Source organism: Streptomyces sp. NPDC093111 (assembly GCF_040683955.1).
In the GTDB taxonomy this organism is placed as follows: domain Bacteria; phylum Actinomycetota; class Actinomycetes; order Streptomycetales; family Streptomycetaceae; genus Streptomyces.
This window is the reverse complement of the sequence record NZ_JBFBNW010000011.1, coordinates 57,672-114,123: the sequence shown is the minus strand read 5'-3', so window position 1 is coordinate 114,123 and position 56,452 is coordinate 57,672. Positions and strand designations below refer to the sequence as shown.

The 56,452-nt window shown below is 72.6% G+C and carries 53 protein-coding genes and 1 pseudogene (2 of these 54 only partly in view); 24 read left to right on the top strand and 30 right to left on the bottom strand.

Annotated features, from left to right (window positions below; translation table 11 throughout):
- From AB0Q96_RS20605 to AB0Q96_RS20540, 14 genes are all read right to left on the bottom strand, one after another.
- Positions 1–1,066, bottom strand: partial view of an extracellular solute-binding protein gene (locus AB0Q96_RS20605; protein ID WP_365327382.1) — the 5' portion only. The gene continues 191 nt to the left of window position 1, outside the view; 1,066 of the gene's 1,257 nt are visible here — the first part of the coding sequence; the start codon lies at positions 1,064–1,066; its stop codon lies beyond the left edge, outside the window.
- Between the two features lie 198 nt (positions 1,067–1,264).
- Positions 1,265–2,635, bottom strand: coding sequence for a hypothetical protein (locus AB0Q96_RS20600; protein WP_365327380.1), 1,371 nt, complete (start codon positions 2,633–2,635; stop codon positions 1,265–1,267).
- Positions 2,636–2,742: 107 nt separating this feature from the next.
- Positions 2,743–3,327 carry an MOSC domain-containing protein gene (locus AB0Q96_RS20595; protein ID WP_365327378.1) on the bottom strand — a complete coding sequence of 195 codons (585 nt, stop codon included), beginning with the start codon at positions 3,325–3,327 and terminating at the stop codon, positions 2,743–2,745.
- An 8-nt stretch (positions 3,328–3,335) separates the two neighbouring features.
- Positions 3,336–3,569, bottom strand: coding sequence for an acyl carrier protein (locus tag AB0Q96_RS20590; RefSeq protein WP_365327376.1), 234 nt, complete (start codon positions 3,567–3,569; stop codon positions 3,336–3,338).
- Position 3,570: 1 nt separating this feature from the next.
- Complete coding sequence (locus tag AB0Q96_RS20585; protein WP_365327374.1) at positions 3,571–4,599, bottom strand: nitronate monooxygenase; 1,029 nt, start codon at positions 4,597–4,599, stop codon at positions 3,571–3,573.
- Positions 4,596–5,492 (bottom strand): hypothetical protein, encoded by an 897-nt coding sequence (locus tag AB0Q96_RS20580; RefSeq protein ID WP_365327372.1) that lies wholly within the window; start codon positions 5,490–5,492, stop codon positions 4,596–4,598. The genes AB0Q96_RS20585 and AB0Q96_RS20580 overlap by 4 nt, the downstream gene beginning before the upstream one ends.
- Positions 5,493–5,508: 16 nt before the next feature.
- Positions 5,509–6,345, bottom strand: coding sequence for a diiron oxygenase (locus AB0Q96_RS20575; RefSeq protein ID WP_365327695.1), 837 nt, complete (start codon positions 6,343–6,345; stop codon positions 5,509–5,511).
- 89 nt (positions 6,346–6,434) lie between these two features.
- Positions 6,435–7,391 (bottom strand): inositol monophosphatase family protein, encoded by a 957-nt coding sequence (locus tag AB0Q96_RS20570; RefSeq protein WP_365327370.1) that lies wholly within the window; start codon positions 7,389–7,391, stop codon positions 6,435–6,437.
- On the bottom strand, positions 7,388–8,698 hold the full coding sequence (locus AB0Q96_RS20565) for an aspartate aminotransferase family protein (protein WP_365327368.1): 1,311 nt from the start codon (positions 8,696–8,698) through the stop codon (positions 7,388–7,390). The genes AB0Q96_RS20570 and AB0Q96_RS20565 overlap by 4 nt, the downstream gene beginning before the upstream one ends.
- A 106-nt stretch (positions 8,699–8,804) precedes the next feature.
- Positions 8,805–9,332 (bottom strand): hypothetical protein, encoded by a 528-nt coding sequence (locus tag AB0Q96_RS20560; protein WP_365327366.1) that lies wholly within the window; start codon positions 9,330–9,332, stop codon positions 8,805–8,807.
- Positions 9,333–9,458: 126 nt separating this feature from the next.
- Positions 9,459–10,460, bottom strand: a complete 1,002-nt coding sequence (locus AB0Q96_RS20555; RefSeq protein WP_365327364.1) for a phosphotransferase family protein — start codon at positions 10,458–10,460, stop codon at positions 9,459–9,461.
- A 106-nt stretch (positions 10,461–10,566) separates the two neighbouring features.
- Positions 10,567–11,481: an ROK family protein gene (locus AB0Q96_RS20550; RefSeq protein ID WP_365327362.1), complete on the bottom strand. Its 915-nt coding sequence runs from the start codon at positions 11,479–11,481 to the stop codon at positions 10,567–10,569.
- A complete protein-coding gene (locus AB0Q96_RS20545; protein WP_365327360.1) occupies positions 11,478–12,659 on the bottom strand; it encodes an alcohol dehydrogenase catalytic domain-containing protein in 1,182 nt (393 codons plus the stop codon). The genes AB0Q96_RS20550 and AB0Q96_RS20545 overlap by 4 nt, the downstream gene beginning before the upstream one ends.
- A 243-nt stretch (positions 12,660–12,902) precedes the next feature.
- A complete protein-coding gene (locus AB0Q96_RS20540) occupies positions 12,903–13,481 on the bottom strand; it encodes a helix-turn-helix domain-containing protein (RefSeq protein ID WP_365327359.1) in 579 nt (192 codons plus the stop codon).
- A gap of 130 nt (positions 13,482–13,611) precedes the next feature.
- Between AB0Q96_RS20540 and AB0Q96_RS20535 the strand changes: the two genes are divergently transcribed.
- From AB0Q96_RS20535 to AB0Q96_RS20525, 3 genes are all read left to right on the top strand, one after another.
- Entirely contained in the window at positions 13,612–14,505 is an 894-nt protein-coding gene (locus tag AB0Q96_RS20535; RefSeq protein WP_365327357.1) for an SDR family NAD(P)-dependent oxidoreductase, read from the top strand.
- Between the two features lie 216 nt (positions 14,506–14,721).
- Positions 14,722–16,569, top strand: a complete 1,848-nt coding sequence (locus AB0Q96_RS20530; protein ID WP_365327355.1) for an APC family permease — start codon at positions 14,722–14,724, stop codon at positions 16,567–16,569.
- A gap of 283 nt (positions 16,570–16,852) precedes the next feature.
- On the top strand, positions 16,853–17,653 hold the full coding sequence (locus AB0Q96_RS20525) for a DUF4118 domain-containing protein (protein ID WP_365327353.1): 801 nt from the start codon (positions 16,853–16,855) through the stop codon (positions 17,651–17,653).
- Here the strand turns inward: AB0Q96_RS20525 and AB0Q96_RS20520 are convergent.
- From AB0Q96_RS20520 to kdpB, 3 genes are all read right to left on the bottom strand, one after another.
- Complete coding sequence (locus AB0Q96_RS20520) at positions 17,597–18,130, bottom strand: hypothetical protein (protein WP_365327351.1); 534 nt, start codon at positions 18,128–18,130, stop codon at positions 17,597–17,599. The two genes, AB0Q96_RS20525 and AB0Q96_RS20520, sit on opposite strands and share 57 nt — an antisense overlap.
- 53 nt (positions 18,131–18,183) lie before the next feature.
- Positions 18,184–18,969: a GNAT family N-acetyltransferase gene (locus AB0Q96_RS20515; protein WP_365327349.1), complete on the bottom strand. Its 786-nt coding sequence runs from the start codon at positions 18,967–18,969 to the stop codon at positions 18,184–18,186.
- A 124-nt stretch (positions 18,970–19,093) separates the two neighbouring features.
- Entirely contained in the window at positions 19,094–21,124 is a 2,031-nt protein-coding gene (gene kdpB, locus AB0Q96_RS20510; protein ID WP_365327347.1) for a potassium-transporting ATPase subunit KdpB, read from the bottom strand.
- A 965-nt stretch (positions 21,125–22,089) separates the two neighbouring features.
- On the opposite strand from kdpB, the gene kdpF reads away from it, so the two are divergent.
- The 4 genes from kdpF (at position 22,090) to AB0Q96_RS20490 (ending at position 28,316) form a co-directional block, all read left to right on the top strand.
- On the top strand, positions 22,090–22,179 hold the full coding sequence (gene kdpF, locus AB0Q96_RS20505) for a K(+)-transporting ATPase subunit F (RefSeq protein ID WP_365327345.1): 90 nt from the start codon (positions 22,090–22,092) through the stop codon (positions 22,177–22,179).
- 125 nt (positions 22,180–22,304) lie between these two features.
- Complete coding sequence (locus AB0Q96_RS20500) at positions 22,305–24,791, top strand: ATP-binding protein (protein ID WP_365327343.1); 2,487 nt, start codon at positions 22,305–22,307, stop codon at positions 24,789–24,791.
- Between the two features lie 172 nt (positions 24,792–24,963).
- A complete protein-coding gene (locus AB0Q96_RS20495; protein WP_365327341.1) occupies positions 24,964–25,653 on the top strand; it encodes a response regulator in 690 nt (229 codons plus the stop codon).
- 53 nt (positions 25,654–25,706) lie between these two features.
- Positions 25,707–28,316 (top strand): sensor histidine kinase KdpD, encoded by a 2,610-nt coding sequence (locus AB0Q96_RS20490; RefSeq protein ID WP_365327339.1) that lies wholly within the window; start codon positions 25,707–25,709, stop codon positions 28,314–28,316.
- Here the strand turns inward: AB0Q96_RS20490 and eno are convergent.
- Positions 28,283–29,602: a phosphopyruvate hydratase gene (gene eno, locus AB0Q96_RS20485; RefSeq protein ID WP_365327338.1), complete on the bottom strand. Its 1,320-nt coding sequence runs from the start codon at positions 29,600–29,602 to the stop codon at positions 28,283–28,285. The two genes, AB0Q96_RS20490 and eno, sit on opposite strands and share 34 nt — an antisense overlap.
- Positions 29,603–29,788: 186 nt before the next feature.
- Between eno and AB0Q96_RS20480 the strand changes: the two genes are divergently transcribed.
- The 4 genes from AB0Q96_RS20480 to AB0Q96_RS20465 all read left to right on the top strand — a co-directional run bounded on the left by AB0Q96_RS20480 (position 29,789) and on the right by AB0Q96_RS20465 (position 31,923).
- Entirely contained in the window at positions 29,789–30,211 is a 423-nt protein-coding gene (locus AB0Q96_RS20480; RefSeq protein WP_365327336.1) for a MarR family transcriptional regulator, read from the top strand.
- 214 nt (positions 30,212–30,425) lie between these two features.
- On the top strand, positions 30,426–30,770 hold the full coding sequence (locus tag AB0Q96_RS20475) for a hypothetical protein (RefSeq protein WP_365327334.1): 345 nt from the start codon (positions 30,426–30,428) through the stop codon (positions 30,768–30,770).
- A gap of 95 nt (positions 30,771–30,865) precedes the next feature.
- On the top strand, positions 30,866–31,561 hold the full coding sequence (locus AB0Q96_RS20470) for a sigma-70 family RNA polymerase sigma factor (RefSeq protein ID WP_365327332.1): 696 nt from the start codon (positions 30,866–30,868) through the stop codon (positions 31,559–31,561).
- Positions 31,558–31,923, top strand: a complete 366-nt coding sequence (locus AB0Q96_RS20465; RefSeq protein ID WP_365327330.1) for a hypothetical protein — start codon at positions 31,558–31,560, stop codon at positions 31,921–31,923. Before AB0Q96_RS20470 ends, AB0Q96_RS20465 begins: the two co-directional genes overlap by 4 nt.
- Positions 31,924–32,105: 182 nt before the next feature.
- On the opposite strand, the gene AB0Q96_RS20460 is transcribed toward AB0Q96_RS20465, so the two are convergent.
- From AB0Q96_RS20460 to AB0Q96_RS20450, 3 genes are read right to left on the bottom strand one after another with little or no spacing between them, the layout of a single operon-like run.
- Entirely contained in the window at positions 32,106–32,963 is an 858-nt protein-coding gene (locus AB0Q96_RS20460) for a glycosyltransferase (protein WP_365327328.1), read from the bottom strand.
- A 56-nt stretch (positions 32,964–33,019) separates the two neighbouring features.
- The gene (locus AB0Q96_RS20455; RefSeq protein ID WP_365327326.1) at positions 33,020–33,760 is read right to left on the bottom strand and encodes a hypothetical protein; all 741 of its coding nucleotides are present in this window, start codon (positions 33,758–33,760) and stop codon (positions 33,020–33,022) included.
- The gene (locus AB0Q96_RS20450) at positions 33,757–34,383 is read right to left on the bottom strand and encodes a 2OG-Fe(II) oxygenase (RefSeq protein WP_365327324.1); all 627 of its coding nucleotides are present in this window, start codon (positions 34,381–34,383) and stop codon (positions 33,757–33,759) included. Before AB0Q96_RS20450 ends, AB0Q96_RS20455 begins: the two co-directional genes overlap by 4 nt.
- A gap of 395 nt (positions 34,384–34,778) precedes the next feature.
- Between AB0Q96_RS20450 and AB0Q96_RS20445 the strand changes: the two genes are divergently transcribed.
- Positions 34,779–36,014, top strand: a complete 1,236-nt coding sequence (locus tag AB0Q96_RS20445) for a SpoIIE family protein phosphatase (RefSeq protein ID WP_365327322.1) — start codon at positions 34,779–34,781, stop codon at positions 36,012–36,014.
- Between the two features lie 179 nt (positions 36,015–36,193).
- On the top strand, positions 36,194–39,634 hold the full coding sequence (locus AB0Q96_RS20440) for an RICIN domain-containing protein (protein ID WP_365327320.1): 3,441 nt from the start codon (positions 36,194–36,196) through the stop codon (positions 39,632–39,634).
- 109 nt (positions 39,635–39,743) lie between these two features.
- Here the strand turns inward: AB0Q96_RS20440 and rpsN are convergent, their stop codons facing one another.
- On the bottom strand, positions 39,744–40,049 hold the full coding sequence (rpsN, locus tag AB0Q96_RS20435; RefSeq protein WP_365327318.1) for a 30S ribosomal protein S14: 306 nt from the start codon (positions 40,047–40,049) through the stop codon (positions 39,744–39,746).
- Positions 40,049–40,285, bottom strand: coding sequence for a 50S ribosomal protein L28 (rpmB, locus tag AB0Q96_RS20430; protein ID WP_365327316.1), 237 nt, complete (start codon positions 40,283–40,285; stop codon positions 40,049–40,051). Before rpmB ends, rpsN begins: the two co-directional genes overlap by 1 nt.
- A gap of 68 nt (positions 40,286–40,353) precedes the next feature.
- Here rpmB and rpmG point away from each other — a divergent pair, with 68 nt between their 5' ends.
- Genes rpmG through rpsR form a run of 4 tightly spaced genes read left to right on the top strand, consistent with a single transcriptional unit; the run spans position 40,354 to position 42,247 of the window.
- Complete coding sequence (gene rpmG, locus AB0Q96_RS20425; RefSeq protein WP_365327314.1) at positions 40,354–40,518, top strand: 50S ribosomal protein L33; 165 nt, start codon at positions 40,354–40,356, stop codon at positions 40,516–40,518.
- Between the two features lie 46 nt (positions 40,519–40,564).
- Positions 40,565–40,810 (top strand): type B 50S ribosomal protein L31, encoded by a 246-nt coding sequence (locus AB0Q96_RS20420; RefSeq protein WP_365327312.1) that lies wholly within the window; start codon positions 40,565–40,567, stop codon positions 40,808–40,810.
- Positions 40,810–41,961 (top strand): GTP-binding protein, encoded by a 1,152-nt coding sequence (locus AB0Q96_RS20415; protein WP_365327310.1) that lies wholly within the window; start codon positions 40,810–40,812, stop codon positions 41,959–41,961. Before AB0Q96_RS20420 ends, AB0Q96_RS20415 begins: the two co-directional genes overlap by 1 nt.
- A gap of 49 nt (positions 41,962–42,010) precedes the next feature.
- Positions 42,011–42,247 (top strand): 30S ribosomal protein S18, encoded by a 237-nt coding sequence (gene rpsR, locus AB0Q96_RS20410; RefSeq protein ID WP_365327308.1) that lies wholly within the window; start codon positions 42,011–42,013, stop codon positions 42,245–42,247.
- A gap of 182 nt (positions 42,248–42,429) precedes the next feature.
- Here rpsR and AB0Q96_RS20405 read toward each other — a convergent pair whose 3' ends face one another.
- Both AB0Q96_RS20405 and AB0Q96_RS20400 read right to left on the bottom strand, forming a co-directional pair.
- Positions 42,430–43,395 (bottom strand): MASE1 domain-containing protein, encoded by a 966-nt coding sequence (locus tag AB0Q96_RS20405; protein ID WP_365327306.1) that lies wholly within the window; start codon positions 43,393–43,395, stop codon positions 42,430–42,432.
- 169 nt (positions 43,396–43,564) lie between these two features.
- A complete protein-coding gene (locus AB0Q96_RS20400; protein WP_365327304.1) occupies positions 43,565–44,407 on the bottom strand; it encodes a PP2C family protein-serine/threonine phosphatase in 843 nt (280 codons plus the stop codon).
- A gap of 175 nt (positions 44,408–44,582) precedes the next feature.
- On the opposite strand from AB0Q96_RS20400, the pseudogene AB0Q96_RS20395 reads away from it, so the two are divergent.
- The 5 genes and pseudogenes from AB0Q96_RS20395 to AB0Q96_RS20375 form a co-directional block, all read left to right on the top strand.
- A pseudogene (locus AB0Q96_RS20395) lies at positions 44,583–44,785 on the top strand (IS5/IS1182 family transposase); the annotation flags it as partial.
- A 203-nt stretch (positions 44,786–44,988) separates the two neighbouring features.
- A complete protein-coding gene (locus tag AB0Q96_RS20390; RefSeq protein ID WP_365327302.1) occupies positions 44,989–45,891 on the top strand; it encodes a hypothetical protein in 903 nt (300 codons plus the stop codon).
- A 32-nt stretch (positions 45,892–45,923) separates the two neighbouring features.
- Positions 45,924–47,123, top strand: coding sequence for a hypothetical protein (locus AB0Q96_RS20385; protein WP_365327300.1), 1,200 nt, complete (start codon positions 45,924–45,926; stop codon positions 47,121–47,123).
- Positions 47,124–47,260: 137 nt separating this feature from the next.
- Complete coding sequence (locus AB0Q96_RS20380) at positions 47,261–47,818, top strand: hypothetical protein (RefSeq protein ID WP_365327298.1); 558 nt, start codon at positions 47,261–47,263, stop codon at positions 47,816–47,818.
- 20 nt (positions 47,819–47,838) lie between these two features.
- The gene (locus AB0Q96_RS20375; protein WP_365327296.1) at positions 47,839–48,387 is read left to right on the top strand and encodes an RICIN domain-containing protein; all 549 of its coding nucleotides are present in this window, start codon (positions 47,839–47,841) and stop codon (positions 48,385–48,387) included.
- 146 nt (positions 48,388–48,533) lie between these two features.
- Here AB0Q96_RS20375 and AB0Q96_RS20370 read toward each other — a convergent pair whose 3' ends face one another.
- Positions 48,534–48,926, bottom strand: coding sequence for a hypothetical protein (locus tag AB0Q96_RS20370; protein ID WP_365327294.1), 393 nt, complete (start codon positions 48,924–48,926; stop codon positions 48,534–48,536).
- 238 nt (positions 48,927–49,164) lie between these two features.
- Positions 49,165–50,391, bottom strand: coding sequence for a serine hydrolase domain-containing protein (locus tag AB0Q96_RS20365; RefSeq protein ID WP_365327292.1), 1,227 nt, complete (start codon positions 50,389–50,391; stop codon positions 49,165–49,167).
- A gap of 210 nt (positions 50,392–50,601) precedes the next feature.
- Here AB0Q96_RS20365 and AB0Q96_RS20360 point away from each other — a divergent pair, with 210 nt between their 5' ends.
- Positions 50,602–51,459, top strand: coding sequence for a MerR family transcriptional regulator (locus AB0Q96_RS20360; RefSeq protein ID WP_365327290.1), 858 nt, complete (start codon positions 50,602–50,604; stop codon positions 51,457–51,459).
- A 736-nt stretch (positions 51,460–52,195) separates the two neighbouring features.
- Complete coding sequence (locus tag AB0Q96_RS20355) at positions 52,196–52,567, top strand: RidA family protein (RefSeq protein WP_365327288.1); 372 nt, start codon at positions 52,196–52,198, stop codon at positions 52,565–52,567.
- Between the two features lie 293 nt (positions 52,568–52,860).
- Here the strand turns inward: AB0Q96_RS20355 and AB0Q96_RS20350 are convergent, their stop codons facing one another.
- The 3 genes from AB0Q96_RS20350 to AB0Q96_RS20340 form a co-directional block, all read right to left on the bottom strand.
- Positions 52,861–53,388 (bottom strand): hypothetical protein, encoded by a 528-nt coding sequence (locus AB0Q96_RS20350; RefSeq protein WP_365327286.1) that lies wholly within the window; start codon positions 53,386–53,388, stop codon positions 52,861–52,863.
- Positions 53,389–53,465: 77 nt separating this feature from the next.
- Positions 53,466–53,924, bottom strand: a complete 459-nt coding sequence (locus AB0Q96_RS20345) for a hypothetical protein (protein ID WP_365327285.1) — start codon at positions 53,922–53,924, stop codon at positions 53,466–53,468.
- Between the two features lie 197 nt (positions 53,925–54,121).
- On the bottom strand, positions 54,122–56,452 hold the 3' portion of the coding sequence (locus tag AB0Q96_RS20340; protein ID WP_365327283.1) for an FG-GAP-like repeat-containing protein. 1,788 nt of this gene lie beyond the right edge of the window; 2,331 of the gene's 4,119 nt are visible here — the last part of the coding sequence; its start codon lies off the right edge, out of view; its stop codon occupies positions 54,122–54,124.

Sequence of the window (56,452 nt, the reverse complement as noted above, 5' to 3'; positions counted from 1 at the left end):
CCGTCGCGGCGTCCCGGGACGACTGGGTCGCGGACACCGTCGAGGGCAGCAGGTGGTAGCGCCCGGCGAACTCGTTGAGGTTCTTGTCCTCGTAGACGAAGTCCAGGAAGGAGCCCACCAGTTCGCGGTTGCCGTCGTGCTTGAAGGCCATCATCCAGTCGGCGACCCCCACCGACGGCGGTGCCTCCCCGCCGCTCAGCGCGTCCGACACCGGCATGGTCAGCGTGCCGACCCGCATCCCCTTCGCCCGCGCCTCGTGCAGCAGCGACGGATAGCCGTTGACCATGCCGACGTCGCCCCGCAGGAAGGCGTCGAAGGCGTCCTGCCGGTCGAGCCGGCCGGGCGGTACCGGGCCGGTGAGCTTCGGCTCGACCAGGTTGTCCCTGATCCACCGGAACGTCTGCGTGTTCTGCGCGGACGCGATGCTGTAGCCGCCGGTGTTGTCGGTGTACCCGCCGCCGTTGCTCAGTTCCCAGATCAGGGCCTCGGCGTGCGCCTCCTCGGGACCGAGCGGCAGGGCGTACGGGAAGCGCACGCCCTCCCTCTTCAGCGCCTCGGCCGAGTTCTTCAGGTCCGACCAGGTCTTCGGCGGTTCCGCTCCCGCCTTGTCGAACAGCTCCTTGTTGTAGAAGAGCAGGCGGCTGCTGGCCACGAAGGGCAGCCCGTACAGCGTGAAGTCGACCGAGCCCGCCTCCCGCAGCGGCGGAAGGAAGTTCGCCTCCGACCTGACCGACAGCACCTCGTCGGCGGAGTACAGCCGGTCCTGCGCGGCGAAGTCGGAGTACGCGCCCATCAGCGCCACGTCCGGGGCGTCGTCCTCCTTCACCATGCGCGTGACCTCGCGGTCGATGTCGGCCCAGGGGTAGAGCGTCACCTCGACCGTCTTCCCGGGGTGGGCGGCGGTGAAGGCGGCCGTCAGCTTGTCCCAGTACGCCTTGGAACTCGTCGCCGGCCTGTCGCCGTACTCGGGGACCACCAGGCGCAGCGTCGTCCCCTCGCCGCCGGCCGAGCCGCAGGCGGTGGCGAGGGAACCGAGGAGTCCGAATGCGGCCAGGGAGGCGGTCATGCCGGAGAATCGTGGTCGCACGGATCGTTCCTTTGAATCTTTTTGGACAGTGCGTCCGGAATCCTCTCCCGGGTCAGGGGTAAATCGCGCCCCCTACCGGTGGGTTGTGGGCATAGATCCAAGCGGGCGCGTTCCGCGTCGTGTCTTCCGATGGACCGGCGCCGACGCGGACGCGCGTAGACCGGATCCCGCCCGCCCTCAGCCGGTGACCGCCTCCGGATCGTCGAGTTCGTGCAGGCCCGCCGGGTCCTCGTCGGTGAGCACCTCGCCCGTCGCGGTGACCGCACGCTGGGCGTGACCCCGGTGGACGCACAGGAGCTGGTCGCGGGTGCCGGTCCGGTCGCGGTGGACGGCGAGCGCGGGTCCGTACTTGCTGCTGTGGTCCGGCAGCTCGGCGTCCGCGCTCCACCGGGTCCCGTCGTAGGAGGACCACCGCAGCCGCTGGCGGGCGGGGTCGCGGTGCACGCAGACCAGCCGGCCGTCGAAGACCGCCAGGCCGATGTTGCTCCGGGTGCGGTGCCCCGGGATCGGCCCCTCCGAGATCCAGGCGGTGTCGCGCCGACGGCTCCAGTGGATCGCGCCGTCCTTGGGGTTGCCGTGGAGCAGGTGCAGGGCGTCGTCGTACACGACGAGCGCCGGGGACCTCGTGGTGGCGCAGCCGGGCACGGCTTCGGGGGCGGTCCAGGCGCGACCGTCCCGGCTGCTGGTGATCATGATCCGCTGGTCGGCCGCCGCGTACGCGAGGTGCAGGGCGCCCTGGAAGACGGCCAGCGCCGGGCCGTAGACGCTCTCGGCACGCGGGACGGGCAGGTCCGGGCCCCAGCTCTCGCCGTCGAACGCGGTGAGCGCCATGCCCCAGGCGCCCGAGCCGCCCCGGTGCGCGCAGTACAGCCGGTCCTCGTACACGGCCAGGGCCGGGCTGCCCAGGGTGTGGTGGGACGGGAAGGGCCGGTCGTCGGACCAGCCGCCGTCCGCGCGGTGCGCCGTCCACCACAGGTCGGGGTCGTCCCCCCGGCCCTGGTAGACGCAGTACAGGTCCTCGCGGAAGACGGCCAGGGCGGGGGTCTCGGAGGCGTACCGTGCCGAGAACGGGTGCTCGGCCCCCCAGCCCGCGCCCGGTTCGAACACGCCGAACCACAGGCCGGTCTCGCGCGGCGGCGCGTCGAGCGCCATCGGGGCGAGCAGCGTGGGCGCGGCCCACGGCGAGCGCAGCTCGCACCCGGCGCCCCGGGCGGTCGCCCCGATCCGTTCGGCGCGCCCGGCCAGTCGGGCGCCGACGGCCTCCGCGAGCCCCTCGGGCAGCACGCCGGCGAGCACGTCCCGGATCAGCCCGGGGAACCCGTCGTCGGACCCGGCGCCGCCGGAGTGCGCGAGCCGGTCGACGGCCCGCTGGTCGAGCCGGAGGGCGAAGCCCCACTCCAGCGTGCGGACGGAGACGCTCGCCCCCGCCTCGGCGAGCGCCTTGGCGGCGCGTTCCGCGCGTACCGCGGCCTCGGGCGACGGGCCCTCCCCGCCGAGGTCCGGAACCGTACCGTTCTTCCGCCCGGGGGCGGTGCCTTCGATCGCCATGCTGTCTTCCTGCCTGCAGGGCCGGGAGCCGGCCGGCCGGCCGGCCGCGCGACGCGGGGGCGGGCCGTCCGGGTCCCCGGACACGGACGTGTGCGGACCGTTCTCCGTCAGCGGGTACGGGGAGTGGGCGAGGGCGGTCGGGCCTCTCCGGCGGCCGCCGGGGTGGGCGAGGCCGGGCGCGCGTCGTGCGTCAGCGGCCGGATCCGGTCGCCCGCCCTGATCGTGCCGCCGTGGACCACCTCGGCCCGCAGCCCGCCGCGATGCAGCAGCGCGCGGATCAGGCCGGGGCGGACCAGCTGTTCCAGGCGGGCGCAGGGCTCGCTGAGCTTGAGTCCGCGCAGGACCACCGTCCCGATCCGGAACTCCCGGTCCACCAGCGGAGCGAGCCGGATGTCGCGGCAGACCAGGTTGCGGCGGCACTCGGCGGGGGTGAGCGTGATGCCGTGCTCGTGCACCAGGGCGTCGAGGACCTCGGCCTCGATGAGGGTCACGTCGCAGACGCCGGAGGCCCGCCCGGCCCCCCGACGGCGGGGGCGGGGACCCTCGCCCGCCCAGTAGTTGCGGTCCCCGACCAGGCCGCGGCCGGTCACCGCGCCGGCCCGCGCGACGGGGAAGGTCGGCTCGCCGGGGAGCGCGGCGAGGTGCAGGGAGACGACCCGGCCGGGGCCGGGCGACGGGGAGGGCTGCGCCACGGGCGGCTTCACCCCTTCAGGAAGTGGTCCGTGAGGGAACGGAGGGTACGGAACTGGTCCACGTCGATCTGCTCCAGGCTCAGCTCCCGGCCGATCAGGTCCTCCAGCAGCAGGACGAACTCCATGAAGCCGAGCGAGTCGATCAGTCTGCTCTCGATCAGGTCGAAGTCGTCCGGGATGTCCCCGACATCGGGGTTGCGCTTGCGCAGCCAGTCCACGATCGGCTGGGTGGCGTCGGCCATGTCATCTCTCCTGGGTCCGGTGCGGCGCCGGCGGCGTGCGGGGGTGCGGGCCGGTGGGGAGGGCGCGGGCGGTCTCGTACTCCCGGCGGATGCGGGCGACGGTGACGCCGGCCGGGTGCGCGGCGGTGACCCGGGCGCAGGACCGGCCGCAGTACATGGCCATCTCCTCGACGCGCCCGGTCGTGGTGGCTCCCGGGGCCGCCGCGCTGTAGCGCGGCACCGGGTACGCCCGGTCGTCCACCCGGGTGGTGGCGATGAACGCGGCCCGGCCGCGCTCCGCTCCCGTGGTCAGGGAGTTGCGCAGGACGCGGTGCGGGCGGTCGGGCCAGCCGATGTCGAAGAGGGAGGTGACGAGGGTGTCCTCGGCGACGGCCTCGACGACCCGCCGCTTGAACCTCGGGTGCGCGGTGGATTCCGCGACCGGGACGAACACGGTCCCGGCCAAGGCGCCGTCCGCGCCGCGGGCCACCGCGTCGGCGAGGTCCGCGCCGGTGGCGATCCCGCCGGCGACGGCGAGCACGGCATCCGGGTGGCGGTCCCGCACGGCGGCCAGCAGGGAGCCCACCGGCTGCCCGCCGAGCAGGTGCCCGCCAGCCTCGGTGCCCTGGAGGACCAGGACGGACACCCCCAGGGCCAGGGCGGCGTCGGCGTCGTCGGGGGTGCCGACCTGGACCACCAGGGGACGGCCGGCGGCCCGTACGGCATGGACCGCGTCGGCGGCGGGGAGCCCGAAGGAGGTGACGAAGCCGTTGCCGGGCAGGACGGGCAGGACGGCCCGGAGCTGCGCCAGGCAGCGGTCCGGCCCGCTGACCTCGGGGACGACGTTCACCCCGAACGGGCGACCACCGGCGACGGCGGCGACCTCCCGGACGAGCCGGGCGGCCCGCTCGGGAGCCTCCTTGTACAGGGCGAGGGTGCCGCCGGCCCCGGCCAGGGACACCTCGGCGCACAGGGCGGGGCCGGCGACGGCGCCCATACCGGCCTGCAGCAAGGGGAGTTCGAGGCCGAGCAGGGCGGCGAGCCGGGTCATGGGCGTGCCCCCGCCCGCCGTACCGCGCGGTGCGCGGCGGCCAGGTCGCCCTCGAACAGGTCGCCCAGGGCGTGCACCCAGCGCTCCAGGCCGAAGGCGACACAGCCGGTGTACGCCGGGCGGCCGGCGTGGTCGATGCCGCGGCGCTCGCCGAAGAAGTTGCGGTGGTTGTTGGTGGAGGCCAGGGCGGTGCCGTCGGTGTGCAGGTACTCCTCCTTGACGGGGGCGAGCAGCTGCATGACGGTCCGGGCGCCGTCCTTCTGGAAGAACGGGTCGGTGGCGGGCTGCCGGTCCAGGGAGAGGCCGAGGGAGCCTCCGAAGGCGAGGATCCGTTCCCGGTGCCGGTCGAGATGGGCCCGCACGGCTTCGGCGGAGCCGACGCACACGAGCTCCCGCATGGTGAAGCCCCAGAGCCTGCGCAGCCCGTCGTGGTGGTCCTCGTTGCGGAAGCACTGCGCGACGGTGCTGATCAGGACGGGACGGTCGCCGCTGCTGCCGGTGAGGTCGACGAAGCAGCCGTAGCAGGCCGCGGAGGGCAGCAGATGGGTGGCGTCGGCGAGGTCGGCGGCGGGCAGCGCGGTGGCGCCTGAGGTCCCTGAGGTCCCTGCGGTCCCGGCCGGGGCCTCGGCCTCGGCCGGGTGGGCGGCGTAGGCGGCCCGTCGGTCGGGGCGGATCCGGGTGACCGGGCTGCCCAGGTGCGGGAAGTTGCGAAAGTAGTCGAGCGTGCGCAGGTCGTCGGCCCGCAGCAGCGGGGGATAGCTCCGCTGCCGTGCCCCGGCCTCGGCGCCCCAGCGGGTGAACACCGCGTCCAGCGCGTTCCTCAGCACGACGGCCGGTTCGTCGAGGGTGACGAGCCCGTCCCGGACCGACCAGCCGGGCCCGGTGGACGTCACGGTCACACGGTCGGTGTCAGGCATCGAACACCCCGATCCGGCGGAGGAACCCGGTCGTCTTCTGGAGGACCCTGGCGTCGGCGGCCCGGCGCCCGGGGTGGTCGAGGAGCCGCTCGCGCAGGGCGAAGCCGCCGGGGACGCCCGCGTCGCGGTAGGCGGCCGGGTTGTAGAAGGACCCGGTACTGACGGCGAGATAGCGGGTGAGGTAGTCGCGCAGGTCCTCCCGGGCCGCCTCGTCGAGGCCGTCGCGGAGCAGGCGGTTCCACAGCAGCCGCACCAGGCGCCGGCCGAAGGCGATGTGCCGGGACTCGTCCTGGTGGTGCAGCCGGTTGATGTGCCGGATGGTCGGGTGCAGCCGGGCGTCGGCGGCGAGGTGGACGTTGTAGTGGTCGACGATCTGCTCGAAGACCAGGATGCGGGCGAAGACGAGGAAGTTCTCGACGGCCGGGTCGCGCGGGGCCTCGGGCAGCCTGACCGACTTGTCGGGGTAGATCTTGCCGGCGTACCTGAGGCAGAAGGTGGCGAAGAACCACATGTGGTCGTTCTCCTCACCGACGAAGTGGTGGAAGAACTCGGAGGGCAGCTCGAAGCCGGGCGTGTGGATGCGCCGGGTGACCTCGATCAGCAGCTCGCGGATGCCGTGCACGTTGAGGCTGTAGAAGTTGACGCTCTCCCACCTGCTGAGGTCCCTCAGCTGCGCGGGGCTCAGCTCGTCCATGAGCTCGGTGCCGTGGACGGAGAGCAGCTCGGGGGACATCCACAGCTCGTCGGCGGGGAGGGAGGACGGCCAGTCGAAGGTCGTGAACGGGTTGTAGTAGTCCGCCGTGGCCTTGTCGGAGAGCCGGTCGAGCAGCGCCCTGAACTCGGCGTCGTCGTCGAGGCCGGCGGCCTGGCCGGCGCCGGGCGCCGTACCGGACGGGGTGTGCCGGGGGACCACGCGCGTCACCCCTTCCATCGGATCGACGCCAGCAGGGCCCGGTGCAGCTCCGGGGTGGAAGCGGCCACGCAGGACCGCTGGTTGGCGACGTCCACGTCGGTCAGGACGGTGTCGCCGAGCGACTGCCCGTACCCGTCGGTGATGACCGCCCCGGCCCGCTCGGCGAGGAAGACGGCCGCCGCGATGTCGTACGGGAAGAGGTGCAGGACCCGCCCGTTGCCGACGCGCTCGAACTCGGCCAGCAGCGCCGGATCGTCGCGCAGCAGCCGGTTGCCGATGTCCACGTAGGCGTCGAGCTGCCCGGTGAGCAGCCGGGAGATCGACCAGGTGGCGCTGTTGAAGACGAAGACCCCGCCGGTGTTGGCCGAGCGGTCGACGAGGTGGCCGTACGCCTCGGTCATCAGCCGGGCCGGGTGGCCGTTGAACTCCAGGGACCAGAACATCCGCGCCGGGTCGGTGGTGCGGGTCAGCGCCGGGACGGGGTGGTCGTAGCCGTGCGCGGTGATCCCGGGCGTCGCGAGGTCCCCGTACAGGTAGGCGCCCGTGCCCAGCTCCATCAGCAGCGCGTGCTCGACGTCGGCGATGCGCGGGCGCTCCGACATCCGGGCGACGGCGACGGAGACGGTGGCCGATTCCAGGCCGGCGACGGCGGGCCGGGTGCCGTCGATCGGGTCGACGACCAGCAGGTGCGCCGGGTCCGTGCCGTGGTATCGCAGCCCGCGGTCCTCGGAGTAGACGGCGACGGGCAGATCATGGCCGGCGATGTACTTCCAGACCGCCGCCTCGGCGACCTCGTCGAGCCCGAACTGGGCGTCCCCGCCCGGCGAGAGGCCCCGCACCAGCCGGCTGCCGTCCCGGTGCTGGGCGCCGAGCACCGCCTCGCGGACCGCTCCCGCGAGACCGGTCACGTATCCGCGCAGGTCCCGGCCGCGCGGTCGCCCGTCCTGCGCGGGGGCGGTCACGCGGCGGCCTCGGCGGCGAAGAGCGCGTCGAGCCGGTCGCAGAGCAGATCGGCCTCCGCGCGCGTCAGGATCAGCGGCGGCCGGATCTTGATCACGTTGCCACGGCCGTAGCGGGAGGTGCGCAGGACCAGGCCGTGGTCCATACCGAGCCGGGCCAGGGCCTGGGCCCGTTCGCTGTGCGGGCGCCCCTCGGCGTCACCGATCTCGATCCCGATCATCAGGCCGAGACCGCGCACGTCCACGACGGCGGGGTGCCGGGCGGCCAGCGCGCGCAGCCGGTCCATGATGTGCGCCCCGACCTCCCGGACGTTCTCCAGGAACCCGGGACGCCCGATCACGTCGAGGGTGACGACCGCGGCCGCGGCGGCGAGGACGTTGCCGCCGTACGTGAACGAGTGGTGGTCGCTGCTCAGTCCGGACATCCGCTCGTCGGCGACGATGGCCGCGACCTGCGCGCCGGAGCCGCCCAGGCCCTTGGCGGTGGTCAGGATGTCGGGCCGGACCCCGTAGTGCTCGGCGGCGAACATCCGCCCGACCCGGCCGATACCGGTCTGGATCTCGTCGAAGATCAGCGCGATGCCCCGTTCGTCGCACAGGGCACGCAGGGCGGGCAGATAGCCGTCGGGGGGCACGATGTTGCCGCCGCTGCCCGAGACCGGTTCGACGACGACGCAGGCGACGCTTCCGGAACTCGCGTGATCGAGGAAGTCGTTGATGCGTTCGACGCACAGCATGCCGCAGCTGTCGGGTCCCGCCTGCCGGTAGAAGCAGCGCAGGCAGTACGGGTCGGGGACCTGGAGCACGCCCGGCATCAGGTGCGGGAAGGGCGCCTTGCGGAACGACTCGCCCGACATGGTGGTCGTCATCATGGTCTGGCCGTGATGGCTGCGGAACAGGGTGACGACGTCGCGGCGGCCGGTGGCGAGCTGCGCCATCTTGACGGCGCCCTCGTTGGCCGTGGAGCCGCCGGACACCTTGAGGTGCACCTTCGTCAGGTTCGACGGGGTGACCTCGACCAGCCGCCGGACCAGCTCGTTGACCGGGGCGGTCTGGAAGGTCGAGGTGGTGTGCACCAGCCGTTCGGCCTGGTCGCGCATGGCCTTGACCACTTCGGGATGCCCGTAGCCGAGGCTCAGGTTGAAGGTGCCGGACGCGCAGTCGAGGTACTCGTTGCCCTCGGTGTCGTACAGGTGGACGCCCTCCCCGTGCTCCATCTGGTACGCGGTGACCGGGTAGTACAGATGGTTCTGTACGTAGCTCAGGGCATCGCCGCGGACCTCGCTGCGGGCACGTATCAGGTCTGCCATGTGACTCCTGTCGACTTCCGTCCCGCGGACATGACCGGACGGCGGATGGCGGAATTGCCGGGCGGCGGAACAGTGGGCTCCCCGATTCCCTCCGGGGAGCCGGAATTCACACGTCCAGGACGAAGGTGAAAGAGGCGTCCCAGCCCTCGGGTGTCTCCCGCACATCCATGAGGCATTCCGGCCGGAAATACTTGTCGAGGTGGTTCCGGCGCTCGCCAGGGAAATACAGCATCGTCGTCAGCACGATGCCGCCGGGCGGCTGCACCTTCACGTGGACGTGCCGGGTGCGGCCCGGGTACATGGCCGGCAGGACGGTCTCCAGCCGCCACCGCCCCTCGGCGTCCGCGAACTGGTGGCCGCGCAGCCGGAAGCCCTCGTCGTCGTACACCCCCTCCGCCCCGACCTGCCAGAAGTCGAGCAGGGTCCCCCCGATCGGCTTGCCCTCGGGAGTGCGCACCGAGCCGTGCAGCACCATCGGGGCGCCCCCTTCCGCAGCGTCCCGGAAGCTGGTCCGCAGGGGGGTGTCGGGCTTGTAGTACGGCCCTTCCCGCAAGGCGGGCGTGGGCGGGGTCCCGTTGCAGCGAACCGTCGGAGTGAGCGTCCTCAGGGCGGAATCCGGGATTTCGTTCGTCACGGCGGAATTCTCCTTCGTCAAAGGATCATCTTTCGTTTCGACCAAGGAAGAGTAACCAGCTTCTCCGTCGCTGAGAAGAAGGCGTCGCGTTGCTTCCCCGCCATTTGACGGACATATTCGGCCCGTTCAGTGCCGGCCGGCGGCGGCGCGGTGCAGCACGGTGCGGGTGCGGGCGAAGTAGGCCGGGTCGGGTGGTGCGGTGAGGATGTCCGCGAGCGCGAAGAGGTCCAGCGTCCGGCTGATCCGCGGCCAGTCCCCGGGCAGCCGCCCGCTGCCGGCCCGGAAGCCGTCCACGAAACCGGGCGCGAAGGCGGGCGGGTACTCGTGGGCGAAGCGCAGCATGTTCCCCACGTCGAAGAGCGGGGAGCCGCTGAAGGCCAGCTCCCAGTCGAGCACCGCGGCCACCTCCCAGCGCCCCGCGCGCCGCTCGACCAGGAGGTTCTTCGGGTTGAAGTCGCAGTGCACCAGGCTCCGTTCGCCCGCCACGGCGGCCAGTGCCCGGGGCCCTCCACGGGCCAGGGCGCGCAGCACGGCCGCGTCCGAGCCGTTCAGCGGCCCGTCCCCGGCGGCGGTCGCCAGACAGCGGTCGACGAAACCGGGCAGGTCCCCCAGCGGAGGAGTGCCGTCCGGCGCCGGTACGAGGGAGGCGTCGTCGAAGCCTCCCGGGCGGGGCAGCCTGACCCGGCCGATCCGCGCGAGCACCGCACCCACGGCCCGCCCCAGCTCCCGGGCCCCGCCGTCGGTCAGCCCGTCCGCGAGGACCTGGCTGAGCGGGATCCCGTCCATGAACCGGTAGAGCAGGGTGGGGCGGCCGGTGACCCGGCCGTGCGGATCGGCCGCGACCACCGGGGCCACCGGGACGGTGCGGGCCGCCGCCCGGCCGAGGACGGCGACCTCCACGGCGCAGGTGTTGCGGGGGACCCGGCCGCCGTGCGGCCGGTAGCGGCGCAGCACGTAGCGCTCCGCCCCCCGCGCGCCGGCCGGCCGGGCGGTGAGCAGGGCCATGTCGTTGGTGAACCCGCCGGGCAGCGGGTCCACCCCGCACACCCGGGCCCCGGGCAGGGCGTGCCGGACCAGCCAGGCGTGCGTGGCCGGATCGAGCGGGCCCACCGGGCCGGAGTGCGTCACACCGGCCAGCCTGCCCGGCCCACGGCCCGCCCCACGCCTCCGCTCCCTCCGACGGCCCAGCATCGGGACCCGGCCGCGCCGACGGCGGCGCGTCCGCCGCGGGCGGTCATGTGCGCCGTCGCGCGGCGTCGGCCGCGTCGGCCGCCAGGACCAGTCCGCCGGCCGGCCCGGCGAGCCGGCCGAGCCGCGCCGGGACCACGAAGTCCACGGCCGCCTGCTCCGGCAGCCCGGGATATCCGGCCAGCGCCGCGGACAGCTCGGCGCGCAGCAGCGGGAACAGGCCGGGGAGCTCCGCCACGCCGCCGCCGATCACGATCCGCTGGGGCGCGGTCGTGTAGACGATGTTGCGCAGCCCCGCGGCCAGATAGCCCGCCTCCAGCCGAAGCGCCTCGCGCAGCGCGCCCCCGGTCAGCTCCTCTGCCGGGACGCCCCAGCGGGCCTCCATGGCCTCACCGCCGGCCAGCCCTTCCCAGCAGTCCCCGTGGAAGGGGCAGGAGCCGGGGAAGGTGTCGCCGGTGATCCGGGGCACGGCGAGGTGGCCCATCTCGGTGTGGACCAGGCCCCTGACCACCTTGCCGCCGATCACCGCGCCGCCGCCGATGCCGGTGCCGACGGTCAGGTAGACGTACGCGTCCAGACCGCGTGCCGCGCCCCAGCGGCCCTCGCCGAGGGCGGCGCCGTTGACGTCCGTGTCGATGCCCACCGGCACGCCGAGCGCCGCCGCGACGGGACCGGCGACGTCCACTCCGGACCAGCCGGGCTTGGGGGTGGCCGCGAGATGGCCGAACTTCGCGTGGCCAGGGCGTAGTTCGAGGGGGCCGAAGGAGGCGATCCCGACCGCTTCCAGGGGGCCGGTCGCCGCTGCCCGTTCCTCCAGGAAGGAGATGGCCCGGGCCAGGGTGGGGGCGGGCTCCCCGGTCGGGAAGCGGATCTCGGCCTCGATCCGGTCGGGTGCCGAGCCGACCAGACAGACGACCTTGGTCCCGCCGGACTCGATCGATCCGAACCGCGGCGCGCTCACGCGCCCACCGGCCAGCCGTCGGCACCCACGGGGCCGGCGTGCGAGCGGATGACCACCTTGAGCGCGCCGTACCCGGGAGGCGGTCCCGGCACACGCTCGCCACCGTCCGGGCCGGCCGCGTCGGTGCGCCCGCCCGGGTCACCGCCACCGGTGCCCGGAGCGCGCCGGACGAGCCCGCCGAGCGCGGCGAAGGCGTCCTCGTACCGTTCGAGCGGGAACTCGTGGGTCACCAGCCGTTCCAGGAACGGCACGCCGCCGTCGGCGGACCCCGGACGGCAGAGTTCGGCGGCGAGGTCGACGGCGACCGGGAAGATGTCCGCCCGGTAGTCACCGGCACCGATCAGGCTGATGCCCCGGTTGGTGAGCTTGAGCGGGTGCAGCGGCACGGCGTAGGCGTCGTCGAAGCCCATCACGACGATCCGGCCGCCGTCGTCGACCAGCCGAAGGGCCGCGTCGAGGCCGACCCCGGTGGTGTCGAAGACCAGGGAGGGCCGCTCGCCGTCCGACGCCTTCAGCACCGCCTCGGCCGCGTCCGCGCCCGCCACGTCCACCACGTGCGCGAACTGTTCCCGGGCGAGCCCCAGCCGGTAGCCGTCTTGTTCGGCGACGACGACCCGGCGCGCCTGACGGGCGGCGACCAGCGCGGTCAGCATCCCGATCGGCCCCGCGCCGAGCACCACGACGGTGTCGTCGAAGGAGACCGCCGCGGCCCCGACGTTGTTCAGGACGCAGGCGAGCGGTTCGATCAGGACCGCGGCGCGGAAGGAGAGCCCGGCGGGAACCGGCACGACGAAACGTTCCGGCAGTGTCACGCGCTCCGCGTACGTGCCGTCCCGGTCGACACCGACCTCGGTGCCGGTCTTGTGCCGGCAGAAGTTGGTCGCCCCGCGGCGGCAGGGAACGCACCAGCCGCAGTACAGCGTGGGGTTGACCACCACCCGGTCGCCGACCGCGACCGCACGCACCTGGGGCCCGGCCGCCCGCACCACACCCACCGACTCGTGCCCGAGCACCACGCCCGGCCGAGCGGGGAACCGCCCGAGCAGGATCTTGCGGTCGGTGCCGCAGACCCCCGTACCGACGACCTCGACCACGACGTCATCACCGTTCAAGAGCTGTGCGTCGGGCCGGTCCTGCAGTGCGGCGGAGCCGGGACCCAGATAGACGAGAGCGCGCACGAAACCTCCCCATCGGTGTCGGGAAGGCGAAGCTAGTCCAGTCGAACCCGCCCGGACACCACGCACTCTGAGCCACCTCGCGCCGCCGCCCGCCCGAGCCGCCGCGCGCGGCCCCCGCTCCGGCGGGAAAGCCGACTGGTCAGAGCGACGCGCACGGCGCGCCCGCTCCGGCGGTCCGCTCGCGTCCGGGCGCCACCCGCGTCCGAATCTGGAGGGTGGTGAGCGGCACGGCGACGGCGACGGTCAGCGGGGCGTCGTCCCGTAGCGAAGCCCGTCGAGCAGCAGGTCGAGGAGGCGGTCGGCCCGCTCGCGCTGGTCGGGGGCGCTGGTGATCACCGCGACGCCGGCGAGGCTGAAGCCGACGTCGAGCGGGTCGGCGTCGGAACGCAGAGACCCGGACTGGGCGCCGGCGCGCAGCAGGGAGCCGAGCGCGTCGGCCAGTTTGTCGAGCGTCTCGGCGAAGGGGTCGGCGCCGGAGGCGACCGCGGCCCGCAGGGCGTCCGCCATGCCCTGCTTGGCCGCCACGTAGTCGATGAAGCGGTCCATCCACAGGCGCAGCGCCCGGTCCGCCGGGAAGTCGGCGAGCAGCTCCCCGGCGCTCTCGCAGACGCGGGCCAGCTCGTTCCGGTAGGCGGCCTCGACCAGGGCCTCACGGGTGGGGAAGTGGCGGTAGAGCGTGGCCGAGCCGACCCCCGCGGCCTTGGCTATCGCGTCGATCGGAACGTCCGCGCCCTGCTCGGAGAAGGCGCGTACGGCCGCTTCGAGGATGCGCTCCCGGTTGCGACGGGCATCGGCGCGCAGCGGGCTCGGGTGGGAGGTCAAGGCGGTTCCCTTCGTCGGGGACCCAGTCTAACTGGACAACCGGGGAGTTCCCCGGTTAGCTTCCGGGGTAACCGGGGGATTCCCCGTTTAGTGGCGTGAGCCCCGCTCCGAGGCACGAGGAGACCCCCAGATGACCGCCGAGAAGACCCCCGACACGACCGTCAAGACGAGCGGCGAGACGACCGGCCGGAAGACGGTCCTGATCACCGGCACCTCCTCCGGGATCGGCCTGGCCGCGGCCGTCGCCGCCGCCCGGGCAGGCTGGACCACCGTCGCCACCATGCGCGACACCGGAAAGGCCGAGGCCCTGCTCAAGGCCGCCACCGAGTCCGGGGTCGCCGACCTGATCCAGGTCAAACACCTGGACGTGGTCGACCCCGAGAGCGTCACCACCTGCCTGGACGAGGTGGTCTCCGAGCACGGCCGCCTCGACGCGCTGGTCAACAACGCGGGCGCCGCCCACGTCGGCACCATCGAGGTGGGTAGCCTCGACGCGGTCCGCGCCGCCATGGAGGTCAACTTCTTCGGCGTGGTGGCCACCACCCGCGCCGCCCTGCCGCACCTGCGCGCCACCCGGGGCCGGGTCGTCACGGTCACCAGCGTCGGCGGCGTCGTCGGGCAGCCCTTCAACGAGGCGTACTGCGCGGCCAAGTTCGCCGTCGAGGGCTTCATGGAGTCCCTCGCGCCCGTCGCCGCCACCGTGGGCGTCGCCGTCACCGTCGTCGAACCGGGCGCGGTGGCCAGCGAGTTCGTCGCCAACCTGGGCCTGGACGTCCCGGCCCTGCTGGCCGGGGCCGGCCCGTACGCCCCGGCGCTCCAGGCGTACATCGCGCGCACCCAGAAGTCCTTCGGCAACGCCCAGACGCCCGCCGAGGCCGCCGCCCCGATCATCGAGGCCCTGACCGGCGACCGCCCCGCCTTCCGGATCCAGACCTCCGCGTGGGCCCGCGAGTTCGTCGGCACCAAACTGGCCGACACCGACGGCTCGGCCGTCCAGGCCATGACCGAGGGCTGGGTGCGCTGAACCACTCCGCCAGGGGGTGCGACCCGGGACGAACCACGACGGAAGGCCCCTGTCTCCCGGAGCGTTCCCCGCGGCTCCGACGCCGTACGGCGCGGTTCCGCGTCAAGAAGGCGTCAGGAGCGGGGTGCGCGGCGCAAAGAACACGCCAGGACCGGCGGACACGGGCCGGCCGGGGCGGACGCTGAGCGGAGCCCGATCCGAAGGAGTTCCCCCGGCATGACCGCACTCACCACCTCACCCGCCGAGACGGGGGCCGACCCCGAGCCCCCCGATACCGGCGCGCGGCACAAGCTGACCGCTGTCACCGGACTCGCCGCGCTCTCCCTCGACGCGATGGCATCGGTCGCGTACGGGCCCGAGGCGATCGTCCTGGTCCTGGCGGCCGCCGGCGGGTACGGGCTCGGCTTCACCCTGCCCGTGACGCTGGCCATCGCCGGACTGCTGGCCGTGCTCGTGGCCTCGTACCGGCAGGTCATCGCCGCCTTCCCGGACGGCGGCGGCTCCTACGCCGTGGCCAAGGCGCACCTGGGGCGGCGCACCAGCCTGGTCGCGGCCGGTTCGCTGGTCCTGGACTACGTCCTGAACGTGGCCGTCGCCGTGACGGCCGGGGTCGCCGCCCTGACGTCGGCCTTCCCCGGACTGTACGGCGACCGGCTCGCGATCTGCCTCGGGGTGCTCGTGCTCATCACGGCCGTGAACCTGCGGGGCATCGTCGACTCGGCCCGCGCCTTCATCGTGCCGACCGCCGTCTTCGTCGGCGCGATCCTCGTCATGGTCGTCGTCGGCCTGTTCCGCGACGCGCCCGTCTCCACCGCCGCCTCCGCGGGGCACGCGTCCGTCCTCGCGGACGACGCCACCACCGTGGGCGCCCTGCTGCTCCTCAAGGCGTTCGCCTCCGGCTGCTCGGCCCTCACCGGCGTGGAGGCGATCGCCAACGCCGTGCCGTCCTTCCGCGCCCCGGCCGCCCGGCGGGCGATGCGGGCCGAGGTGGCGCTCGGCGCGCTCCTCGGCGTGATGCTGATCGGCCTGTCGGTGCTGATCTCCCGCTTCGGCCTCCAGCCGGTGGAGGGCGTCACCGTCCTCGCCCAGCTGGCCGACGCCTCGCTCGGACACAACTGGGCCTTCTACGTGGTGCAGTTCGCGACGATGGTGCTGCTGGCGCTCTCCGCGAACACGTCCTTCGGCGGGCTTCCGGTGCTGCTGAAGCTGCTGGCCCGCGACAACTACGTTCCGCACGTGTTCGGACTCAAGGCCGACCGCCAGGTGCACCGGCACGGAGTCGTGTGGCTCGCCGTCGTGTCGGCGGCGCTGCTGGTCTTCTCCGGCGGTGACACCAACACCCTCGTGCCGCTCTTCGCGATCGGCGTCTTCGTCGGCTTCACCGTCGCCCAGACCGGCATGGTGCTGCACTGGCGCCGGGAACGCGGCGCCCGATGGGCGGCGAAAGGCGTCCTCAACGGCCTCGGCGCCGTCCTGACCGGGGTGTCGGCGGTCGTCGTCACCGCCACCAAGTTCCACGACGGGGCCTGGCTGATCGTGATCGCCCTGCCGCTGCTCGTCCTCGCCTTCGAGGCCGTCCACCGCGCGTACGGCCGGCTCGGCGAACGCCTGGGCGTCGGCCGGGTCCCCGAGGCCCCGCACCGCGAGCGCTCCCTCGTCCTCGTGCCGGTCTCCTCGCTGACCCGGCTCACCAGCGAGGCCCTCACCGCCGCCGTCTCGCTCGGCGACGAGGTCCGGGCGGTGACCGTGTGCCACCCGGACCCGGAGGACCGGGAGGCCACCGAGGCCCTGGAACGCGACTGGGCGCTGTGGAACCCGGGCGTGCCCCTCGTCCGCCTCCCGTCCGAGCGGCGCTCGCTCGGCCGGCCCATCAGCGCGTACGTCCGCGAGCTGCGCGCGGCCGAACCCGCCACCCGGGTGACCGTGCTGGTCCCCGAGGCCGAGCCGGAGCACCTCTGGCAGCGCCTGCTGCAGAACCAGCGGGGCGCGGTCGTCGCCCACGCCGTCCGCAGGGACACCGACGCCGTGATCTGCCGGCTGAGGTTCCGCCTCGGCTCTCGCTAGCCGACGCGCACGCGCGGGAGTGCCGGGCCCGACCGACCGGGCCCGGCGCTTCCGCGCGCTCTCATGCGCTCTCGTACGTGACGGGGCCGGCCGTTCTCTCCGCCGAGGCGCGGCGGAGTCAGGGAACCGTCAGGATCCGCCGGTGCGGCGGCACCCCCCGCGCGCGGGGGGCAGCCTTGAGGTACCGGGCACGTGTGCCGACGTACCGACGTCGACCGACGTATGGACCGATATCTCGACCGACGTACCGGACACGTGGGTGACGCCGCGGAGGAGGCCGACGATGCGCATGCCGTTCCGGGACGTGGCCGCCGTGATGGCCGCGCTCCTCGCACCCCTCCTGGCGGCGCTGATGCTGCTGCCCTTGCGGACGAGCGTCAGCCCCACCGACCTCGCGCTGGTCCTCGTCGTCGTGGTCGTGGCCGTCGCGGCCCTGGGGAACCGCTGGGCCGGTGCGCTGGCCGCCCTGTCGACGGCGATCTGGTTCGACTTCTTCCACACCGTGCCGTACCAGAGCTTCCACATCCACGACCGGACCGACGTCGGGACGGCCGTCCTGTTGCTCCTCGTCGGACTGGCGGTCTCCCAGATCGCCGCCCGGGCGCGGGTGATGAGCTCGGTCGCCGTCACCGACGCCGAGCGCCTGGAGTGCCTGCACCGCACGTTCCGGCTGGTGCGATCGGGCGACTGCACGCGGCCGGAGGCGATCGAGCGGGTCCGGCGGGACCTCGTGGAGGTTCTCGAACTGAGCCGCTGCCGGTTCACCACCGCCGTGCAGTCCGACGGCCCTCCGCCGCCCGGACTCCGGGCGGACGGGTCGGTACGGGTGGAGGGCTGGATCTGGGACCTGGAGCGGCAGGGCTGGCCGGACGGGGAGATCGAGCTGCCCGCGGTGGCGGACGGCACGGTCCACGGACGCTTCCTCATGACGCCCGCGCCCGGCACCGTACCGGTCTCGACGGAGGCCCGGCTCGTCGCCGTCGACCTGGCGGGGCTCGCCGCGATGGTGCTCGGCCGCCCCGAGCGGCTAGCCGAGGCCCGAGACCTTGAGGACGGACCGCGCGGTCTCGGTGTGGACGTATAGCGCGAGGCGCGCGAGGTCGGGCGTGCCGCGCTCCAGGGTGCCGCGGGCGCGGGAGGCGCGGGCGTCGTCCTCGATGCGGAGCCACAGGGAGGGGTTGGCCAGGAGGACGCGGAGGTCGACCTCGGCCCAGGACCCGTCCTCGTCCCGCAGCGCCAGACGCCGGCCGGAGTCCACGGGCCAGACGAGCACCGCGAGCCGGTCGGTACGCACCGTCCGGGTCACCCACGGACCCCGGACCGTCAGCCGGCCCGGCGCCGCGCTCACCCGTGCGGGCAGCAGGACCACCAGCAGGAGCACGGCCGGCACGATGCAGCCCAGCACCCGGTGCAGGGTCAGCCCGTGCGCGCCGGCCTGCACCGCCAGCGAGGTGCCCAGCAGGAGGCCGGCGCAGAGGACGGCGGCCCGGGCCTCGCCGGGCCATCCGGCGTCGTGCAGCACGTCGGAGGCGGGGCGGGGGGCGGGGAGCGGGGGCTGCATGGTGCCGACGTTAGGGCCGCCGACGGGCGTACGGGGCGTCGGCTACGCGCTGTTTACGCGGCGGTCCGCAGAATTGACGTGCCGCTGACGGCGGCCGGCCCGGTGGTGTGGTGCACGTACTCGCGCAGCAGCCGGAACCCGGCGGTCCACGCGAGCAGACGGCTCGCCCGGTTCTCGCGGGAGCAGCTCCAGGTGGCGGTCCGGCCCCGGGCGGCGATGTCGCCCGACAGGCCCGCGACGCAGGCGAGGGCCAGGTGCTGCCGTCGCTCACCGGGGTCGGTCGCGCAGGCCACGTCCTCGTACCGGCTGCCCGCGAACCGCGAGCAGGCCACGGCGAGGACACGGTCCTTCCGGAAGGCCGCCCAGCCGTGCCCGGAGCGGGCCAGCCCTTCGGGACCGCCCCAGCTGGCGAAGGTCCGGCCCAGGGCGAGGCCGGCGCAGGCGAGGGAGGGCCCGTCCTCGGCGCGCAGCCGTCGGACCGTCGTCCCCCGGGGGACCCGCGCCGGGGCCGCGTCCGCCCGCTGGACGTAGAGCATGCGGTCCCACGGCTGCAGGAGGTCGAAGGCGGCGGCGAGGACGGGCAGGAAGCGCGCGGACGCCTCGACGCGGTGGCCGGCCAGCGGGGCGAGGTCGGCCGGGGCGAGGGCGGTGGGGTCGCCGGCCAGGAGCGCGTGGCGCCCGCTGGTGACGGCGACGACACGGGGCCGCTCGGCACGGTCGGTCCACCAGGTGCCGTGCCCGCCGGCGAGGACGTGCTCGGCGAGCGTCGCCGTGCCGGGCGCGCCGACGGGGAAGGCCCGGGCGGAGGCGGGCGGTTGGTGGGCGGGGTGGGGGATCACGGGGACCTCCGGGAGGGGAGAGGGGAGAAGAGCTGAGCTGAGCTTGAGCGCGCTTTCTTCTTGCGGCGGGCCTTCTCTCGCGGGCGCGCTTGGACCTGTCCGGTGCCGCCGCCCTGACGACGGCTCACCCGAGGCCGGGAATGGCCGAGACGATCACGTCGACGCACTTGATGCCGACGAAGGGCAGCACCAGGCCGCCGAGTCCGTACACGAGCAGGTTGCGGCGCAGCAGCTCGTGCGCGGACGCCGGTGTGTAGCGGACGCCGCGCAGGGCGAGCGGGATGAGGGCCACGATGATCAGGGCGTTGAAGATGATGGCGGAGGTGATGGCCGAGGTGGGGCTGCTCAGCCCCATGATGTTCAGCGCTTCCAGGCCGGGGTAGGCGCCCGTGAACATCGCGGGGATGATGGCGAAGTACTTCGCCACGTCGTTCGTGATCGAGAAGGTCGTCAACGCGCCTCGGGTGATGAGGAGTTGTTTGCCGATCTCGACGATCTCGATGAGCTTGGTCGGGTTGGAGTCGAGGTCGACCATGTTGCCGGCCTCCTTCGCGGCCGACGTGCCCGTGTTCATCGCCACGCCGACGTCGGCCTGCGCGAGGGCGGGGGCGTCGTTGGTGCCGTCGCCGGTCATCGCGACCAGCTTCCCGCCGGCCTGCTCCCGCTTGATGAGGGCCATCTTGTCCTCGGGGGTGGCCTCCGCGAGGAAGTCGTCCACGCCCGCCTCGTGGGCGATCGCCCGTGCGGTGAGCGGGTTGTCCCCGGTGACCATGACGGTACGGATGCCCATGCGGCGCAGCTCCGCGAACCGCTCCCTGATGCCCTCCTTCACGACGTCCTTGAGGTGGACGATCCCCAGTACCCGGGGTCCTTCGCCGTCGTGGAGGGCCACGAGGAGGGGCGTCCCGCCGGCGTCCGCGATCGCGTCGGACCAGGTGCGGGCCTCGGGCGGCACCGTACCCCCGTACATCTCCACCCAGGCGACGACCTGGGCCGTCGCCCCCTTGCGGATGTGGCAGGCGCCGCCGTCCCAGCGCAGGTCGACGCCGCTCATCCGGGTCTGCGCGCTGAACTCCACGAACCGAGGGTCGGCCAACTCTCCCTCGGCGGGCGGCTCCAGGCCGTACTGCCGCCGGGCGAGTCCGGCGACGGACCGCCCCTCGGGGGTCTCGTCGGCGAGCGAGGACAGCTGGGCCGCGTCGGCGAGCAGCGCGGCCTCGACCCCCGGGAGCGGGATGAAGGCGGCGGCCTCGCGATGGCCGTGGGTGATGGTGCCGGTCTTGTCGAGGAGCAGGGTGTTCACGTCGCCGGCCGCCTCGACGGCCCGGCCCGACATGGCGAGCACGTTGCGCTGCACCAGCCGGTCCATGCCCGCGATGCCGATCGCCGACAGCAGCGCGCCGATCGTGGTGGGGATGAGGGTGACGAGGAGCGCGACCAGGACGGGCGTGGAGGGGGCGGCGTCCGCGTACCCCGCCATCGGCCTCAGCGCGACGACCACCAGGACGAAGACGACGGTCAGCGCGGCGAGCAGGATGTTGAGGGCGATCTCGTTCGGCGTCTTCTGGCGCTCCGCTCCCTCGATGAGGGCGATCATCCGGTCCATGAAGGAGTGGCCGGGCCGCGAGGTGACGCGCACGACGACCCGGTCCGAGAGCACGGTCGTGCCGCCGGTCACGCCCGAACGGTCGCCGCCCGCCTCGCGGATGACGGGCGCGGACTCGCCGGTGACGGCGGACTCGTCGACGGAGGCGATCCCGGCGACGACGTCGCCGTCCGCCGGGATCAGCTCGCCCGCCTCGACGAGGACGAAGTCGAACTGCTTGAGCTCGGTCGCCGCGACGGCCTCCGTCGCTGCCCGGTCGACGTCCGTCCCGTACCGCCAGTGCCGCAGGCGCAGCGCGACCGTGTCCGTACGCGCTCTGCGCAGCGATTCGGCCTGCGCGCGGCCCCGGCCCTCGGCGACGGCCTCCGCCAGGTTCGCGAAGACCACGGTCAGCCAGAGCCACACGCTGACGGTCCAGGTGAACACGGACGGGTCGAACAGCGCCGAGAGCGTGGTGAGCGCCGAACCGACGGCCACCACGAACAGCACGGGCTTCCGGACGAGCGTGCGGGGGTGCAGTTTGCGCAGCGCCTCGGGAAAGGACTTCACGAGCTGGACCGGGTCGAGGAGCCCGCCGTGCCCCGCCCGCCGCCGCTGGGGCCGAGGGCGGCGGGCGGGGTGCTGGGGCGGGGTGGGAGCGTGGCCGGGGACGGACGAGTGGCCAGGGGCGGACGGGAGGCCCGGGGTGGAGGGGGTGCCCGGGGTGGATGGGATGCCCGGGGTGGAGGAGGTGCCCGGGGTGGACGGGAGGCCGGGGGCGGACGGATCCAGGGGGGACGGCGAGGTCGTGGAGGGCGGCCCTGATCGGGGCGCGGCGGAGTGCATCGCGAGAGACCTTCTGGGAAGCCGGCCGTCCGTACGGCGGAGGCCGGAAGGGGAACGGCCGGAGGCACCTCCCAGGACGGACTCCTGGGGAGCGGGCCACCGGCCCACACGGTGCGGGGTGCCCCGCGAAGGGTGCCCCGTGCGGGCACCGGAGCCCTGTGCCCCGACTCCCGCCGCGCGGCTGCGGACGGACAGCGCGGTCGCTCGACACGGGGGGCACGGGGGCACGGGCGCCGGATGGGAGGGGCGGTCCGTGCCCCCGTGGTCCGGGACGGTCAGGCCACTGACGTCCCCGGGTCGGTGAGCGACCGAGGGTGAATCTAGACGCTCGGAGCCGCCGGACCGACGGGTCGGCGCGGGCTTTGACGAGGCCCTTACGGGGCGTTCGAGGGCTTCGTCAAAGGCCCGTCAAGGTGGGCGGTCACGGCGTCAGAGAGGCGTCAACGGGGGCCGGACGGAGCCGGGCGGCGCCACAGGATGCCGCGGGCGGGACGAGTCCGGGGGCGCGACGCGGGACGCGCCCGCTCGGGTGAACTCCCCGTACAGGAACCGTCAAGGCGGCGTCAGTGTCGGCGGGTCGGGCGACAGGACGACGTCAAGGTGGGCGAGCGGCGGCCCCCTGCCGACTTCGATGGCGGCAGGCACCCGCACCTCTCACCCGCCCGCCCTCCCACAGGAGTTGATCGTTCGTGAGCATCGAGAACGTGGTCGGACTCATCGTGGCCCTCAGCATCGTCGGCTACCTGGTGGCCGCTCTCGTCCGCCCGGAGAAGTTCTGACCGGGACCGGGCGTCCCGACACGGGCCCGCCCACCGAACGGCTGGACACGGGACCGCCGGCGGGCCGCCCCGGACGGCTCAGGGTTCTCGTCGGTGCCGCGGCCGGCGTCGGAAAGACGTACCGGATGCTCGACGAGGGCCACCGCAGGGCGGCACGGGGGACCGACGTGGTCGTCGGCGCCGCCGACTGCCGTGGACGCCCTCACACCGAGGCACTCCTCGACGGCCTCGAACGCCTGGAGTACCGGGACCGCCTGGAGCACCTGGAGCACGGGGATCGCCGGGACAGCCGGGACAGCCGGGAACACCGGGAACGCCCGGAACACCGAGACCGCCCGCAACGTCCGGACCGCCCCGCCCGCCCGGACCGCGAGCACGGCGGATTCGACCTGGACGCCGCTCTGCGCCGCCGCCCCGCACTGCTCCTGGTCGACGACCTGGCCCACACCAACCCGCCCGGGCACCGCAACGCCCGCCGCTGGCAGGACGTCGAGGAACTGCTCGCGGCCGGTATCGACGTCCTCACGACGATCAACGTCCAGCACCTCGAATCCCTCGGCGACGTCGTCGAGTCGATCACCGAGGTACCGCCCGGCGACACCGTCCCGGACGCCTTCGTCCGCCGCGCCGACCAGATCGTCCTCGTGGACGTGGACCCCGAGGAGCTGCGCCGCAGGATGGCGCACGGCAACATCCACCCCCCGGAGGTGGTGGACGCGGCCCTGGCCAGCTGGTTCCGCCCCGGCAATCTGACCGCCCTGCGTGAACTCGCCCTGCTCTGGGTCGCCGAGCAGGTCGACGACGCCTTGCGGAAGTACCGCGACGACCACGACATCGAGGGTGTCTGGGCGGCCCGGGAACGCGTGGTGGTCGGACTGACGGGCGGCCCGGAGGGGGACACCCTCATACGCCGCGCCGGCCGGATCGCCGCCAGGTCGGCCCACGGCGAGCTGTCGGCCGTGCACGTGGTGCGCGGCGACGGTCTCGCGGCCGGCGCCTCGTCGGCGGCCCTCGCCCGCCAGCGGCGCCTGGTCGAAAGCCTCGGCGGCAGCTACCACACGGTCGTCGGCGAGGACGTGCCGACCGCACTGGTGGCCTTCGCCAGGGCGGGCGACGCCACCCAGCTGCTCCTCGGGACGAGCAGACGCGGCCGGCTCGAACGCTTCCTCACCGGGCGGGGCATCGGCGAGACCGCCGTCACGCTCTCCGGCGGGATCGACGTGCACATGGTCACCCACGAGCGGGCGGGGCGAGGGCGCCCGCTGCCCTCGCGGCGGCGCACCCTCCCGCTGTCCCGGCGCGTCGCGGGCCCCGTCGCCGGAGTCGTCCTCCCACTCCTCCTCACCCTGTTGCTCGACCGGGCCAGGGGCAGCCTCAACCTGACCAGCGAGGCCCTGCTGTTCCTGGTCACCGTGGTCGGCGTGGCCTGCATCGGCGGCATCGGCTCCGCGCTCGTCGCCGCGGTGACGGCCTCCCTGCTGCTCAACTACTGGTTCATGCCGCCCATCGGGGCGTTCTCCTACGAGGACCCCGACAGCGTCCTCGCCCTCGGGGTGTTCCTCGTCGTCGCGGGCGCCGTCGCGGCCATGGTGGACCGGTCGCTGCGGTTGTCACGCCGGGCCGCGAGCGCCACCGCCGAGGCGGAGACCCTCTCGGCGCTGGCCGGCTCCGTCGTCCGGGGCGAACACACCGTCCCCGCCCTGCTCGCCCGTACCAGGGAGACCTTCGCGGCGCAGGCCGCGGAGCTGGCCGACCACCCCGTGGACGACCCCACCGCGAGCCAGGTCGCGCTCGGCGACGGGGGCTTCCTCGTGCTGCGCGGCCGGACGCTGCCGGCCGCCGAGCGCCGTGTCCTCACGGCGTTCGCCGCGCACGTCAGGGCGGCCGTCGAACGGGCCGGGCTCGCCGAGGCGGCGGCGGAGGCGGAGAGCGTGAAGGCCGCGGACCGGATGCGGACGGCGCTCCTCGCCGCCGTCAGCCATGACCTGCGGACCCCGCTGGCCGCGGGATGGGCGGCGGTGGCCTCGCTCCGCAGCCCCGACGTGGACTTCACCGCCGAGGAACGGGGCGAACTCCTGGCCACGGCGGACGAGTCCATGGCCAGGCTCAGCCGGCTCGTCGAGAACCTGCTCGACATGAGCCGCCTCCAGGCGGGGGCCCTCACCCTGGACCTGCGCCCCACGGCCTGGGAGGAGGTCGTCCCGGCGGCCCTGGACGGGCTCCCGGACGCGGGCCGCCGGGTGGCCCTCCGCGGCCTGGAGGAGGCCCCGTTGGTCCTCGCCGACCCTCCGCTCCTCGAACGGGTGGTCGCCAACCTCGTCGCCAACGCCCTCCGCCACTCGCCGCCCGGACACCCGGTCCTCCTCGGAGCCAGCACGCTCTCCGGCCGCGTCGAGCTGCGCGTCGTCGACCGGGGCCCCGGCCTTCCGGTGGCCGACCGAGAGCGCGTGTTCGAGCCCTTCCAGAGACTCGGTGACACCGACAACACCACCGGCGTCGGCCTCGGTCTGGCGCTGGCCCGCGGGCTCACCGAGGCGATGGGCGGCACGCTCACCCCGGAGGACACCCCAGGGGGCGGTCTGACCATGGTCGTCACGCTCACCCGGGCATGAGCCCCGACCGGCCGGCCCGGCGCGTGGCGGATGTGCCGACGCGTAGGGGATGCGTCAAGAGGGAGGTCAAGGGCGTTAGGGCGGCGTCAACGAGGCCGGTGGCGAGGGGAAAAGACGGTTTCCTCATCCTGCACGATACGAACGACATGGACGACAGGAAGGCAGCACGCCGATGACGCGGGTGCTGGTGGTCGAGGACGACGCACAGCTCGCACGAGCTCTGGTGATCAACCTGCAGGCCCGTCAGTACGCGGTGGAAGCCGCGCCCGACGGTGCCACCGCGCTGGCGCTCTCCGCCGCCGAGCCACCGGACGCCCTGATCGTCGATCTCGGCCTGCCCGACATGGACGGCGTCGAACTCATCAGGAACCTGCGGCGCTGGAGCCGTGCCTCCGTCCTCGTCCTCTCGGCGCGCAGCGGCTCCGAGGACAAGATCCGCGCCCTCGACGCGGGCGCGGACGACTACATGACCAAGCCGTTCAGCATGGACGAACTCCTCGCCCGCCTGCGGGCCGCGACGCGACGGGCGGCCGAGGCCCCGGTCTCCGAACCGGTCCCGGGAGGCCGGATCAGCACGGACGACTTCACCGTCGACCTGGTGGCGAAGCGGGTGCGGCGCGCGGACCGGGACGTACGGCTCACCCCGACCGAATGGCATCTGCTGGAGATCCTCATCCGCAACCCCGGGCGGCTGATCAGCCAGAGCCACCTGCTCAAGGAGGTCTGGGGCCCGAGCCACGGCACCAAGACCAACTACCTGCGGGTCTACATGGCCCAGTTGCGCCGCAAGCTGGAAGCGGACCCCGCACACCCCCGCTATCTGATCACCGAGTCCGGCATGGGCTACCGGTTCGAGCCGTAGATCCGAGCCGTAGATCCGAGCCGTGGATCCGAGCCATAGGAGAGTCGCAGAACATGAGACGCGGGAAGCTGCGCATCTACCTGGGGGCGGCGCCGGGCGTCGGCAAGACGTACTCCATGCTCTCGGAAGGGCACCGGAGGGTCGAGCGCGGCACGGACTGCGTCGTCGCGTTCGTCGAGCACCACAGCCGGCCGCGTACCGAGGTGATGCTGCACGGCCTGGAGGTGATCCCGCGCCGCAACGTCGAGTACCGCGGCACCTCCTTCACCGAGATGGACGTGGACGCCGTCCTCGCCCGGCGGCCCACCGTCGCGCTCGTCGACGAACTGCCCCACACCAACGTCCCGGGCTCGCGCAACGCCAAGCGCTGGCAGGACGTGGAGGAACTGCTCGCCGCCGGCATCGACGTCGTCTCGACGGTCAACATCCAGCACCTGGAGTCGCTCGGCGACGTCGTCGAGTCGATCACCGGCGTACGGCAGAAGGAGACGGTTCCCGACGACGTCGTGCGCCGGGCCGACCAGATCGAGCTGGTCGACATGTCGCCGCAGGCACTGCGGCGGCGGATGGCCCACGGCAACATATACAAGCCGGACAAGGTCGACGCGGCGCTCTCCAACTACTTCCGCCCCGGCAACCTCACCGCCCTGCGCGAGCTCGCCCTGCTCTGGACCGCGGACCGGGTCGACGAGTACCTCCAGGAGTACCGCACCGAGCACCGGGTCTCGAAGATCTGGGGCTCGCGCGAGCGGATCGTCGTCGGTCTCACGGGCGGCCCCGAGGGACGCACCCTGATACGGCGTGCCGCGCGGCTCGCCGAGAAGGGCGCGGGCGGCGAGGTGCTGGCCGTCTACATCTCCCGCAGCGACGGCCTCACCGCGGCCTCCCCGAAGGAACTGGCCCTTCAGCGCACCCTCGTGGAGGACCTGGGCGGCACCTTCCACCACGTCGTCGGCGACGACATACCCACGGCTCTCCTCGCCTTCGCGCGCGGGGTGAACGCCACCCAGATCGTCCTCGGCGTCAGCCGCCGCCGCTCCTGGCAGTACCTCTTCGGCCCCGGCGTCAGCGCCACCGTCGCCCGCGAGTCCGGCCCCGACCTCGACGTCCACATCGTCACCCACGACGAGGCGGGCCGGAGGGGCGGCCTGTCCGCCGCCCGCGGCGCCCGCCTCGGCCGGACCCGCACCGTCTGGGGCTGGCTCGTCGGGCTCGCCGGGCCGGCCCTGCTCACGCTGCTCCTCAGCACCGCCATGCCCGCGGTGGGACTCGCCAACGACGTCCTGCTCTACCTCACCCTCACCGTCGCGGCGGCCCTGCTCGGCGGCCTCAAGCCCGCGCTCGCCTCCGCGGCCGCCGGCTCCCTCCTCCTCAACTGGTTCTTCACCCCGCCCATCCACGAACTCACCATCGCCGACCCCCGCAACATCGTCGCCCTGGCGATCTTCGTCGGGGTGGCGATCTCCGTGGCCTCCGTCGTGGACCTCGCGGCGCGCCGCACCCATCAGGCCGCCCGGCTCCGCGCGGAGGCCGAGACCCTGTCCTTCCTCGCCGGCAGCGTGCTGCGCGGGGAGACGACGCTCGAAGCCCTCCTCGAACAGGTCCGTGAGACCTTCTCCATGGAGTCCGTCGTCCTCCTGGAGCGTCCCGACGAGACCGCGCCGTGGGCCCGCGTCGCCGCCGTCGGCCACCGTCCGTGCGAGCGCCCGGACGACGCGGACGTCGACATGCCCGTCGGCGACCACCTCGCCCTCGCCCTCACCGGCCGGGTGCTGCCCGCCGAGGACCGGCGCGTGCTCGGCGCCTTCGCCGCCCAGGCCGCCGTCGTCCTCGACCGGCAGCGGCTCGTCGGCGCGGCGGAGGAGGCCCGCAGGCTCTCCGAGGGCAACAAGATCCGTACGTCCCTGCTCGCGGCGGTCAGCCACGACCTGCGGACGCCGCTCGCCGGCATCAAGGCGTCGGTCACCTCGCTCCGTTCCGACGACGTCGAGTGGTCCGAGCGGGACCGCGCCGAACTCCTCGAAGGCATCGAGTCCGGAGCCGACCGCCTCGACCACCTCGTCGGCAACCTCCTCGACATGTCCCGGCTGGAGACCGGCACGGTCACCGCCGTCATCAGGGAGACCGACCTCGACGAGGTCGTGCCCATGGCGCTGCTCGGCGTCCCCGAGGACAGCGTCGACCTGGACATCCCCGAGACGCTCCCGATGGTCGCCGTCGACCGGGGCCTCCTGGAACGCGCCGTCGCCAACATCGTCGAGAACGCCGTCAAGTACAGCCCGCCGGGCCACGCCGTCCTCGTCGCGGCGAGCGCCCTCGCGGACCGCGTCGAACTCCGCGTCGTCGACCGCGGCCCCGGCGTCCCGGACGAGGCCAAGGACCGCATATTCGGAGCCTTCCAGCGCTACGGCGACGCCCCCCGGGGCGAGGGCGTCGGCCTCGGTCTCGCCGTGGCCCGCGGCTTCGTGGAGTCGATGGGCGGGACGGTGACGGCGGAGGACACACCCGGGGGAGGACTGACGATGACCGTCGGTCTGCGGAGGGCGGAAGGAAATCCGCCTCCGCCTGCCACGGCCACGGCCACGGCCACGGCGACGGCGGCGTCGGCTCCGGGCGGCTCCGGAGCCGTCTACGCCCGGCGGAGGGCGGAGCGGCCGGCGTAGCGGGCGGAGGCGCCCAGTTCCTCCTCGATACGGATGAGCTGGTTGTACTTCGCGGTGCGGTCGGAGCGGGAGAGCGAGCCGGTCTTGATCTGACCGCAGCCGGTCGCCACGGCCAGGTCGGCGATGGTGGTGTCCTCGGTCTCGCCCGAGCGGTGTGACATGACGGCCGTCCAGCCCGCCCGGTGGGCGGTGCCGACCGCGGCCAGTGCCTCGGTCAGGGTGCCGATCTGGTTGACCTTGATGAGGATCGAGTTGCCCACGCCGGTGCGGATGCCCTCGCGCAGCAGCGTCTCGTCGGTGCAGAAGACGTCGTCGCCGGTGAGCTGGCAGCGGTCGCCGACGCGGGCGGTGAGCTCGCGCCAGCCGTCCAGGTCGTTCTCCGCCATCGGGTCCTCGATGGAGACGATCGGATAGGCGTCGATGAGCTTGGCGAGGTAGTCGGCGTTCTCGGAAGGGGTGCGGCGCACCCCCTCGCCGACGTAGTCGTACACCCCGTCGCGGAAGAACTCCGACGAGGCCGGGTCCATGATGAGCCCGATGTCCGTGCCGGGGCGGTAGCCGGTCCGCTCGATGGCGGCGGTCACGAAGTCGAGCGCCTCCTCGGCGGTGCGCAGCGCGGGCGCGAAGCCGCCCTCGTCGCCGACGCCCGTGGAGTGCCCGGCGGCCAGCAGGTCGCGGCGCAGGGTGTGGAAGACCTCGCTGCCCATGCGGACGGCTTCGGCGAAGGTGTCCGCGCCGACCGGCGCGATCATGAACTCCTGGAAGTCCAGCGGATTGTCGGCGTGGGCACCGCCGTTGACGATGTTCATCATCGGCAGGGGCAGGAGACGGGCGTCCGCGCCGCCGAGGTAGCGGTAGAGGGGCTGACGGTGGGCGGCCGCGGCGGCCTTGGCGGTGGCGAGGGAGACGCCGAGGATCGCGTTGGCGCCGAGCCGGGACTTCGTGGCGGTGCCGTCGAGGGCGACCAGCCCCGCGTCGAGCCCGGCCTGGTCGGCGGCGTCCCGGCCGCGCACGGCCGCCGCGATCTCCCCGTTGACGTGGGCGACCGCGCGGTCCACGCCCTTGCCGTGCCAGCGCGCGGCGTCCCCGTCGCGCAGTTCCAGGGCCTCCCGGGCGCCTGTGGAGGCGCCGGAGGGGACGGCCGCGCGCCCCAGGGAGCCGTCCGTCAGGACGACGTCGACCTCGACCGTGGGGTTGCCACGGCTGTCGATGATCCGGCGCGCGGTGACGGTCTCGATGGTGGTGCCGGCGTCGGTGTCGAGGGGTGCGACTACCTGTGCGGACATGGGAGTTCCTTCCCGTTGTCAGGTGCCGGGCCCTGGCTGCGACAGCGTTGGCGCTGAGCCCGACCTTCAAAACACTACAGCAAGACTGCACACTTTAGCTGTGCAGTATTGCTGTGCAGTATGGCTGCGCACGTCGGGCGCCCGGCCGTGCCGGGGCGCGGGGCGGGGCGCGGGGTAAGGTGCTCTATGCCCTCCACGGAAGCCGCCGCCATCGCCGTCGACCTGCGCACCGCCATGGGCAAACTCACCCGGCGCGTCAAGCACGAGGACCACATCCCGCTGGGCCAGGCGGCCGTCCTCGGCTCCCTGGACCGCAACGGCGCCATGACCACCAGCGACCTCGCCGCGGATCAGCGCGTCCGCCCGCAGTCGATGGCGCGAGCGGTCGGGCTGCTCATGGAGCAGGACCTGATCGCGCGTCGGCCGCACCCCACGGACGGCCGCAAGTCGCTCGTCGAGCTGACCGACGCGGGCCGCACCGCGCTCGAAGCGGAGCGCGGCCGCAGGGCCGGCTGGCTCGCGCAGGCCATCGAGACCGAACTGACGGACGAGGAACGGACCCTGCTGGCCCACAGCACGGCCCTGCTGGAACGCCTCGCCACCCGCTGACCCGACCGCTCCCGAGAGGCGTGGGAGACACGCGTCTCCGGTCACCTCGATCCGCCCCGAAAAGATTTCCGGAACGGATCGCAACCTCCGGGGGTGACGCACGTCTGGTGGGTTGAAGGCGCCCTTCGACCGATCCACCGGATCCGGCCGGTCACCTGATCACCCGATCGGCCGGATCCACCAGACCCTGTTCGTCACCTCCTCGGGAGATCCCATGTCCGTCCACTCCAAGCGGAACCTCCGCCGCCCCCGCGTCCTGGGCGTCGCTGCCGGTGTCGCACTGCTCCTCGGCGGCGGTTTCGCCGCCCAGGCCTTCGCCGACTCCGGCGCGAAGCCCGCCCCGGCCCCGGTCCCGGCCACCGCGCCGGAGGCCGCCCCGGCCGTGTCGAAGCCCGGTACCGCCGCGCCGGCGCCGGCGCCGGCCGACGCGCCGAAGGTCGTCTCCCCGGCCAAGGGGTCCGAGATGACCGCCTCCACCGCCTCCACCCCCGCGCCGGCGGCCCCCACGGCCGAGAACGCGCCCCGGGTGATCTCGCCCGGCACCGGCGTCCGTAAGTAACACGAGCGGCCCTGCCACCGGGGTGGCGGGACAGGTCCGGTCCCGGCCCTGTCCCGCCACCCCTCCCGCCCGACGCACCGACCGAGGACACGCAGTTGTCGTACGCCATATCCAGCCCCGTCCATGGCCCCGGCCGCACCCCCGCGCCGTCGCCCTGGTGGGCACGGCTGCTCGCCCGGCTGTCGCGGACGGCCGACGGGGCACCGGTACGGGAGAGGGCCCCCGGGCGGCGTCTCCGGGCGGTCGGACCGTCCCACGAGGACGAACCCACGTACCGCCACGCGCCTCCGCACCGCTACGAACCGCCGCCCGACCTCACCGAGCTGTACCAGGCACGGCGGCTCGACATGGTGCGGCTCGCGCTGTTCCTGGTGGACGACCTGCACACCGCCGAGGACGTCGTCCAGGACGCGTTCACCGCCCTGTGCCGCACCCACGGCACCTCGCTCGACGGGCTCAAGGACCCCGGGGCGTACCTGCACACCGCCGTGGTCAACGCCGCCCGCTCCGTCCTGCGCAGGCGCCGCACCGCCCGCGCGTACACCCCGCCGCACCAGGGCCCCGGAGCGCCGGTCGACGAGGAGCTGCTGCTCGCGGAGGAGCACCGCCACGTGCTCGACGCCCTCGCGCAGCTGACCCGGCGCCAGCGTGAGGTGCTCGTCCTGCGGTACTGGTCGGAGCTGACCGAAGCACAGATCGCGCGCACGCTGGGCCTCTCGTGCGGCACGGTCAAGTCCACTGCGAGCCGGGCGCTCGACGCGCTGGAGAAGAAGCTGGAGGCGGGCCGATGAGACCGCAGACACCGCCCGCCGCGGGCCACGACTCCCCGGTCGAGGAGCGCCTGCGCGCCGCGCTGACCGCCCGCGCGGCCCTCGTCACGTACCACGAACTGCGCCGCGCCGAGCCGCCGCAAGGGCGCGCCACGGGAACCCGCCGGGTGCGGGCGCTCGCCTTCGCGGGCCTCGGAGCGGCGGCTGCGGTGGCGGCCGCGTACCTGCTGGGGGCCTTCCCCGGCGGCCTCCTGGACCCCGCCCCGGCACCCCCCGCCCGCCCACCGGGCATCGTCGAACGCCCCACGATCACGCCGACCCCGGCGACGACCCCGGGCCCGGCCGCCCCGTCCGTGACGGAGGGCGGCGACCGGACCCACTAGACCGCTTCCCGAGGCCACGCCGAGCACCAGGCCGACGAACGGGCCCTCGGCGGGGGCTCCGCCCGGACGGCGGCCCGGGAGAACACCGGCTCAGGGCGCGCCCTCACCGACGTCCCGCGGGAACCGGGCGAACTCCTCGACGTGTCTCTGCGCGCGTAGGGGGCCGCACGCCGGGGCGGGGCTCACCTCCAGTCGCCGAAGGTCGCGAAGAACGCCTCGGCGGAGCGCACGCTCGCTGCCGCGACGGCGCCGCGTTGCGCCTCCCAGTCGCCGGTGAACGCCTCGACCAGCACCTCGGCGGCCCTGGGCGTACCGATCACCTTGCGCAGGCACTCCTCGCGGCGTGCGCCGTCGAAATGGACGAGGGCCACCCGTGCCACGTTGTACGCGCGGCTCGCGGAGCTCAGACGGTAGGGCGGGTACGGGCGGAATCGGTGCTCCAGTCGTGCCGACGGGACGGCCAGCACATCGATCCCGGCACGCCATGCCCGCAGGCTGAAGTCGACGTCCTCAAGCCCGAGTTCGCGGAAGGCCCCGAATCCGCCCAGCCGCTCGAACACCGCCCGCCGCACCGCCAGGCAGCCGCCCGGCGCGATGGGCACCGGGTACGGGGCGCCGTCCGGCCCGGGCGGCAGCCAACGTACCCGCAGGCCGGCGTCGATCAGGCGGGCGCCGCAGCCCAGCGCCGTACCGCCGACGTCGCGCAGGGCGGGGGCGAGGACGGCATCGGGCCCGGCGGCCAGCGCGGCCCGCAGCCGGCCGAGGCAGTCCCGGTCCAGCCGGCAGTGCGCGTCGAGGAACAGCAGGTGGGTGCCCTGGGCGAGCCGGGCGCCCGCGTTGCGGGCCGCCGCCACGCCGCTGCGCGGGATGCGGTGGACGACGACCCCTCGCGCCCGCCACCGCGCCTGCTCCAAGGCGGCGCAGCTGCCGTCGGTGCCGCCGTCGTCGACGACGATGGTCTCGTCGGCGACGTCCGACCCGGCGAACACGGACCTCAGGGTCTCGTGCAGCTCCGCGCCCTCGTCCAGACTCGCGATCACCAGCGAGACGGTCACCGGCCGCCCCGGAGGCCCCGGCGCCCCGGACGCCGTACGGGTCATTCCACCGGAGGGCCGGGCGTGCCGGGCGGAACTCCCCCGGGAGGGGACGTGGCGATCAGGTCGATCAGCCCCGGCAGTATCGCCGCGTACCGGATCGAGTCCTGCAGATAGGCCGAGAGCCCGGCGCTCAGCGCGAAGTGGTAGGAGCTCAGCCGGTCGAGCTCGCCGCCGTCCAGGGCGAGTGCCAGGAGGTCGCCGAGCCGCAGCCGGCTCAGGCCGAGCGTGTCGAGCACCTCCTGCGGCGCCGCGGAGAACTCCAGGTAGTCGGCGAAATCGGTGGACGACTGGAAATCGGCCTCGGTGAAACCGGCCTGTTCGAGGACACGCTCGAGGGCCCGGTCGCCCTGGCGGACCAGATATCCGGCCGACGGCACGTTCCGCTCGCGCAGGTGCTCCAGCAGCTGCTTCGTCACGGCAGCGACGAGGCCGACGTTGGTGACGTTGCGCCGGTCCGTCAGGACGGGGGTGAGATGGGCCCGGTCCTCGCTGCCGATCATCGCGATGCCCACGGCCTCGACCGTCTGCGAACCGATCCCTTTCGGCGGCCACGGCCGCTCCGTCGTGGCCAGCGCCAGCACCAGGCCGCCCCGGGACAACAGCGGGTCGAGGACCTCGGAATAGAGGTACGGATACCGGTTGCGACGGCAGAACGCGGCGAGCGCGGTCCGCGTCTCGACGTCGGGGTCCGCCGTCACCGTCAGTCGGACCGACTCGTTCGCGGGGGAGTGGTGGGTCATCGCGGGCCTCCGAGGGCGGGGGAGTCTGCACGGGACATCCACCCCGCGACCGCGTACCGCGTGCCGTCGCGTACGTGCGCCACCTCGTGCATGAGGGAGGAGCGGAACAGCAGCAGCATGCCGGGCTCGGGCACCACGACCACCCGGCGGTCGCGCAGGTCCGGGTCGGTCTCGTAGACGGTGAGCGCGCCGCCGTCGAACGCCGGCAGGGCCTCGCCGCCGTCGCGCCCGTTGAGGTAGAGCAGCAGCGACCACCGGTGGGCGGCCAGCCGGGGCGGATCGTCCTTGTGGTTGGCGACGTCCCGGTGCGCGCGGAAGTAGCTGCCCTTCTCGTACGACATGAAGTACGGGCCGTACAGGTAGTCCGCGTCCGAGTCGAACTCCGCGCGGTGTTCGGCGAAGTAGGACGCCATGCGCTCGCCGATGCGGCGCTTGAAGTCCTCCGGGAAGTGGTGGTCGAAGCAGAGGCGCAGCGACTCGTCCAGGATCGATTCGCCCGCGCGCACGACCTGGGCCGGCTCCTTCGGCGCCCGCGCCATCGCGTGGATGACGTCGGCGCATTCGGCGACGGAGAGGAATCCGCCGGCCGACGCGATGTTCCGCGTCCTGAACTGGGGCTGCATGTCCTGGCGCCTCCCGGTCGCGTGCGTCTCGTGGGGTGGCACGAGACTCCTCCAGACAAGCGCCGCCCACCGCGACCCGCACGCGGGACTAGCCCGACTGACGGGTACGCCGGACGACGTATACGCCGACCGACGGGTATGCCGGCCGATGGGTACGCCGGCCGACGGGCGAGCGGGGACGCCCCCCGCCTGCCGCACATGCGCGTGTAGCCCGCTGGAGGTGGGCCCAGGGCCGTCCCCACCGTCGCGCCGCCGCGACGCCGCCCGTCTCGTCGAGTGCCGGCGGGTCCGGCCTGGGACAATGGAGCCGGTGAGGCGGCGGCAGGGCCGCGGACTCGGGCGTCCCCGTCGCATCGGCACCGATCCCGGAGCGCGGAAGGACGGACGCGAAGCCCGTGGAACCGAGCATTGACTACAAGGCGTTGTTCATGGCCACGCCCAGTCCGTATCTGGTGCTGGATCCCGGCCTGGTGATCGTCGATGTCAACGAGGCGTACCTGCAGGCCACCGGCCGGAGCCGACCGGACCTGATCGGCCGGTACGTGTTCGACGCGTTCCCGGACAATCCGGCGGACGCGCACGCGGACGGGGTGCGGAACCTGCACGACTCGCTCCGACGTGCCCTGCGTTCGGGGCGGCCGGACACGATGGCGGTGCAGAAGTACGACATCCCCGTCCCGGCCCGGGAGGGGATGTTCGAGGAGCGCTGGTGGTCGCCGATCAACACCCCCGTCCTCGGGCCTGACGGGCAGGTGGCGTGGATCATCCACCGGGTGGAGGACGTGACCGAGTTCGTCCGCTCGCGCCCCTCCGGCCCTGCAGGAGGGCCTCGGGGGCGGCGGGACGTGATGGAGGCCGAGCTCTACGCGCGGGCGCGGGAGCTGCAGCGGCTGAACGAGGAGCTGCGGCAGGCGCACGCCCGGGAACGCCGGGTCGCCGTCACCCTCCAGGAAGCCATGCTGCACTCGCCCGACCTGGACCGGCACGGGAACATCGCGGTGCGCTACGTGCCGGCCGTCGGGTCGCTGAACGTGTGCGGTGACTGGTACGACGTCGTCGACCTGCCCGACGGTTCCTTCGCCGTCGCCGTCGGGGACGTCGTGGGCCACGGGCTCGAAGCCGCCGCCGTCATGGGCATGCTCCGCAGCGCGCTGAGCGCCGCCGTCAGGGCCCTGCACGAACCGGCCAGGTCGCTGGAGCTGCTCGGCCTGTACTCCAGGGCCGTCGAAGGCGCGCTGGCCACCACCGCCGTCCAGGCCGTCGTCGACGCCCGCCACGAGCGGATCACCTACAGCAGCGCCGGGCACCCGCCACCCGTCCTGCTGCACCCCGACGGCAGCCACGAGTTGCTGGACCGGGCCACCGACCCTCCCCTCGGGGCGCGCCCCGACCATGTCCCGCGCCCGCAGGCCAGCGTGCCCTGTGCCCCGGGTGACTGCCTGGTGCTGTATTCGGACGGCCTGATCGAACGCCGCGACCAGGACATCGACGTCGGGCTGCGGCAGCTCACCGACGCCCTCTCCCGCCATGCGGGCATGAGTCCCGATCGCCTCGCGGACGCCGTCCTGGGGCGCCTCGGGGTCGCCGGCGGCGCCCGCGACGACATCGCCCTGATCGCCGTCCGCCTCTGACAGCGCGCGGCCCCGTGTGTGCCCTTTAGCGGAGTTCACCGTCCCCGCCACGCGACGGCGGACGTCGGACCGTCTTACGCGATATCGCACTTGTCCTGACCTGCGCACTCCTGGTTTCCTTCCTCCCCCTGCTGACCGCGGGGCAGGCGCAGGCGGCGCCCAGGACCGATCTCCGCGCGGTGACATGGAACGCCCAGGGCGGAAACAAGTGGGCGGACGCCAGGTCGTACTTCCTCAAGGACGCCGACATTCTGGCCCTGCAGGAAGTCAACACCCCGCCGGTGGACTTCGTCACGCATGACGAGTTGACGCGCCTGAGCAATACGGGCGACACCTCCACGACACCCAGCGGTCTCCCGAGCCTGAAGTACAGGGTCCTCACCAAGAGTTACGGTGCGGGCGACCGGAGCGGCATCGTCGGCCAGATGTTCTACGTGGACATCCTCGACAAGAACCTGTGGGGTTCCGGAGGGAGCGGGGACGACGAGGACCCGGACACCCAGAAGAACGCCCAGAAGTCCATGGCCGTGTGGGTGAACAACTCCGTCGCCGCGGACTTCGACGCCCTCCAGGACATCAAGATCGTCACCCCGCGCACGGACGACAGGAAGTGGATACGCTCCCGTCCGGCCGTCGGCGTACGCGTCAAGGGCACCTGGTACTTCAACATCCACGCGGCGTCCATCCGTACCGAGACGAAGCCCAACCCGCACGCGAAGGCACTGACGCAGGCGGTCGCCGACGCCGTGGGCGACGAACCGTGGCGGGTCCTCGGCGACTTCAACTCCGAGGCCAAGTCCTTCCGCGAGCAGATCAGGGCCACCACGTACTACGCGACCAAGAACGGGAAGCCGGACGGCGTCCCCGTGCCGACCCACCAGTCCGGGTACCCCCTCGACTTCATGACCGCCAGCGAGCCGCTGACCGACCTCGCCGTCACCATCAGCAGCCGGGGCGGCTCCGACCACCGGCCGGTGAGGTTCGCGCCCGTGGGCCTGCGCGCGTGCATGCCCGACTGGGACAGCCGGACCCTCTACAGCCCGGCCGCCCTGGCCGCCCGAGCGGCGCAGAGCGGGGACGTGTGCGTCGGCAACGACGCGGTGGTCTCCATGGGCGACAGCTACATCTCCGGTGAGGGAGGGCGCTGGCAGGGCAACGGAGCCGGCGAGCTGTCCTACCGCAGCCGCCAGGGCTCCGCCTTCGGCACCGACCGGGCGGCGTTCGACTGCACCGGCACCGGCAAGGACGAGGTCTGCGAGCACGACCCGAAGCGGGTCTACGGCGCGACCGCGTCCGGCACGGAGATGTGCCACCGCTCCGATCTGGCACCGATCAAGAGCATCGGAGACGTGCTCGGCATCCCGCCCGAGCGCCGGTTCAACATCGCCTGCTCGGGGGCGACCACGACGGACGTCACGGACAACACCTTCAAGGGCGAAGAGCCCCAGGTGAAGCAGCTCGCCAAGATCGCCGCCGAGAACAACGTGACGTACGTGGTCCTCTCGATCGGCGGCAACGACATCGGCTTCTCCGACATCGGCTTCAACTGCGTCGTGGGCTACGTCGGCAACAAGCCGTGCAGCACGAACGGCCGGTCCGACATCTACACCAAGACGAGGACCATCCAGGAGAAGGTCGCCACGACGATCGCGAAGATCAGGACCACGCTCAACGAGGCGGGCCAGGAGAACCCGAAGATCATCCTTCAGGCGTACCCGAATCCGCTGGCCTCGGTGGAGAACAACCGGTACCCGTCCAATGCACTCAGCTGGGCACGCATGATGACCGGCGGATGCGCCCTGCTGGACCCGGACGTCGACTGGATGCACTACGAGGTCGTCCCGCAGCTGAACCAGGCCCTCGCCGAAGCGGCGCACGATCAGAAGGCCATCTTCCTCAACACCCAGAACGCCTTCGCGGGCCACGAGCTGTGCGCCAAGGCGTCCTCCCAGGCATCCGAGCTCGACTCCCCGGGCAACCCGCCGCAGGCCAAGAGCTCCGAATGGGTGCGCTGGATTCCCGGCCTCGCCAACTGGCTCCCCTACACCCAGGGCGACAAGCAGGAGGCCATCCACCCCAACGCCTTCGGCCAGCAGGCACTGGGCACCTGCGTGGCGAAGACCATCACGGCCACCAGCTGGCAGTCGCAGGGCTACTTCACCTGCGCCGGATCGGCCGGCGCCACCCCCGATCAGATGGTGGTCACCGAGAAGCGGAAGGACTCCCTGTGGTCGGGCGACCCGACGGGCCCGGTGAGCGCGACCATGCAGCTGCGCAACGCGTCCACCGGCGACCTCATCGACGCCGACTGGGGCGGCGACGGAGCCTGGGGCAAGGCGGCGAGCGCGGACGGCTCCGCCCGCCAGCAGTGGCACGTGGACGACTCCAGGAAGCTGGACGGAGACCTGATCCACCCCAGCTCCTCCGTCCAGCCGGTCCGCTCGGTCGCCACGATCAAATACGGTGACAACTTCCTGCACACGGACGACGGCCACGACTGGGCGAAGATCGTCGCGGGGAAGAGCGGACAGCCCGTCTCCTGGGCCGTGGGCCACACCCTGTACGACGGCTCCTCGCAGCTCTTCGCCTACGAGAGCAACGGCAGCGGCGGGTACGACATCACCGGCTGTCTGACCCAGAACCCACGCCTGATCGGCAAGGACGACCACCAGAACTGGCTGAGCATCGAGCACTGCACCTACGACATGAACCAGCAGTGGTGGTTCGAAGAGCCCGGCACCGTGGGGGCCCAGCCCCACGCGGACGGCTGGTCCGCCTCCTCGACCGGACAGCTCGTGTCGTCCGCCGCGCAGACCTGCGTCAGCGGCGGCCAGGCGGATCAGGTCCAGCTCGCGCCGTGCGGGGACGGCAAGGAACAGCAGTGGCAGGCCCGCGCTTCGGCGACCGCCCCCGCCGCCGCCCGCAGCGCCCGGGCGGGCACCGCCTCCGCCTCGGCCGCCGCCCCCGACGGAGCGATCTCTCTCGTCAACCAGAGCTCCGGGCAGTGCCTGGACTACGACCGGACGAACCTCGAAGTCCTGCAGTGGGAGTGCAACGGCGGAAACAACCAGCAGTGGTACCACTACGGTGACACCCTGCGCTCCGTCCACAACGGGCAGTGCCTGAAGCCGGGCGAGAACAACACCCTGGTCACGACCGACTGCGCCACCGCCCCCGAGGAGTGGCAGGGCGGCATCGAGCCCAAGGACAAGGACCGCGTGTCCCTCCAGTCCGCGACGGGACTGGCCATGGACCTCACCGCCGGCGACACCTCGGCGGGGACCAAGATCCTCGGCTGGACGCCCTGCCGGTGCAAGAGCAACCAGATCTGGGACCTGCACGCCGACGCCGGGAACATCTGGCGCCTGTCCCCGCTCGCACTCGACTCCCGGCACGTGTCCTACGACGCGCAGGACAAGACCGTCACCCTGATGGACGCCGTCGCCGACAACAAGGGCGAGCAGTGGCGCCTCGAACCGGTCGGAGGAGGCTGGTACCGCATCGTCAGCGCCCTGGACGGAACGAACGTGACCGCCACCGAGAACGGCGACGCCCTGTCCCTCCGGGACCCGTCGAACGACCTGGGCCAGCTCTGGAAGATCACACTGAACGAACGGTAGACACGACCCGCCCCGAGGGAGAGGCGCCTGACCGGCGGAAGGCCGGGTCAGGCGCCTCTCCTTGTGCCGTCGGCCCGACCGCGGGGCCTGTGGTCGGGCCGAGGGGGGCCTACCAGGACGACTTGGTCACTCCGGGAAGGAATCCCGCGTGGGCCTGCTGTCGTGCCCGGACCCGGGAGAGCCCGAACTTGCGGAGGAAGCCACGGGGACGGCCGTCCACGCTGTCCCGGTTGCGTACGCGGGTGGCGCTGGCGTCGCGCGGTTGCCGACGGAGCTCCTCCTGGGCGGCCGCTCGATCAGCCGGGGTGCTGGACGGGCGCCGGACGATCTCCTTGAGCTCGGCCCGGCGGGCGGCGTAGCGCCGAACGACCTCCTTGCGCTTCTCGTTCTGCGCGATCTTGCTCTTCTTCGCCATCAGACCTTCCCTCCCCGGGCACGGATCCGCGTCACCGCGGCCTCGATGCCGATCGTGTCGACGGTCTTGATGGCCTTGGCGCTCAGGGTGAGGCGGACGTGGCGTCCCTCACCGGGCAGCCAGTAGCGCTTGCGCTGGATGTTGGGGTCGAAGCGTCGTGACGTACGCCGGTGCGAGTGGGAGATGGCATGGCCGAATCCCGGCTTGGCGCCGGTCAGTTGGCAGTGGGCTGACACGGGTGGTGCCGCCTTTCTCGAGGGCCGAGCTTGTCGATAATGAAAATCGTTGCCATATAGTACCTGTCATGGCACGCAACGAGATCCGCCCGGTCGTCAAGCTCCGCTCCGCGGCGGGCACCGGGTTCACCTATGTCACCCGCAAGAACCGCCGGAACGACCCGGACCGGCTGGTGCTGCGCAAGTACGACCCCGTCGCCCGCCGCCACGTCGACTTCCGCGAAGAGCGCTGACCCCACCCGTATCCCGTCCTCGCCACACCGTCGAAAGGTTCCTGCCGTGAAGCCCGGCATCCATCCCGCCTACGGGCCCGTCGTCTTCCGTGACTCCGCCTCCGGCACCTCGTTCCTCACCCGTTCCACGATGACCAGCGACAAGACCATCGACTGGGAGGACGGCAACACCTACCCCGTCGTCGACGTGGAGATTTCCTCCGCCAGCCACCCCTACTACACGGGTACGGCCCGCGTCCTCGACACCGCCGGCCGCGTGGAGCGCTTCGAGCGCCGCTACGGAGCCCGCTGATGGCGTGCGACCGGCAGTTCCCCGTCGTGATCGTCGCCGGGCTCCACTCCGACGCCCGCAAGGAGGTCGTCGACCGTCTCCTGCGGGCCGTTCCGGGGAGCGTGGCGCTGCACCACGACCTGGCCTCGGCACCCGACGGCACCGTGCTCCGCCTCGTCCGCGACGCTTCCGGCCCCGTCTCCAGCGGCGAAACACCGTTGGTGAACGACTGCGCGTGCTGTGCGCTGCGCGAGGATCTGGTCCCCGAGCTGGAGCGCATGGCGGACGGCGGGCTGACCCGGCTGGCCGTCGTCGAACTGTGGGACTCGGTCGAACCGAAGGCCATGGCGGAGGTCATCGCCGGGCATGGCGGGGACCGCCTGGTCGTCACGAGCGTGATCACCGCCGTGGACCCCGCACTCGTCCTGCCGTATCTCGGGAACGGGGACGATCTCGCCGAGGCCGGACTGGCCGCCGCCGCCACCGACCAGCGGACCGTCGGCGACACCTGGGCCCGCCAGTTGGAGTACGCCCCCGTCCTCGCCGTGGTCGACAGCGACGAGGCGGACGAAGAGGACCACGCCCTCCTCGCCCAACTGCATCCCACCGCCCTACGCGTTCCGGCCGCCTCCGCCGAACTCGCCAGGGCCGCGCTCGCGGGCTTCGACGTCGAGGCCGCCGCGGCCGCCCAGCATCCGGCGTGCGCCTTGCTGCCCCAGGAGGCGGACCAGGCGGGAGTCGCCACGTTCGTGTGGCATCGCCGACGGCCTTTCCACCCCGAGCGCCTGTACGAGGCACTTGAGGACCTGTGCTGCGCGGCGGCCCGGAGCCGCGGCCGCTTCTGGCTCGCCGACCGCCCCGACACGCTGCTCGCCTGGGACGCGGCCGGCGGCGCGTTGTGTGTGGAGAGCGCCGGGCCCTGGCTGGCGTCGCTCCCGGACGCGGCCTGGGAGTCGGTTCCTCCCGTGCGCCGGGCGGCGGCGGCGCTCGACTGGCATCCCGAGCACGGCGACTGCTGCCAGCACCTCGTCTTCACCTCGCCCGGCCTGGACCGGGACGGGCTGGAACAGCTCCTCGACTCCTGCCTCCTCACCGACGCGGAGTACGCGTCGGGGCCCGAAGCCTGGAAACGACTGCCTGCCGCGTTCGCCTCCCTCCTCGACGCGGCCTGACCCCTCACCGTACGAATCGAACGACCTGATGACCCAAGGAGAAGCCGCCATGGCTCGACGCCCCGAGCCCCGCAAGCCCGCCAAGTCCCGCCCCAATCCGCTCGACGCGGCCGGGATCACGTACATCGACTACAAGGACACCGACCTGCTGCGCAGGTTCCTCTCCGACCGAGGCAAGATCCGCGGCAGGCGCGTCACCCGCGTGACGGCCCAGCAGCAGAGGTCCCTTGCCGCTGCCATCAAGAACGCCCGCGAGATGGCCCTCCTGCCGTACGCGAGTCGCTGACCGAATCCGAGCACGCCAGGTCGGCCGCCTTCCCCGCGGGGGCGGCCGGCACAGGCGTGAGCACGTGCCTCCCGTCACGCATGCCCGGGACCACTCTCTCCAAGGGGCACGTCGACGTCCTCGACGTCGAGTACGCAGTCGTTGTACGGCTCCTGATCCCCGCGCCGGCTCCGGCGCGGGGATCACGGATTCCGGTGCCCGCCGGGTGGGGCCGCCCGGCTCTCGGCGGCGCCGGGTGGACCCGGCGAGGGCTCGCCCGCCGCGAGGTGCTCCAGGACCTCCGCCAGTTCCTGGCAGGCGCGGCGCACCGACCGGCGGGTCGCACGCTGCTCGGTGATGACGGAGGCGAGAAGCAGGGCGGTCAGGGCGGCGGAACCGTTGAACGCCTGGAGCTTGGCCATGATCTCGACGTCCGTGAGGTGGAGGAACGCGCCCCGTCCGGAGGTCGCCTCGAAGGTGGCCAGCACGGAGGCGAAGAGCGCGCACAGCATGCCTCCGGCGAGCTGGAAGCGGAGCGCCGCCCAGATCAGCAGGGGGAAGACGAGGAAGAGCATGCTCATCGGGCTGAGTACGACCATGGGCATGAGGACCAGGGTCGTCAGCCCGAGAAAGGCCGCCTCCTTCCAGCGCCGTACCCGGAACCGCCCGGCCGGCCCCGCGAGGACGAGCACGAGCGGGGCGACGAGCAGCACCCCCATCGTGTCTCCCACCCACCAGGCCAGCCAGGCGGGCCAGAACTCGCTCGTGTCCAGGGAGCCCTTCGCCACCTGCAGTCCGACCCCCGCGGTCGCGCTGATCATCATCGCGCCGAACCCGCCGAGGAAGACCAGGGAGAGTCCGTCCCGCAGCCGTGCCATGTCGCGCCGGAAGCCGGCCCGTCTCAGCAGCAGGAAGGCGCAGAGTGGCGCGACGGTGTTGCCGACCACGGTGACCACTGTGGCGGGCCCCGGAGTGGTGAGGGAGGCGATGACGAGGAAGGAGCCGAGGGCGATCCCAGGCCAGACCCGCGCGCCGAGCAGCAGCAGGGCGGCGACGGCGACGCCCGTGGGAGGCCAGATGGGGGTGACCACCACGCCTTCGACGACGAGGCGTCCCATCAGGCCGAGTCGTCCGGCCGCGTAGTAGCAAACCGCCACGGCCAGCGACATCAGAGCCGCCTCCGTCGAGGACCGGAACTGCCGAGTATCCAACACGTCAGCCATCAGACACCGGCCGGGCCGCCACGACCGGGCAAGGCCCCTGCGTGTCGGACGCCGCCGTCCGGCACGGGCCCGGGAGGGGCCTCGGACCGACCCGGCCCGAGGCGAGCCGCTCCCCTCACTCCTCGGCCGCCGGCCGGGCCGGACCGCCGTCATGGCCGACGACCAGGACGGCCGCGTCGTCCTCGTGCCCCACCGTGGCCGCCAGCCTCATGACGGCGGTGGCGAGCGCGTCGACGTCCAGTCCGGCGACGGCGGTGATCCCGGCGAGCCTCGTCACCCGGTCCAGACCCTCGTCGAGGTGGAGCGAGGGCCCCTCCACCACCCCGTCGGTCAGGAGGACGAAGACACCGCCGGAGGTGAGCCGGCGGCGCGTGGCCGGGTAGTCGACGCCGCGCAGCACACCGAGCGGAGGCCCGCCCTCGCTGTCGTCGATACCGGAGCGGCCGTCGGTGGTGGCCCAGATGTGGGGGATGTGACCGGCCCGGGCGCACTCCAGGGTGCCGGCAGCGGGGTCGAGCCGCAGGAAGGTGCAGGTGGCGAAGAGATCGGCGCCCAGAGAGACGAGCAGGTCGTTGGTGCGACCGAGCAGCTCTCCCGGGTCTCCGGAGACGGAGGCCAGCGCGCGCAGTGCCACGCGGACCTGTCCCATGAAGGCGGCGGCCTCGATGTTGTGTCCCTGCACGTCACCGATGGACATGCCGATCCGCCCGCCTGGCAGGGAGAAAGCGTCGTACCAGTCACCACCCACGTTGAGCCCGTGGTTGGCGGGCTCATAGCGGACGGCCAGCCGGGCACCCGGAAAACTGGGCAGGTCCGAGGGCAGCATGCCGCGCTGCAGGGCCACGGCGAGCTCGACACGCGAACGCTGCGTCTCGGCCAACTCCCGAGCCCTGGCGGTCAGCGACCCGAGCCGGACCAGAAGATCCTCGCTGTTGTCGGCCGGCCGTCTGCGGAACATCGATCACTCCGACGTCACGACAATCCTCGCATCACTTCGTCCCGGTCTCCAGCAGGCGGGACCACAGGGGGACCACCTCGGTACGAACAGGTCCTTCCCACTCTGCATGGAAGGGCCTGCGTCCGCATCTCATCGGCGGAGAACGCGGCGGATCCCAGCGAGGCCACCCCACACGTTCGGGCCGTCGGGGGCGACAGCCCACCAGCGCTTTTCACAGTGGAGCAAGGCCCGGGTGTGGGCCAAGCTCCACCGCCTGGTCCTCGACGAGCTCGGCGCCCGCGACGAGCTGGACCGGTCCCGCTGTGCGATCGACTCGGTGAACATGCGGGCCCTGAAAAGGGGGACCTGGCAGGTCCGAATCCTGTAGACCGGGGCAAGTACCCCTCGCCGCCCGCACCCGGGGCCGGCGCCGCCGCACCGCCCGTGCGGGCACGCTGGCGGTCCTGCTGGTCCTCGCGCTGCTCGCCGGGACGGTCGCCTGGCAGCAGAGCCGCGAGGGCGACCGCCGCCGCACCGAGGAGGCCGCCCGGCGCACCGCCGCCACCGCGGACGGCCTGCGCCGCGCCGACCCGGCCACCGCGATGCGCCTGGCCCTGGCGTCCTGGCGCGCCGCCGACCTCCCGGAGACCCGCTCCGCGGTGGCGGGCGCGGCGGCCCAGCGCGAGCTGGACACGTTCACCGACCCGGAGAACGGCGCGGGGACGCTGCGCCACCTGAGCGCGGACGGGCGGACGCTGGTCAGCGTGGGGGCGCGGGAGGTGACGTGGTGGGACGTCACGAAACACCGGCGGACCGCGCGGATGCCGGGGCTGGGGCGGTCCGTCTTCGACGCGGTGACGCCACGGGGAGTGGGGCGGTGGTATCCGGTGTTCGAGAACAAGGCCGGATCACGCCGGCTCGTGATACGTGACCTGAGGACGGGGCGACCCGGCACGGTGATCGACGAGGCACGGGCGGGCGCGGAGGTGAGCCCGAGCGGTCGCACGGTCGTCACCTACGACAGGCCTCCGAACCTGGAGCTTCCCGGCCCGCTCACCATCTCCCTCAGGGACATGGCCAGCGGCAGGCTCTTGCTGCGGCTGCCCGGGGGAACCGCCCCGAGTCCCTTCACCGACAGCGCGTCCGTACCGATGCGGTACGACCAGGACGACCGCATAGTGGTGATGCCCGACATCACCCTGAGCCCAGACGACCGGATCGCCGCGCTGTGCGTCGGTGGCCGCCGGGTCGAGCTGTGGGACGTACCGGCCAGGCGGCGCCTGGACACCCCGTGGGCCCCGGTTCTCACGGCCCGGCAGTGCGTCGAGGAGAGGATCGACTTCACCGCGGACGGACGCCTGTTCTCGCTCCGTGACGCCGAAGGGCTCCGCACCTGGGAGGTCACCTCAGGGCGACTGCTTCGCCGCATCGAGGTGGACGGCCTCGAGGAGGTCCGTACAGCCACGACGGAACCCTGCTCGCCGCCGCGAACGCCACGCACCTGATGGTCTGGGACGTCCGTCGCTCGGCCCGGCCCGTGCTGACTCGCCCCCTGCTCGGCGAGCGGGTGTCCGCCCTCTCGTTCGACGCCCAGGCGGGCGTGCTGCGCTTTCTCACCGCTCCCAGATGGGAATGGGGCCTGACCCTGCGCACCCTCGCGATCGGCGACCTGTACGTACCGGGGCCCCACGGCCCCTCCGTCACCAAAGCCGCCTTCTCTCCCGACGGCCGTACGCTCGCGACCGTGACGGTCAAAGGCACGAAGGTGACCTTCCGCACGCGGGAGACCGGCTCGGCGAAGTCGCCTCCGCACCAACTGCCCGAGCTCCCCTGCGGCACGCCCACTCCTCCTCAGCTCCTTCCGTGTACGGGGTTGCTGGCCTTCAGCGCCGACGGCAAGACCCTCGCCTACGCGGTCATGGCCGAACTGGGCCGGAAGGGAAACCGGTTCCGCCTGGGCTTCTGGGACGTCGACCGCCCGCGCCTCATCGAGCGCCGGGAGCTGCCCGTCGGCACCAAGGCCGGGGTCAGCGCCATGACCTTCACACCGGATGGCGCGGCACTCGTCCTGACGGAATTCCCGCGCATCGGCAACACCTGGATCTGGAACCGGCGTCGGCGCGCACTGGAGCGGAGCCTTCCGGGAGTCGACGGGAGTGCGGTGGCCGTGTTCCCCGACGGCGACCGGTTGCTCACCGGTCAGGGACATGTGCGCAGCTATCCCTCCGGGCGGGCGGACTCGCCCACCGCCGGGCCGGGTGCCTTGCAGGCCCTGCTCTTCAGCCCCGACGGGTCCTATTTCGCCGGAGGCACGGCCAACGGCCAGATCCATCTGTGGGACGGGCGGATCCGTAGACGGCTCGGCATCCTGGCACCCTCGGCCACCGAGCCGCCCCCCGAACCCTCACCCGCCTACGCACTCGCCTTCTCCGCCGACTCCCGTCTGCTCGCCGCGGCGGATCTCGACGGCGTCCTCCAGATCTGGGACACCTCGACCCGCCGCCCCCTCGGCATCCCCCTCCCCACTCCCGGCGGCGGAATCGAGGCGCTCGCCTTCAGCGCGGACGGCCGCGCGCTCTACGCGGCCGGGTTGACGAGCGGGCTCCAGACGTACGACGTGGGGATCGGGCATGCCGTGGCGACGGTGTGCGGGCGGATCGGGCAGGGGCTGTCGCGGGGTGAATGGGCGGAGCGGCTGCCCGGGGTGCCGTACCGGGAGAGCTGCCCGGAGCACTGACGGGGCCCGGAGGGGGTGTCCGAGGGGGTTGTCCGGAGTGGTCCGGGGGGCCTACCGGACAATTCCCGGCCGCCGAAGACTGAGGTCACGAGGGCCGCCCGGCCCTTCCAGGAGCCACGAGACCGAGGAGACCGCGTATGGACCCGCGCAGGACATCCGCCGCACTGCTGGCATCGCTGGGGGTGATCGCCGGGGCGCTGCTGAGCACGGCGGCGCCGGCCCAGGCGTACGAGACGCTGACCGTCCGGACCGCCCGGGTGGACACCGACGACTGCTCCCGGCTGAGCGGCACCCTGGCGGTGACCGCGTCGACGTACGGCTGCTATCTCTACGACTCCGTGGACGACACGTACTTCGTGAAGGACCCCGGGGGCGAGGCCGCCAAGATGGAGCTCTGGAACGGCGGCGACCAGGTGGCGAAGGTGGAGTTCCACCCCTACGACCGGAACCTGTGGGTCTACGACACCAGCAACGACGGGGACACGGTCTACGTCCGGGTGTACTCCACCCGGCGCGCCCAGTGGTCGCCGGTGTACTACGCGGTGGGGACGAGCAAGGACGTGGACGTCCACCGGATCACGCCGCAGGACGAGCCCTGGTTCGCCGCGATCGCCGAGAACGAGGACCTGATCGTCGAGGTCTACGACAACTCCGACGCCACCAAGCCCCTCGGCCGCGTCTGGGCCCGGGCCTGACCATGGGGAAGGAGACCGCCATGAACACCAAACGGAACCGGGGAATCGGCCTGCTCGCCGTCGCGGGTGCCGTGGCCGCGACCCTGGCCGGCGCGGGAGCCGCCCGGGCCGACCAGACCCCGCCGCCGGGCGGTGGGGGCACCACCGTCGTCAACCGGAACAGCCAGAAGTGCCTGGAGGTCGAGGACTCCGCACTCGGCAACGGAGGCCGGGTGCAGCAGTGGGGCTGCGTGGGCCAGCCCGGTTCGTACTGGCAGTTCGAACCCGTGCGGGTCGATGGCGCCACGTACTACCGGATCCGCAACACCCACAGCGGCAGGTGCCTGGAGATCGCCGACAAGAGTCTGGCGAACGGCGCTCCCGCCCAGCAGTGGACCTGCTACGACCAGCCCAGTCAGCTCTGGTACCGGACGGGCATCTCGTTCCCCGGCTACGCGGGGCTGGTCAACAAGAACAGCGGCAAGTGCCTGGAGGTCGCGGACTCGGCGACCGGCAACGGGGCCCGGGTGCAGCAGTGGACCTGCCACGACCTCGCGACCATGGCCTGGACCTGGGCCGGGATGGGCTGAGCCCGGGTACGGAAGGACCCAGAGGCCGGAGCGGTGGTGTGTCGCTCCGGCCCCCGGGCCGGGTTCCGGTGGGGCGGTCAGAGCTGCTCGTCCTCGGGGACCGCTGGACCATCGAACGCACCATGTGACGAGCCGAAGTCAGGCAGTCAATCGTGATGGTTCGGGAACGGCGGCGGAGCGGTGTGGCCGGCGGGGAGGTTCCCGGTGAACATGAACTCCTCCAGGGCCGTCACGAGCACGGTCCGGCTCCTGGTGGTCCAGGTGCCGAGAGGGGTGGGCTCGCGCGTGCTCTGTCTCTTCCGCCCGAATCCGGCGAGCCGGAGGAAGTCGACGCCGTAGGCCCCATTGGGATCGCCCTCCGGCTCCCAGCGCGCGTCGAAGCAGAGCCCGTCGTGCACCCGGTGGCCGCTCACCAGCGCGGAGCCGTAGAACCACTCGATGGTCTCCGGTGAAGGGTCCACGGCGTAGAGGCTGTTGATGTCGATCCGCCAACCGGGTGCCACGCGCAGGGGCTGCAGCCCTCGCCAGACCTCGCTCATGCCGTTCGCCGTCCGCCGTCCGTTCGTCCGGCGGCGCGTTCGCGGGCGTCCGCCGTGATCGTCCCGTCCACGGGGACCACCCTCGCATGGTAGGCCGACTTCGGGCTCACCCGCAGTCTTCGCACGACCTCCGGTGCCTTGACTCCCCGCTCGGCCAGGCGGCGCCAGCAGGTCATGCCCGAGCCGAGAACCGAGTTCCTGGGGTAAGTGTTCCCAGGCAGTTCGGTCGAGCTCGCTGTCAGTCGACGGCCTGGTAGAGCGTGGTCCAGAAGTCGTTCATGGCGCGCGGCGAATCCGGGGTGGACAGTCCGACCTGGGTGAGCAGAACTCCGGTGAGCTGATTGGTCCTGTCCGCGTAGGCGGTGGTGCCGGTACCGCCGAACCAGCCGAACTGGCCGATGGGCGCGTAGACGCCGGCATAGGTGCGCACCGCCATCCCGAAGCCCCAGCCGCCGTGCGACCCCTGGCCGGACGTCAGGTGGGCGACGTTGCTGAACATGGCCTCCCGGGCCGCTAGTTGAGCGGGCGAGAGACGGTTGGTGGTCATCAACTCGACGGCGGCCCGGGACAGGATCCGTTCACTCCCGTGCATCCCGTGATTCAGCAGCATCTGGAAGTAGGCGCGGTAGTCGTCGGCGGTGGAGACCAGCCCGCCGCCGGCGCCCTGGAACGCGGGAGGCACGCTGGACCTTCCCCCTGCCGCCTCGTCCCACACGAGGAACTCGCCGGTCTGCGGATCGGGCCCGTACAGAGGCGGCAGTCGGTCGATCTTGTCGGCGGGCACGTGGAAGGCGGTGTCCTTCATCCCCAGCGGATCGAGGACGCGTGTCCGCAGGAACGTCTCCAACGCCTGTCCCGTGACCCTGGAGACCAGCACACCGACCACCTCGTTGCTGAGGTCGTACTGCCACCGCACTCCGGGCTGGTACTGCAGCGGCAGTTCGCCGAGCCGGCGCATCCACTCATCCGGCTCCGGGGCCGGCCCGGATGCCACGCTGTAGTCGAGGCGCTCGAAGGTCGCGGCCCTGATCGGGGAAGCCATCGACTCGAAGTCCACCCCGAGCCCGAATGTGGAGGTCAGCAGGTCCCGTACGGTGATCGGCCGGTGCGCCGGCACGGTGTCGTCCAGGGGTCCGTCGGGCCGCTTCAGCACCTGCCGGTCGGCGAGTTCGGGCAGCCACGGGTCCACGGGGTCGTCCAGCCGCAGCCGACACTCGTCGAGCAGGATCATCGCCGCCGCCATCGTGACCGGCTTGGACGCGGACGCCATCCGGAAGATCGTGTCCCGGCGCATCGGCGCGCCACCGTCATGACGCATCGTCCCGATCGCTTCGACGTGCGTCCGGCCGCCGCGGCTGACGAGGGCGACAAGGCCGGGAATCTTCTTGGACTCGACGTGCCGTGCCAGCACCTCGCGCAGCCGGCGCAGCCCTGCGTCGGAGAAGCCGCTGTTGCTTGTTCCCATGATGAATCCCCTGTTCACAGTGTGGTTCTCACGGCGGCCTTGATGGCTGCCTGGCCCTTCGAACGGCCGTGTGCAGAGCCTGCGGCCTTGACCCAAGGTCAAGGTCAACCCCCTGCACCGATCAAGGGGTGACCGGCACCGATCGCAGGCGTCCCGGTGCCTCTTGGCAGCAGGGGTGGGCTGGAACTGGTGTGCGTTATCCTCACCCCGGTGATCATCCGGACTTGCCGGCCGTCACCGACGCGGTGCGCGGGACCGCAGCCGCCCATGATCCGGAGGTGCGCCGAGCCGATGACAGACGGGCTCACGATCGGTCAGGCGGCCGCGTTCGTCGGTGTCACGATCAAGACCGTGCGGCACTATCACCGGCTCGGCCTGGTCGCCGAGCCGGAACGCGACGCCTCCGGCTACCGCCGTTACCGATCGGACGAGTTGTACCGGCTGGTCCAGGTCCGGACCCTGGCCGCGGCAGGCGTGCCGCTGGCCGAGATCGGTGACCTGCTCGACGCCGATCCCGAGACCTTCGCCGCCACCCTGGACGACGTCCACCACCAACTCACCGAACGGATCGAAGACCTGATCGCGCGCCGCGACAGACTGCACCGTCTCGACCACGGTGACCGCGCCCTCCTGCCCGACCGGGCCTGCGCGGTCTTGGAGAGGCTCGCCGAACTCGGCTTCGGTCCCGACTACGTGGCCGGTCAACGGGAAGCCCTGGTGCTGGCCAGGGCACTGGTCCCGGAGATCTTCGACAGCTTCCTGACGCGGCTCGAACACTCCCTGGACGACCCCGAGTCCGTCGAGCTGACCAAGCGCGCCTGGGATGCGAGGGCCTGGGATCCGGACGACCCACGGATCGAGGAGTTGGCGTCCACGCTGGCCGACAAACTACTGACCCAACGGGCGCTGCTGGCCATGCCGACGGAGTTTCAGGACCAGTCCGACGCAGCCTCCCGGTACGCCATGGTCAACCACCACCGGGAAGACCGGTCACCTTCCATCGCCCGCTTGAACACGCTGGTCGAGGCGAAACTGCGCGCGGCCGGCATCACCGTTCCGAGCCAGTGACGCTGCCCCAGCGGCACTACGGCGAGACGCCCGCCCCATCCCGCCCCGTCCGAACCGGGATCTGCCCGGCGCGAGCAGGCTGGTGAAGGGTGGAAGTACTTCCGTACCTTCTCCGCCTTCTTGTTCCGGGCCTTCGCCATCAGCATGAGCAGACGTGCCCCGCCCTCACCGCGATGGGTCAGACCGGAGTGCCGCCACTCATGCAGATCCCAGCAGGTGCCCGGCTCACCGCCGAGCGCAGTGTGCTCGTCCAACAGCATCCGGGCCTGCCCGTACGAGAGACGAGTGAGCCCGGTGGCCGGGCAGATGCCGCGCGGGTTGACGACAGGAACGACACCGGAACCGGAAACCTCTGTGCGGCGTGGGCTCACATCTCTGGGTAAGGTGGCGTGCCGATATCAGGCGGATGAGATACGCCCGGAAGATCTGTCGTCGAGTACACCTTGGGGCTTGACCAGCAGACGTGGGCGGCCCAGCTGCGGAACGCTGCCCTCGCCCTGGCATCGTCTCCGCTGATCAGCCTCGGATGCTGACTGTGCCCGGCGTGCTCATCCTCAGCAAAGGCGTGGATCGCTCAGCAGATTTCACTGAGCAACTTTCACCCTCTGCTGGAGGGTGTTTTGTGCGCGCAGAGAACACTTCGACGGCGCTGCCAGACAAGCGTCGTTTGTACAGACCCGTAACCAACTGACGGTCCCGCGCGCTATATCAAGGGAGTGCGGCATTCGGGTTCGGCATGCCGTGGGAGTCGTTGTACGGGTACAGCCAGGCCACTCAGGTCGGTGACACGGTTTACGTGTCGGGGCAGCTGTCTCATGACCGTCACGGCGACTTCGTGGGTGCCGGCGACTTCGAACTGCAGGTCCGTACCACGCTGGAGAATCTGGACCTGGTGCTGAGGCAGTTCGGGGCCGAGCGTGGCCAGATAGTGGAGACCACGGTTCTGGTGAGGAACCTGCGGGAGAACTTCGACACGACAGCACGCCTCCACGCCGAGTACTTCGGGGAGCACCGGCCCGCCAGCACGGTCATGGGCGTTTCCGACTTGGCACTGCCGGACCAACTCGTGGAGATCGGCGCGCTCGTGCGTCTCGACGTGAAGCCATAGGTGAGGAGGCCGGCCTGATTCCTTCTGGCTCGTCGTAGCAGCCGCCAGGCTTTCAACTGGGCGAAGGCAACCACCCGCGTCGCCGCTTGGCGAAACTTCCTCTCAACTGCCACGGAGGAGGATTATCCACGGGCCTGGACGAGCCCGGCGCAGCTTCGTCGCGGTCCACTCCGTGGCGTACCGGCAGCGCGCACTGGGCGCCGGCCTGAACCTGCTGGTCTTCTCCGGCCCTCCGACCGCCGAGGGCGGCGTGGGGGAGTGGATGTGCTCGGCGCTCCGTGCCGCTCGCCGGATCAGTCGCCGTCGTCGGCAGGGCCCTCCGACGCGTCCGTGTCCGTGCGGCGCTTCAGGTCCTCGATCTCGGCGGCCAGTTCCTCGGCGCTCAGGCGCTCCACGGAGGCGCCGTGGCGGGCGGCGAGTTCGTCGGCGGGGTCGGGGAGGCGTTCGTGGAGGAAGAGGATGAGTACGGCGCCGTTCTCGGGGACGCGGGTGCTGAGGGTGATCAGCGCCTCGCCGCCGGCCTCCAGATGGTGCTGCTCGGCCGCGTTGCCCAGCAGTGCCCCGGCGGTGAAGCCCAGCAGCGCGCCGACCGGGCCGCCCAGCAGCCCGAGCGCGAGACCGGCCGCGCCGCCGCCGACCGTGGCGGCACCCGTTCCGCGGATGTGCGTGTCCAGCACCTCGAGCTCACCGTCGGCCCGCCGCGCCACGCTCACCTCCTGGCGGTAGCCGGACAGGTGCTGCGCCTCCCGGAACGCGTCGCCGCAGCGCTCCGGGTCCTGGAACGTCAGCAGCAGGACGTTGTCACGAGGTGAGCTCTCCACGGCCCGAGCCTAACCGCGCGGCGTACCGATCCCCGGCTGCCCGACCTCGCCGAACGGGTGAGGCGGCCGTCCGCTGTTCAGCCCAGCGCCCCGCTCGCCCACAGCGTCGGCAGGAGCGAGACCGTCGCCGCGAGCCAGAAGTCGTGGCGGCGGGGGTGGTAGAGCCTTTCGGCCAGGCGCTGGAGCCAGGCGGGGGAGTCGGTGTCCTCGAAGGAGCGGTCGAGCATGGCGTTGCGGAACAGGCCCAGGAAGGCCAGGGCCCACGAGACGCCGAGGAGGGCGGTTGCCGCGACCCGGACCGCGGTGAGCGCGAGCCGGCCGGTCGCGTCCTCCGCCAGGCCCGCCCCGGCCACCAGGGCGATCGAGGCCATGCCCGTACCGATCCACGCCCAGTTCGCCGCCGGCAGGCAGAGGTCGAGTTCAGTCTTCTCCAGGTGCTCGTGCCGGGCCAGCCGCCGGAACAGTGCGCGCTCCTCCCCGCGGTCATCAGCAGCGCGACGGCGCCCGCGAGGTGTTTGAGGCTCCGCCCCGTCCATGGTCTCTGGCGCTCGGTCGCGCGGTCCAGCGGGTGACCCCATGTCATGAAGCCATCCGTCCCTTCACGGTGGATGGCGGATTGTGGATGGCGGATCGCGGAGGTTGTGGCCGCCGACGGAAAGCACCGACGGCCCGGAGCGCCAAGCGCTCCGGGCCGTCGTCCAGTCCGCCTTCCGACTTCCTACAGGAGGTCAGGTCAGAGGATCAGGTCCAGCGGGCCCCAGCCCGTGCCGATCAGGGTGCGGCCCGTGGGGAGGTAGTCGTAGAGTTCGCCCTGGTCCGTCAGGCCCACCGATTCCGCCGCGCCGTCGCTGTCGAGGTCCGTGGCGTACGGGGTCCAGTAGCCGTTCCACCAGCCGTTGCCGTTGAAGTAGCGGGCGCCGAAGGTGATGGCGCCGTCGGTGCCGGTGGTGTTCGGGTAGACGTACAGGTCGCCCTGGTCCGTGCGGCCCATGATGTCGATCTTGTGGTCGCCGTTGAGGTCCGCGAAGCGGATCGTGGTCCAGGACGCCGGCCACCAGCCGTTGCCGATGAAGACGCGGCTGCCGAAGGTCTGGGTGCCGGTGCCCCCGGCGTGCCGGTAGACCCACAGGTCGCCGCCGCCGTCGCGTCCGATGACGTCCGTGCGGCCGTCGCCGTCGATGTCGCCGAAGCCGAGGGTGTCGTACATGTTCCAGCCCGTGCCGATCAGGACCGGGCTGCTCACGGTCTGGGTGCCGGTCCTGCCGGTGCCCGGGTAGAGGACGAGGTCGCCGTCCTTGTCGCGTCCGACGATGTCCGTGTAGCCGTCGTTGTTGACGTCCGCCGTGTAGGCGTTGGTCCAGTAGTCGCGCCACCAGCCGTTGCCGACGAAGGAGCGGCCGCCGAGCGTGCTCTGGCCCGTACCGCCGGTGCCGGAGTAGACCCACATGTCGCCGTGGGCGTCCCGCGTGAGCACGTCGGTGTAGCCGTCGGCGTTGTAGTCGGGGCGGCTCTGGGAGCCGCTGGTCCACTGGCCCTGGCCGACCGCGTTGTAGAGCACCAGCACGCCGCGGGCGTGCAGGATCGCGTAGCCGCCCGGCTTGTCGCCCGTCCGGCTCTCCCACAGGGCGGTGGAGCCGTCCGCCGCGTAGACGACGAGGTTGCCGTCGTTCCGCATGCGGGCCACGGCGCCCTGGTGGCCGGCGGTGTGCGTGGCCCACACGCGCTTGTCGCGCGTGAGGAGGACCAGGTCCCCGTCGGTCTGCATGACGAGCTTGGACACGCCGCTCGTGTACGCCTGACCGGAGGCCAGCGTCGTGCCCGGCGGGATCCGGGCGCCGGAGACGCCGTCGATCCGGAAGCCTCCGGAGAACGAGTTGACGGTGCCGTCCCAGGCCTGCCCGTACCAGCCGAACATGGTGTTGTCGGCCTGGCGGGCCCACAGGTCGGTCACGCCGTCACCGGACAGGTCCCCGGCGGACCCCACCTGCGGATAGGCGGCCTCGGTGACGCCGACGCCCACGACGGTGCGGCCCTCGACGCCCCAGGTCGCCAGGTCGACGGCCCTGCCCTCCGCGCTCTTCTTGCCGTAGCTGCGCAGGATGTCGCCGTTGGACCGGTCCCGCAGCCACAGGTCGGGGATCGCGTCGCCGTTGAGGTCACCGGGTGCGATGACGGTGTACGCGTCCCAGTCGGCCCCGCCCACGAGGACCGGCGCGCCGAGCGTGTCCAGGGTGAGGCCCGCCCGGTTGCCGAAGTAGGCCCACAGCCGCTTGTCCTGCTTGACGAGCAGGTCGGGCTGGCCGTCCCCGTTCAGGTCACCGGGGCTGAGGATCTGCGAGGCGCCCTGCCAGTGGTCGTCGCCCTCCTCCGTGCAGCCCAGGTCCTCGTCGCGACGGGGGCAGGAGACCGTGACCTCGACGCGCTTGTTCCCCTGGACGTGGCCGAGCCCGTTGTTGGGGTACATCCACAGCTTGTCGACCCGGTCGTTCGGATCGGGTTCCAGGGTGAACAGGTCGTTGTAGCCGTCCTGCCCCCAGTCGCCCGAGACCACGGCCTGCGCGGCGCCGAGGCTCACCCCGCCGTTCGTGGCGGAGGAGAAGGTGGCGTCGCCCTGGCCCGCGTACGTCACCAGGGTGCCGAACGAGTCCTTGCTCCAGATGTCGTGGTGCCCGTCGCCGTTGACGTCGTCGGCCTGGTCCCTGGTCTGGGAGCGGCCCGCGTAGAAGAGGTAGGTCGCGGTGTCGGAGCGGTTGCCCGCCTGGTCCTGGCTGAAGGCGTACACGAAGTGCGGGCCCACGCCCGGCGGCGTGAGTTCGACGGTGGTCTGCCCGCCCGCCGGCACCGTGGCGGTCTTCACGTCCGGGTCCCAGTCGGTGTAGTAGCCGTACCGGACCACGTCGCCGACCCCGTTGGCCGAGAGCGTGAAGGAGCCGGGAGTGCGCGCCTTGCCGGTGACCGAGGGCCAGCCCGCGTCACCGTTGGGGAAGGCGGCCGAGTCGATCGTCGGGGCCTTCTCGGGCCGCGTACGGTCGACGGTGAAGGTGCAGGTCCGGCTCCAGTCGGA

Coding starts and splice junctions, on each gene's coding strand:
- AB0Q96_RS20565 (WP_365327368.1), bottom strand. CDS start 8,698: ATGGCAGACCTGATACGTGCCCGCAGCGAGGTCCGCGGCGATGCCCTG.
- AB0Q96_RS20480 (WP_365327336.1), top strand. CDS start 29,789: ATGCCCTCCACGGAAGCCGCCGCCATCGCCGTCGACCTGCGCACCGCC.
- rpmG (WP_365327314.1), top strand. CDS start 40,354: ATGGCACGCAACGAGATCCGCCCGGTCGTCAAGCTCCGCTCCGCGGCG.
- AB0Q96_RS20525 (WP_365327353.1), top strand. CDS start 16,853: ATGCGCATGCCGTTCCGGGACGTGGCCGCCGTGATGGCCGCGCTCCTC.
- AB0Q96_RS20495 (WP_365327341.1), top strand. CDS start 24,964: ATGACGCGGGTGCTGGTGGTCGAGGACGACGCACAGCTCGCACGAGCT.
- eno (WP_365327338.1), bottom strand. CDS start 29,602: ATGTCCGCACAGGTAGTCGCACCCCTCGACACCGACGCCGGCACCACC.
- AB0Q96_RS20530 (WP_365327355.1), top strand. CDS start 14,722: ATGACCGCACTCACCACCTCACCCGCCGAGACGGGGGCCGACCCCGAG.
- AB0Q96_RS20375 (WP_365327296.1), top strand. CDS start 47,839: ATGAACACCAAACGGAACCGGGGAATCGGCCTGCTCGCCGTCGCGGGT.
- AB0Q96_RS20365 (WP_365327292.1), bottom strand. CDS start 50,391: ATGGGAACAAGCAACAGCGGCTTCTCCGACGCAGGGCTGCGCCGGCTG.
- AB0Q96_RS20590 (WP_365327376.1), bottom strand. CDS start 3,569: ATGGCCGACGCCACCCAGCCGATCGTGGACTGGCTGCGCAAGCGCAAC.
- AB0Q96_RS20535 (WP_365327357.1), top strand. CDS start 13,612: ATGACCGCCGAGAAGACCCCCGACACGACCGTCAAGACGAGCGGCGAG.
- AB0Q96_RS20465 (WP_365327330.1), top strand. CDS start 31,558: ATGAGACCGCAGACACCGCCCGCCGCGGGCCACGACTCCCCGGTCGAG.
- AB0Q96_RS20450 (WP_365327324.1), bottom strand. CDS start 34,383: ATGCAGCCCCAGTTCAGGACGCGGAACATCGCGTCGGCCGGCGGATTC.
- AB0Q96_RS20355 (WP_365327288.1), top strand. CDS start 52,196: ATGCCGTGGGAGTCGTTGTACGGGTACAGCCAGGCCACTCAGGTCGGT.
- AB0Q96_RS20500 (WP_365327343.1), top strand. CDS start 22,305: ATGCTCGACGAGGGCCACCGCAGGGCGGCACGGGGGACCGACGTGGTC.
- AB0Q96_RS20455 (WP_365327326.1), bottom strand. CDS start 33,760: ATGACCCACCACTCCCCCGCGAACGAGTCGGTCCGACTGACGGTGACG.
- AB0Q96_RS20380 (WP_365327298.1), top strand. CDS start 47,261: ATGGACCCGCGCAGGACATCCGCCGCACTGCTGGCATCGCTGGGGGTG.
- rpsN (WP_365327318.1), bottom strand. CDS start 40,049: ATGGCGAAGAAGAGCAAGATCGCGCAGAACGAGAAGCGCAAGGAGGTC.
- AB0Q96_RS20520 (WP_365327351.1), bottom strand. CDS start 18,130: ATGCAGCCCCCGCTCCCCGCCCCCCGCCCCGCCTCCGACGTGCTGCAC.
- AB0Q96_RS20600 (WP_365327380.1), bottom strand. CDS start 2,635: ATGGCGATCGAAGGCACCGCCCCCGGGCGGAAGAACGGTACGGTTCCG.
- AB0Q96_RS20405 (WP_365327306.1), bottom strand. CDS start 43,395: ATGTCGCTGGCCGTGGCGGTTTGCTACTACGCGGCCGGACGACTCGGC.
- AB0Q96_RS20400 (WP_365327304.1), bottom strand. CDS start 44,407: ATGTTCCGCAGACGGCCGGCCGACAACAGCGAGGATCTTCTGGTCCGG.
- AB0Q96_RS20390 (WP_365327302.1), top strand. CDS start 44,989: ATGCGCCTGGCCCTGGCGTCCTGGCGCGCCGCCGACCTCCCGGAGACC.
- AB0Q96_RS20345 (WP_365327285.1), bottom strand. CDS start 53,924: ATGGACGGGGCGGAGCCTCAAACACCTCGCGGGCGCCGTCGCGCTGCT.
- AB0Q96_RS20585 (WP_365327374.1), bottom strand. CDS start 4,599: ATGACCCGGCTCGCCGCCCTGCTCGGCCTCGAACTCCCCTTGCTGCAG.
- AB0Q96_RS20370 (WP_365327294.1), bottom strand. CDS start 48,926: ATGAGCGAGGTCTGGCGAGGGCTGCAGCCCCTGCGCGTGGCACCCGGT.
- rpsR (WP_365327308.1), top strand. CDS start 42,011: ATGGCTCGACGCCCCGAGCCCCGCAAGCCCGCCAAGTCCCGCCCCAAT.
- AB0Q96_RS20415 (WP_365327310.1), top strand. CDS start 40,810: ATGGCGTGCGACCGGCAGTTCCCCGTCGTGATCGTCGCCGGGCTCCAC.
- AB0Q96_RS20490 (WP_365327339.1), top strand. CDS start 25,707: ATGAGACGCGGGAAGCTGCGCATCTACCTGGGGGCGGCGCCGGGCGTC.
- AB0Q96_RS20475 (WP_365327334.1), top strand. CDS start 30,426: ATGTCCGTCCACTCCAAGCGGAACCTCCGCCGCCCCCGCGTCCTGGGC.